Here is a 55,456-nt window from a genome sequence, read left to right as displayed (position 1 = left end):
GCTTCGACGGTGGCGACCTGTGAGGCCGAGCTCTGCTTGCGGTTCTGCCATTCGGTGCGCTCGGCCGTGATCGCCTGCACGCGCTTGTCGGCCAATTCAGCTTCGCGCGCCAGCGCCTGAGCTTCGGCCCGCACCTGCGCCGCAAAGCGGCGGTGTCCGTCGATCTCGGTGCGAACGGCGCTCAGTTTCGCTTCCGTCTCATCTGTCGGCGCCAGTTCGGTCAGCGCGGCAGTAGCGCTTTCATACGCGGCCTCAGCCTCGCTGCGGTCGGCGGCAAGACGGGTATGGGCTTCGGTCAGCGCGGATTTGCGCGCGGCATGGCGATTGATCTCGCGCTCGGTCGCGGCATGGCGTTCGCGCGCCGCATCGGCCTCGCGCTGCGCGGCCCGCCAGGCCTCGCGGGCGGCGGTTTCGGCAGCGGATGCCATTTTCAGTTCCGCCTCGGCGTTTTCCAGCGCCTGCCGCTTGGCAGCGGCGTCAGTGCGGGCCTGTTCCAGCTCGTGTTCGATATCAACCAGGCGGGCGCGTTCAGCCAGGCGCCGAGCGGCACCGGTCGGCGCATGCGCGGCGGCGACAAAGCCGTCCCAGCGCCAGACGTCACCTTCCAGCGAGACCAGCCGCTGGCCGGTCTTCAATTGCGAAACGAATTCCGCGCCGCGCTCCTTCGGCACGACGCCGATTTGCGCCAGACGGCGCGCCAGTTCGGCCGGCGCCTCGACATGCGCAGCCAGCGCCTCCACGCCGTCCGGTAGGGCCGGATCGTCGAAGCTTGCACCGGCATTGGTCCAGCGCATCGGCGCGGAGGGATCGACGGGCGCGTCAAGATCGTCGCCGAGCACGGCGCCGAGCGCTTTCTCATAGCCCTTGGCGACGGTGACGCCGTCGATGATCGGCGGCCACAGATTCTTGGTCTCGACATTGACCAGTTTTGAAATCGTGCGCGCTTCGGTCTCTAGCCGCTGCACGCGCTTTTCGGCCTCGGTGAGCGGGGCGCGGGAAGCTTCGAGCTTCTGCCGTGCAGCGATGTGGCCGGTTTCGTTGGCTTGCGCTGCCGCTTCGGATACGGCCAGCGTTTCCTGCGCGGTCTCCATGGCGGCGGCGAGCGCGTCGAGGTCGCCGAGATTGCCGGTCTCATCGCTGAGCTTCTGCTCGTCGGCCGCGACGCTGGCAATTTCCTGGTCGAGCCGGGCCAGCCGGTCGCGATGGGTGCGCACGCCGGCCTCTAACTGGTTGCGCTTGGCCGTGAGGTCGGCGAGCGCCGTGGTCAGTTCGCCGAACATGCGCTCGGCAGCGGCCAGTGTCGCTTCCGCTTCCGACACGCGCTCGTCGACGCCAGAACGCTTTTCGACGCGTGACTTGATCTCTTCCTTCAGCTCGGCGTCCTCGGTGTCGAGGCGCTGCAGCGCGACCTCGGCATCGGAGGTCTGCTGCTGTTCGCGCGCGATGTCGGCGGCGAACTGATTCAGCCGCCGGTCGAGCTCGGCGACACGCTCCTTGGCGCGCTCTTCCTCACGGTCGAGCTGTTCGCGGGCGTTGGTGAGACGCTGCAGTCCCGCGGCCGCGCGGGCTTCGCCCTCGCGCAAGGCCGGCAGTTCGGAAGCGCGGATCGCCTGGATACGCGCCGCTTCGGCCTGCTCGCGGGTGCGCTCGGCCATCTCGCGCACGTTGACGTCGTGCGTATGCGCGGCTTCCGCGACGTCGGCATTGGCCTCGAGCCAGCGCAGGTGGAACAGCGTGGCCTCGGCCTTGCGCACCTTGGCCGCAACTTCGCGGAAGCGAATGGCTTGGCGCGCCTGCTTCTTCAACCCTTCCATCTGGCCGGACAACTGCCCGATCACGTCCTCGACGCGGGTGAGGTTGGTTTCGGCAGCCCTCAGCCGCAGCTCGGCCTCGTGGCGGCGGGCATGGAGGCCAGCGACGCCGGCGGCGTCTTCCAGCACGCGGCGGCGCTGCTCGGGTTTGGCCTGAATGATCTCGCCGATCTTGCCCTGGTGGACCAGCGCCGGCGAACGCGCGCCGGTGGCGGCGTCGGCAAACAGGATCTGCACGTCGCGGGCGCGGACATCGCGGCCGTTGATGCGATAGACCGAACCTGCCTCGCGCTCGATGCGGCGGGAGATTTCCAGCACCTGGCTGTCATTGACCGCGGCCGGCGCCGTGCGATCGGCATTGTCGATCGTCATCGTGACTTCGGCGTGGTTGCGCGCCGGGCGGTTGCCGGAACCGGCGAAGATCACCGCATCCATGTCGGCGGCGCGCAGCGATTTGTGCGAGGTTTCGCCCATCGCCCAGCGCAAGGCTTCGACCAGATTCGATTTGCCACAGCCGTTCGGTCCGACCACGCCGGTGAGGCCGGGTTCGATCATGAAATCAGTGGGTTCGACGAACGACTTGAAACCGTGGAGGCGGAGGCGCGTGAGTTTCATGAACACAAATCTCTGTTGGCCGGGCGCGAATCTCCCTGCCGTGACAATACCATAGATGGCAATGTCAGTGTGGATGAGCCGCCCGTTGCGGCGCTTATGAGCCGCGACAATGGCGAGGCCGAGGCCGGAGAGCAACGCCCCCGCGGGCTTTTCCCAAGGGATTTGAGGCGCTTGTGTGGCGCCTTTTGCTGGACTTATGAGCGCGAATGAATCCGGCGGCGCGAATCAGCTTTTCAGCATCGCGTTGATGCGCTTTGCGAACTCCTCGAAGCTTTGTTCGCCCTTGATCATCTCGCCGTTGATGAAGAAGGTAGGCGTCGACTGCACCTTCAGCACCTCGGCGGCATATTTCTGGTCGGCGGCGATCTTATCGAGCAGCGCCTGATCCTTCAGGCAATCCTCGACCTGCGTCTGCGTGAGGCCGGCCTGCTTGCCGATCCGGGTCAGCGTCTCCGTGGTATTCTTCGCCACCCAGTCGTTCTGCTGCTTGAACAGGAGATCGATGACGGCGAAATATTTCGGGGCGTCGTCCTTGGCGATGCAACGGGCCAGCATCGATCCGGCAGCCGCCTTGATGTCGAGCGGGAATTCGCGGAACACGTAGCGGATCTTGCCGCTGTCGATGAATTCCGACTTGATCTTCGGGAACACTTTTTCGGCAAATGCCGCGCAGTGCGGGCAGGTCATCGAGGCGTATTCGGTGATGGTCACCGAAGCGTTCGCCGGGCCAAGCCCCATGTCGGGCAGCGATTGCGGCTTGGCGACGTCAGCGGGGCTCTGCGCAATCGCATCGGTGATCAGCCGCAGCGGCGAGAAGCCGGCGAGCAGGCCAAGCCCGGTCAGCGAGAGAGCGGCGGTGAAGGCGCGGCGCGTGATCATCAAAGTCTGCTCCCGAATGGCGCGTTCACGCCCGAAAGAACTGCGAAAAAGAAGCCTTCGCTAGCTTGAAACGCCAGTTGTGGCAATGGCGGGTCGTGGCGGTCGCGCCGCGCGGCGGGCTCAATTTCGCTTGATCGAGGCGCCGAGCCGGGCCAGCGCTGCGCGCAATCCCTCATCCTCCACGGCAGACAGGGTTTCGGCCACCTTCGCGACCGATTTCGGGTCGGGCGCGCGGGGCGGCGCGGGGCGATTTCGGCGCGACAGCGGCGCCTGCCGCAGCGCCAGCCGGCCGACCGCGCTCCAGCCGAAAAAGCGGTTGACGCGTTGCAGGATCACGTCGGACGAATGCTGGATCTCCAGCGCCATCGGGCCCTCCACCCGCAGCACCAGGGTTGCCGGTTCCTGCGGCTGCCCCTCCACCGGCCGCGGCCATTGCATCTTGAGCGGCTCGGAATGGGCGGCGATCTCGGAGCCGGCGATTTCAGCCCAGCGCGTCACCAGTTCGCGTGCAGCAAATCCCTGCTTGGCATAGGCGTCGGAAAAGACGTCGCTGAGCAGGACGGAGAGGGGTTTCGCCGAGATCGGGCCGGGTTTTGCCATGGGGCTCTATAACACGGCGCCAATTGCGGTAGAAATCGCCAGTGCAACCTCCTCATGGCCGGGGCTTGACCAGCCGTCCACGTATCGGATCAACGCAAGAAAGACGTGGATGCCTGGGACAAGCCCGGGCATGACGTGGAGAGATTGGCGTTCCGGCACTAAAGTAGGTGGATGACGTCTTCCACGGCCGCAAAAATCAAACGACAGGCAGTACCTGCCCGAAGCGCCTCCCGCCCCGCGCTGCTGCTCGACTGGTACGACCGTCATCGCCGTCGCTTGCCGTGGCGGGCGGCAGCGGGCGAGCGGGCCGATCCGTATCGGGTCTGGCTGTCGGAAATCATGCTGCAGCAGACCGGCGTCAAAACGGTCGGGCCGTATTTCGCGAAGTTTCTGGCGCGCTGGCCCGATGTCGCTGCGCTCGGCCGCGCGTCGCTGGATGACGTGCTGCGGATGTGGGCCGGGCTCGGCTACTATTCGCGCGCGCGCAATCTGCATGCGTGTGCGGTCGCCGTGCTGCGCGACCATGGCGGGATATTTCCCGACACCGAGGAAGGCCTGCGCCAATTGCCCGGGATCGGGCCTTACACGGCAAAGGCGATCGCAGCGATCGCGTTCGAGATCCGAACCATGCCGGTCGACGGCAATATCGAGCGCGTGGTGTCGCGGCTTTACGCGGTCGAGGAGCCATTGCCGCAGGCGAAGCCACGCATCCAGGAATTGGCATCGACACTATTGGGGGAATCCCGTGCGGGCGACAGCGCGCAGGCGCTGATGGATCTGGGCTCCTCGATCTGCACGCCGAAGAAGCCGGCCTGCGCGCTATGCCCCTTGGATGATGATTGCGCCGCTCGCCTGCGCGGCGATCAAGAGACTTTTCCGCGCAAGGCGCCGAAGAAAGCGGGAACGCTGCGCCACGGAGCCGCCTTCATCGTCACCCGCGGCGACGAACTCCTCGTTCGCACCCGGGCGGAGAAAGGCCTGCTCGGCGGTATGACGGAAGTACCCGGCTCGGCCTGGCTCGCCGGGCAGGACGACAAGATGGCGCTGAAGCAGGCGCCTGAAGTCAACGGCGTGACGCGCTGGCACCGTAAGACGGGCGTCGTCACTCACGTATTCACGCATTTTCCGCTCGAGCTCGTGATCTACACCGCCGATGTCGCCGCGCGCACGCGGGCACCTGCGGGCATGCGCTGGGTGCCGATTGCAACGCTCGCCGACGAGGCGTTGCCCAATGTGATGCGCAAGGCGATCGCCCACGGGCTGGACATTTGAAAATGCGAGGCTGCTCGCTGCTGACACCATGCTGGCAGCAGGGCTGCGTTAGGACGGGGCCTCACGGAGGTTCCCATGATCGCGACCGCTCTCGATAGTCTTAGCCCTCCGCCGTCCTCAAAGCTGCTCGGTTGGCGCCTGCTCGACGCGCGGCCGAAGGACGGCTGGATCCGCATCGGCTTCGACGGCAAGCGGGATTTCTGTAACCCGGCCGGCTTCGTGCAGGGCGGCATTCTCTCGGCGATGCTCGACGACACCATGGGGCCTGCGGTGTTCGCCATGACCGAAGGAAGGCTCTACACCGCAACCATCACCATGACGGTGAATTTTCTGGCGCCGGCGAGGCCGGGGCCGATCACGGGCGAGGCGAAAGTCACCCAGCTCGGCAAGACCGTTGCCTTTGTCGAGGGACGGCTGACGGCCGAGGATGGCATGCTGCTGGCGACCGCCTCGACCAGCGCGCGGCTGGTCGAGACGGCGAAGGCGATTGCCTCGGCTAGATCGCAGCCCGCGACGCTTCCCGCATGATCTGAACAATCGGCGGCTTGGCGTTGAGGCCTTCGACCTGGAAGCCGGCGACGCGCTTGTAGTTGGCGGCGATATCTTCCAGCTCTTGCAGCGAGAGCACGTCGGTCACGACGTTGTAGCCATCAGGCGCGCGTTCCTCAACCATCTGCATCACCTGCTCGGGGCCGTTGCGGCGGTTGAGCATCACGAGGTCGGTCGTGGCGGGCCGGCGCTCGGCTTCATACGCTGATAACGCGGCGCTGGTCGGGCCCTTCGCGAGGATCTCGCGGGCGATGACGCGCGCGTCCAGAATTGCCTGCGAGGCACCGTTGGAGCCGATCGGGTACATCGGATGCGCGGCATCGCCCATCAGCGTGACCCGGCCGAATGTCCATTGCGGGACCGGATCGCGATCGACCAGCGGATATTCGTAGGCGTGTGGGCAATTCTCGATCAGGCCGGGCACGTCGAGCCAGTCGAACTTCCAGTCCTTGAACCAGGGCAGAAACTCTTCGAGTTTTGCGGTGCGGTTGTAGTCCTCGCGCCGCCACTGATATGTCGGCGGCATGTGCCGCTCGGCCACCCAATTGATCCGGAACTTGCCGGCGCTGTCGGCCTGCTTCGAAATCGGATAGCAGACAAATTTCAGGATCTCGTGGCCGGCCATGATCATGGTGCGGCCGGACAGGAAGGCGTCGCTGTCGGTGATGCCGCGCCACAGGATGCGCCCGTTCCAGATCGGCGGGCCTTCGTTGGGATAGAGCTTTTCCCGAACCGCCGAATGGATGCCGTCGGCCGCGACCAACAGCGCACCATCGTGCGCGCCTTTCGATTTTCCGGTCGCCTTGTCGATGAATTCGGCGCGGACGCCATTCTCCGTTTCGGTCCAACCCGAGAGGTGATGGCTGGTCAGGATGTTCTCTCTTCCCAATCGCTCAATGGCGGCATCGAGTAAAATCTGCTGCAGCGTGCCGCGATGGATCGAGAATTGCGGCCATTTGTAACCGGCCTCGATGCCGCGCGGCTCGCTCCAGATCGGTTTGCCGTGCTTGGAAAAATACGCAAGCTCCTTGGTGCGGACAGCGGCTGCATCAAGCACATCATGCAGGCCGAGGTCGATCAGCTCGCGCACCGCATGCGGCAGCACGTTGATGCCGACGCCGAGCGGCCGCAGTTCCGGCACGCTCTCGAAAATTTTGGCTGATACGCCGATCTGATGCAGGCTGAGCGCCAGCGTCAGCCCGCCGATACCGCCGCCCGCGATGAGCACAGTCATTGATAAGCCCTCGATACACTTAACGATGTCATGACATGGCAGCGCGGGCGTGGGCAACCAGGAAAACCCGGCATTTGTCGCTGGCGTCTACCGGGATGGACGGCGGAACGCGGGGGCGTTAACTTCATCCGCGTCCCCATCACCGTTAACTTCGCCCGCGTCCCCATCGGGAGGATTGACATGTTCAAGCTCTACTACGCCCCCGGCACCTGCGCACTCGCATCGCATATCACTCTGGAAGAGGCCGGCGCCGTCTACACGACAGAGCGGCTCGACTTCAAGAACAGCCAGCAGACCACCCCGCAATATCTTGCCATCAACCCGAAGGGCCGCGTGCCCGCGCTGGTGACGGACCGCGGCACGCTGACCGAAACGCCGGCGATCCTCGCCTTCATTGCGAGCAGTTTTCCGAAGGCGCAGCTTGCGCCCGAAGATCCCTTCGCCTTCGCGCAGGCACAGTCCTTCAACAGCTATCTCTGTTCCACCGTGCATGTGTCCCACGCCCACAAGATGCGCGGCTATCGCTGGGCGGCCGAGGAATCCTCGCTTGCCGATATGAAGCGCAAGGTGCCGGAGACCATGGCCGCTGGCTTTGCGCTGATCGAGCGCGACATGCTGAAGGGGCCGTGGGTGATGGGCGAGCAGTACACGATCTGCGACCCCTATCTGTATACGATCGGGCTCTGGCTGGAAGGCGACGGCGTCGATGTTGCGACGCTGCCCAAGGTGATCGCTCACCGCAAGCGGATGTCGGACCGGCCCGCCGTGCAGAAGGTGATGGCGGAAGAGAAGAGCTGAGCTTGTAGGGTGGGCAAAGCCATCGGGTCGCGCGAATGCGCGCCCGATGACAGGCTCCGCGTGCCCACCGTCACGAGCGCGAATGGAGAGATGGTGGGCACGGCGCAAGCGCGCCTTTGCCCATCCTACGCAGCCTTTTTCGCGCGCTCCATCTCGCGGCCGATGCCGAGCATGATGTTGCGCAGCCAGATCGAGCCGGGGTCCATCTGGGCGCGGGTCGGATAGAACATGAACTGCTCGTCTATCCCGGGATCGAGCGGCGGCGCGACGGTTGAAAGCGACAATTGCTTCGATAGCGCACCGATCAGCCGGCGCGGCACGAAGGCGACGAGATAGGTGCGCGCGGCGACGTGCAGCGCCTCGAGATAGCCGGGTACGACCAGCGCGATCCGTCGCTCGATGCCCTTGGGGCGCAACCACATGTCGATCAGGTCCTCGCTCTGGCCGCGGATCACGACCGCGACATGGCGCGCGTCGAGAAAGGTTTCGATCCGCTTCAGCCGCGCGCCGGCGGGATGACCGCGCCGGACGGCAAGCGCGTCGCTGTCGGTGTAGAGCCGTTGCCGATGAAATCCGGTGAAGGCGTTGCCGATCGAGATCACGAGGTCGATGGTGCGAGCGAATTCCGCGGTGAAGATCGCCGGCCCGCGCCATGGTACCACGTCGATCCGGACGTTCGGTGCAGCCTTGGTGATCTTCTCCATCAGCGGCGGCATCAGAAGCTCGACCGCAAGATCCGGCATCATCAGGCGAAACTGGCGCTCGCTTCGTGCGGCGTCGAATTCATCGGCGACGAACAGCGAGCGTACCTGGTCGAGCGCCTGCGCCAGCGGCGCGCGCAAGGCTTGCGCCCGCGGCGTCAATTCCATGCGCGCGCCGGTTCGAACCAGCAGTGGATCGCCGATCAAGTCGCGCAGTCGCTGCAGCGCGTGGCTCGCCGCCGGCTGCGACAGCCCGATCCGCATCGCGGCGCGGCTGACGCTGGTTTCCCTCAAGAGCGCGTCAAGCGCCACCAGCAGATTGAGGTCAAGCGAATTAAAATTCATAGGATGAATATATATCATATTCTCTATTGATTGGAAGAATGCCGCGCGGCGCGTGATGATGTCGACATCGGATCAAAGGAGAAACCGCCATGAGCGCAGCAGCGAACAAGAAACTAGTGCAGCAGATCTATGCAGATTCAGCGAACCGCAGCGGAACGACCTTTCTCGACAACATCGCCGAGGATGTCACCTGGGTCGTCACCGGCCAGTATTCCTGGTCGGGCGAATTCAAGGGCCGTGAGGCTATCAATAGCGGCCTGATGGGTCATCTGCGGTCGCTGCTCGCCGCCGGGCGGCCGCGCACGCTGGCGTTCAACTTCATCGCGGAAGGCGATTACGTCGTGGTCGAAGCCCGCGGCGACAACGTCACCAAGTCCGGAGAGCGATACGACAATCAGTATTGCATGGTCTGGCGCATCGAGAACGGCAAGATCAAGGTGATCAAGGAATATTGCGATTCCGCGCTGGTCGAGCGCGTGCTCGGGCCGTTCCCGGCGGAGCGAAAGCTTGCCGTTGCGGTTTAGAGCGCGCATGGAACGGCCGAGCTGAAAATGAGAAACGGCGCCCGCAAGAGCGCCGTTTTTGCCTGAATGCGTTCGTTCGGTCAGGCCGCCTTCACCGACATATGCTTGAACATGTTGCTGCGGGCCTCGTCGTCCATCTCGGCCTTGAACTTAAAATTATCCTTCAGCGCGATCGCCTTGGCCGCCGCGGGACGCGCGGAGATCTCGTCGACCAGCCGCTTCACATTGGGATATTTCGCCGCCGCATCATCGCCCATGACGAACGCGGCCATCCGCGCCCAGCCCCACAGCGCCATATCGACGATGGTGTAGGTGTCGCCCACCATATATTTGCCGCCGGCGAGATGATCATTGAGGATCGCGTAGTGGCGCTGCGCCTCGAACTGATAGCGGTTGTGGGCATAGTCGTGGTTCTGGTCCTTCGGCGCGAAATGCTTGAAGTGTACCGCCTGTCCCGAGTACGGCCCGACGCCGGTCGCCACGAACATCAGCCAGGACAGCGTCTGTGCGCGATTTTGCGGCGTGTTGGCGGGCAAAAACTTGCCGGTCTTTTCCGCCAGATAGAGCAGGATCGCGTTGCTGTCGAACACTGTGACGCCGTCGTCTTCGATGGCGGGCACCTTGGCGTTCGGATTGATGGCGAGATATTCCGGCTTGAACTGGTCGCCCTTGCGGGTGTCGACGGCGACCGGCTCGTAGGCGATGCCGGCTTCCTCCAGGAAGAGGGCGACCTTGGTCGGATTGGGCGATCCGTTGAAATAGAATTTGAGCATGAAAAATCTCTCCAGCTCCTGTTGTAGTTTGAAACGGGCGCAACGCGGCTCCCGCGGCGGGCGGAAACTATCTGCGGCGATTTCACGAGTAACGCAACCGAAGACTTCGTGAATGTCTTTCGGACGAAAAGCGGGGCCGTCTCAAAGAAGTATTTACTGTGCCGCGTTTCAACAGAGGGTCGTGGCTTGTGCCCGGCACAGCCTACGCCTATTGGCTGGAGCAGTGGAGGTCGCGCATGTCACGAACGAGCAATGTCCGGTCCATTCTTGCCCTGGCTAGCTCCATCGTATCCGTGGCGGCAAGCCCCGCCTGGTCGCAGCAGCCCCAGCCCGCGCCGGCGGTACAGCAGCTTCTGCTGCAGCGCATTCCGGTCGGTACCGTGCTGGATCGATATCTTGAATCCCTTCGTAACGATTTCTTCGTGGTCGATGCCGATGCCGACGGCCAAATCAACCAGCGTGACATCGATCTCCACACGGTGATGGAAGACATTCAGGTCCGGACGAACGCGGTCAGAACGGTGATGCGTTACGATCTGGATGGCGACGGCTTCGTCACCGAGGACGAAGTCCGCCGTGGCATGACCTATGATCTTCGCGTCCAGCTCGGGCTTGCCGCCTTCAACAAGACCAACAAGGCGCAGCTTCCCGGCGCCGGCCCCGATGCTGCCGCGAAGCAGATCGACCACATGGTGCGAACAATCGTGGCGCTCGATGCCGACAATGACGGCAAGGTCAGCATGGCCGAAGCCGCGAAATTCGGGGCGCCCACCAATCGTGTGCGTGGCGCGAACGGGCAGGCGGAACGCGCCCGTCAGTTGCTGACGATCGACGGCGCTTCGAAGGGGACATTGACCCTGGCCGAATACCAGGCGGCGGGCGAGTCGCTGTTCCGCCAGGTCGATACGGACAAGGATGGCGTGATCTCGCAGCAGGAGCTCAGCGACTTTCGCGCGCGCGCCGAGCGGGTCGGCTGCGAAATGCCCGCGGCCTCCGAAAAGGCCAAGGTCGTCATGCTGAGCAGCTATGAGACCGAGGCGCTTTCCAGCGTCACGCTCGGCTTGCAGGACAACGTCGTTCACGCCGGCCGTGTCGTGGTCGAGCCCGGCAGCGAGCCGCTCTATGTCGTGATTGCCAGCTACTCGCCCACGATCTGGCAATTCTCTGGCGCGGTGGAGCGAGTCGAACGACTGGTCATGACCAGTTCGCGCACCGGACCGAACAGCGGCGACGTCAATCAACGCTCTCTGGTCGGCGCGACAGGCATCGCACCGGAAAGGGTTCATTTCTTCAATAAGTCGAACTGTCTTACCTATTTCAATGAGACGCCGAGCAGCGCATCGCTGCAAACGATTGCGGCGATCCGGAGCGGGGCTGGCAAGGCGCCGGAGACGGTCGCTGCCAAATACTCCGTCGCCAGCTTCAAGGTGCCGTCGGGCGCGATCGAATCGGTGCCCGAGCAAAAAAAAGGCCCGCTGATCATCGAGAAGACGCAGGGTACGCTCAAGGTAGTCGGCGATGCGAGCAATGTGATCGTCCAGGCGGGGCCGAGCCGCGCCAAGGACGAGATGTACCGCTTCTCCCCGGGCGGCGTAATCGAGATCGATGTCAAGGCGGTGGTCAGCAGCGTGCCGGCCACACCCTACGAGGTGTTGCCGCAACAGGCTGGGCTGGTTCAGCTCATCGCCTCCGGAGCTTTGAGGCAGAACAGCCTCGGCGAATACATTGTGCGCGAGAAGATACGTTTTCCTGCCGGATTATACGGCGCCCATTCGGTCACCTTCCTGGTCATGAAGGGAACGCCTTATCCGGATGGTGACCCCGGCCATTCGTGCGTGATCGTTGAAGAAACCGGTGAAAAGAAGGGTGGCGGCTGCCGCCGTTAGTCGCCGTTTGACGAGCGCATGCGAGTTCGTGAGAAGCCGTCCCTTACGATATGAACAGGCCTCCGACACCGACGACCGCAAGAGCGGCGCCGGCAGCAATCATCGTCGAGGCAAAGCGGATTTCCGAACGCAGAGCGGTCCGTTGCCCCGCGCGTTCTGATCCTCGCGCATAGCCGTGGACGATGATCTGCTCGCTGAAAGTGCCGCTGGCGTCGAGAATGTCGGTCAGACCTGCGCAGGCGACCAGAATGCCGAGGATGATCAGCCCAGCCGGACCCAGCAAGCTTAGCAGCAGCATCGGGAATAGGCCGATCAGGAAGATCGGCAGCAGCGGCAGCACAATGAAGGACTCGGAGCCTCGTGTGCGCATGGGAGTATCTCTAAATAGGAAAATGAATGCAACTCGTATGACTTCAAATAAGGGCGAAAAGGCGCAACGCTACCCGCAAGCATGGCACGGCTGCCATGCCGGCCCATCACGCCGGCTGCGCAGGAGGTGGGCAAGCCGAATTTTGAGCCATGTCGGCCCGCAGACCGTACGCACGTTGCGGTACTTTGGCCCGGCCATGCCATGGGCCGCGCACCCTCGGGGGCCTCTGTGGTGAGGTGAACCGTTAACCCGCCGCCATTTCGGAGCGGATTTCGGCGCGGAGTTCGTCGATCAGCTTGAGGCCGTTCTTGGTCTCGACATGCCAGAAGGTCCAGCCGTTGCAGGCGCCGGAGCCCTGCGCCACTGCGCCGATGCGGTGAATGGAGCCGACCTTGTCGCCGAGCATGATGGCGCCGTCGGCGCGAACCAGCGCGCCGTGACGCTTCTTGGAGTCGACCAGTTTGGTGCCGGGCGGAATCATGCCGCGCTCGATCAGTTCTGAGAATGCCACACGCGGGGCATCGCGCGCCGTCATGAACGGCGCCAGCGTCGCCTCGGGCAGCGGTTCGACCGCTGCGATGCGTTCTTCGGCCGCAGCCGCATAGGTCTTGTCGCGCTCGAAGCCGATGTAGCGGCGGCCGAGACGTTTTGCCACGGCGCCGGTGGTGCCGGTGCCGTTAAAGGGGTCGATCACGAGATCGCCGGGCTTTGACGACGACAGCAGCACGCGCGCCAGCAACCCTTCCGGCTTCTGGGTCGGGTGAACCTTCTTGCCGTCGGCGCCCTTGAGACGCTCTTCGCCGGTGCAAAGCGGGATCAGCCAGTCGGAACGCGCCTGCACGTCCTCGTTGGCGGCCTTCAGGGCCTCATAGTTGAACGTATAGCCCTTGGCCTTCTCGTCGCGCGCCGCCCATATCATGGTTTCATGGGCATTGGTGAAGCGGCGGCCGCGGAAATTCGGCATCGGGTTGGTCTTGCGCCAGACGATGTCGTTGAGGACCCAGAAGCCGAGGTCCTGCATGATCGCGCCGACGCGGAAAATATTGTGATACGAGCCGATCACCCACAGCGTCGCCGACGGTTTCATGACGCGGCGGCAGGCGAGGAGCCAGGCGCGGGTGAAATCATCGTAAGCGGCGAAGGATGAAAACTTGTCCCAGTCGTCGTTTACGGCATCGACATGAGATTCATCGGGGCGTTTCAGATCGCCCCTGAGTTGCAGGTTGTACGGCGGATCTGCGAACACCAGATCGACCGAACCGGCCGGAAGCTTCGACATCTCGGCGACGCAATCGCCGACGACGATACGCACGCTTGAGTCAGACTCAAATTTGGTGCGGGGCGCCCTTGCAGACGCCCCGCGACGCGACACAACCATGACTCAATTACTCTGACTCAGGCGACGCTGTCGGCGACGCGGGACTAAACAACCGACTGGCGATACATTGACCCGGCAAAGTAAAAATCGACTTAACCAAGAAAGTTATCGACGCAGAATGTGAAGAGAGATCATCGGCAAGATTACCAGCAGAGATTGCGGCGGCTTGCGCACTAGGCAATTTTTGCCGGGCGGGTTATTGATTAATGAAATGGAAATTTTACGTGATTGCCGCGTTCAATGTTCGGGCCGACAGCCGGGGATGAGGAAATAGCGCCATGCGTTACGATGATTTCCGCCGCAGCGACGAAATCGAAGACCGTCGCGATCAGGGCGGCGGCGGAATGGGTGGCGGTGGCGGCTTTGGCCTGCCGATGGGCGGCGGCGGGCTCGGTATCGGCACTATCATCGTGCTCGGCCTCGTCGGCTATGCCTTCGGAATCGATCCGCGCATCCTGATCGGCGGCGCCGAAATCCTGACCGGCGGCGGTCAGGCGCCCACCTACCAGACCGATCGCCGGTCCGGACCGGCCAAGACCGGCGCGCCGAAGGATGAAGTCGGCAGCATGATCGCCGGTATCCTCGGCGAGATCGACGACCGCTGGAGCGAGATCTTTCAGGCCAGCGGCCAGAATTATACCGGCCCGCGCATCGTGCTGTTTCGCAACGCCACCAATGGCGGCCGCTGCGGCATGGCGCAGTCGGCGATGGGGCCGTTCTACTGCCCGCCGGACAAGCAGATCTTCCTCGACACCAGTTTCTTCCGCGAAGTCGAGACGCGCTTCCGCGGCTGTTCAGGCAGTGCCTGCAAGTTCACGGCTGCCTACATCATCGCGCATGAAGCGGGACATCACATCCAGAACCTGCTCGGCATCCTGCCGCGCGTGCAGCGGTTGCAGCAGCAGGCCGGCAGCAAGGCGGAAGCCAATGCGCTGCAGGTCAAGGTCGAGTTACAGGCGGATTGTCTTTCCGGCGTCTGGGTCAATCGCGAAGAGAAGAAGCGTCCGGGCTTCATCGAGCCCGGCGATATCGATGCGGCACTGAGGACGGCAACCGCGATCGGCGACGACACGCTGCAGCGGCAGTCGACGGGCAGGGTGGTGCCCGACAGCTTCACCCACGGCTCGGCAGCGCAGCGCAAGCAGTGGTTCATGACCGGCTACCAGCAGGGCACGGTGCAGGCCTGCAACACGTTTGCGGCGGGAGCATTGTAGCTTGAGCAGAAGTAATTCGTCATGGCCGGGCATAGCCGTCCGAAGGACGGCGTCGCTTCCGCTCGCCTATGTCCGGGCCATCACGTCTTACTTCTAGGAATTGAAAGGATGCCCGGGACAAGCCCAGGCATGACGAGAAAAGCAGTCATGTCCATCGACGAAACCAAACAATTCGTGCCGCTCAACATCGCGGTGTTGACGATCTCGGATACCCGCTCGCTGGCGGACGATAAATCCGGCGCCACGCTGGCCGACCGGCTGACGGCGGCAGGCCATCACCTTGCCGCGCGCGAGATTATTGTCGACGACGTCGATGCGATCCGCGTCATCATCAAGCGCTGGATCGCCGATCCTGGCGTCGATGCGATCATCACCACCGGCGGCACCGGTTTCACCGGCCGCGACGTGACGCCGGAGGCGATCGAGCCGCTATTCGAAAAGCGGATGGATGGTTTTTCCATCGCCTTCCACATGCTGAGCCATGCCAAGATCGGCACGTCGACGGTGCAGAGCCGTGCCACCGCCGGCGTGGCGGGGGCGACCTTCATCTTCTGCCTGCCGGGATCGCCGGGCGCTTGCCGCGATGCATGGGACGGCATTCTCGCCGCCCAGCTCGACTACCGCACGCGCCCATGCAATTTCGTCGAGATCATGCCGCGGCTGGATGAGCACCTGCGGCGGCCTAAAGCCCAAGGCGCGTCGGCCTGACCAGCAACGCCCATAACGCACGCCACATATTGTGCCAGGCCTCGACGCGCAATTGACTTGCGCGCCTGGTATGGAACGCGATCAATTCCGGCGTGACGCGCTGCGAGGTATCGCGGCGCCCGGGCTTCACAGTTCCAGCTCCCAGGTTTCGCCGACGAGATCGACGCCAAAGCTATGATGCGGCTCTTCCTTGACGCGACGGAAGCCTGCGGCCTGATAGATACCGCGCGCGGCGACAAGGATGCTTTGGGTCCACAGCGTCATTTTCTTGTAGCCTTTCTCGCGCGCCGCGCGGACGCATTGCTCGACGAGCGCGCGGCCGACGCCCAGCCCGCGCGCCTTTTTCTCCACTAGCAACAGCCGCAGCTTTGCGACGTCATCACTGCCCTTCACCAGAAATATCGAGCCGACCGGTTCGCCGCCTGCTTCCGCAATCCAGCAATGCTCGCGTGAAGCGTCATAGGTCTTGATGAACTGCGCGCAGATCTCGGCGACCAGTGCCTCGTAGCTGATGTCCCAGCCATACTCCTCGGCATAGGCCTTTGCCTGGCTCGAGATCACCCAGCCGATGTCGCCGGGTCGATGGCTGCGCAAGAAAAAAGCGGCTGGCTTCTCCGTGGGCCGTTCCAGTGCCCGCTCGATCGTCGTCATCGCCTGTACGATAGCGGCGCGCTGACTGTCTTCGAGCGAAGCGAGCAGGCTTCCGACCTCCTCGCGCGAGCGGCGCTCGAGCTCGGCAGAGGCGGTGCGCCCTTTGGCGGTCAGCGAGAGTTCGTTGACGCGGCCGTCGTCCTTTGACGGCTTTCGCGTCACGATCTGGCGGCGCTGCAGCGCCTGCAAGGTCCGGCTCAGGAAGCCGGGATCGAGGCCAAGCTCGCGGGTGAGGTCGGTGGCGGTGCAGGTCGAGCGATGCGCGATCTCGTAGATGATGCGCGCTTCCTGCAGCGTGAAGGGACTGTGCAAGAGCTTCGGCTCGATGAGGCCGAGCTTGCGGGTGTAGAAACGATTGAAGGCACGTACCGCCTGGACCTGATCGCCGGATTGAGACATCGCGACACCTTTATAATTGCCATTGTCAAATAATTATTTGACTATGGCAAGTATATTTTGTGCTGCGAAAGACGTTGCTGGCGGGGTGAGGGGAACGGCGGAGCATTTCCTTCTTGTGCCCCGACAACGGCATCGCGTCGCGATCGATGCTACTTTGCATGGGGTTGTTTTCGCGATTTTGCGTGCGGGCGTTGTACCGCCGTACTGCCGACGCTAGGCGACGACCATGATCCGGCTGCGCAACTGGGTGCGCGCCGAGCGGCCGAGCTGCCGCAACAGCCGCGTCTCGGAGCGGCGGGCATCGGGCCGGTAGCCGCCGAGCCGGTCATAATGATCGCGGGCGATCAGGAGGCCCTGTTCCGCCGATGGCCCGGCGATCAGGCGGGCGACGAATTTGAAGCCGTCGCGCAGCCGCGTCTCGGCATAGGGCGAGCGGGCATAGCGAAATACTCCGGCACGCGGTCGTCCGCTGTTCGATACGTTCTGGATGAACTGCGTGGTCTCTTCGATCCAGCCGCCGTCGAGCACCGCGCCGGCGTGCAGGAACATCAGCCATGGCGAGCGCGCCGCCCGCGCGCCAGCGGCCAGCGCAGCGGCGTGTGTTCCATCGAACTTAAGAAAGCGGCAACCGGCCACGTCGGCCACCCGTTCGATCACGCCATTGCCGGCCCGGTCGACCAGCAGCACTTCGCGGATGACGCCGGCTGCGGCTCCCGGCACCAGCGCCGCCAGCGTGGCGACGGCGGGCTGTTCTATTCCTTCGGTCGGAATGATCACGCTCAGCATGGGTGAGGTTTTCAATGGCTCAAACGGTGAAAAACGCTGCACAGTTATCATCTTGTCACAATCAAAACAGCCGCTTGCGTGCAGATTTTTGCGGCATCGGGCGCCGGCTCCGTCTCCAGTGTCCGCGCTTACAGTGAACTGCTGCCGAAGATGTTCTTGATTTGTTCTTGATGCGTGCTATGTTCGCTTCATGAGCCGAGCATCCTCTCATGCCCTCAAGCACCCGCCGGTCACGCCGCCCTCCGAGCCGGCGGGTGCGACACCTTTTCCCGAACTCGCGGTCGCCATCGAACGCCAGCGGCGGCGCGGCCGCGGCGCGCAGTCCAACGACAGCGGCCGGTTCGAAGCCGAGGCGCGGGTCGCCTTCGACGATGGCTGGCAGAGCCTGGACGACCTGCCACCGTTCAAGACCACGGTCTCGCTGGATACCTCGCGCAAGATCATCACCCGCAACGACTCGCCCGACATCGGTTTCGATCGCTCGATCAATCCCTATCGCGGCTGCGAGCATGGCTGCGTCTACTGCTTCGCGCGGCCGACCCACGCCTTTCTCGGCCTGTCGCCCGGACTCGATTTCGAATCCAAATTGCTCGCCAAGCCGGACGCGCCGGAATTGCTCGAGAAAGAATTGGCGGCGCCCGGCTACGAGCCGCGCATGATCGCGATCGGCACCAACACCGATCCCTATCAGCCGATCGAGCGCGAGCACAAGATCATGCGCGGCATTCTCGAAGTGCTCGATCGGGCCGGCCATCCCGTCGGCATCGTCACCAAATCGGCGCTGGTGACGCGCGACATCGATATTCTGCAGCGAATGGCAAAGCGCAATCTGGCAAAGGTCGCGATTTCCGTGACCACGCTCGACCCCAAGCTCGCCCGCACGATGGAGCCGCGCGCCTCGACGCCGCCGAAGCGGCTGGAGGCGCTGCGGCAACTGTCGCAGGCCGGCATTCCTGCCACCGTGATGGTCGCACCCGTTATTCCCGCGCTGAACGATTCCGAGATCGAACGCATTCTCGATGCCGCGGCTCACGCCGGCGTCAAGGAAGCGAGCTACGTGCTGCTGCGGCTGCCGCTCGAGGTGCGCGACCTCTTTCGCGAATGGCTGATGGCGAATTATCCCGATCGTTACCGTCACGTCTTCACCCTGATCCGCGACATGCGCGGCGGGCGCGACTACGACTCGCAATGGGGTACGCGGATGAAGGGCACCGGCCCGATGGCCTGGATGATCGGGCGGCGGTTCGAAATCGCCTGCGAGAAGCTCGGCCTCAACAAGCGGCGTTCGAAACTGACGACCGATCATTTCGTGAAGCCGAAGCGGAACGGACAGCAGTTGAGTTTGTTCTGATCGTCATTGCGAGCCGTCGCGCGAATGCGCGCCCGATGACAGGCTCCGCGACGCAATCCATCGCGCCAAGCAAGGAAGAATGGATTGCGTCCGCCTTAGCTCGCCGAGCTACGGCGGAAACGTCGCTTCCGCTTCTCGCAATGACCCGATGGAGATTTGCATGAGTACTGGCAGACCAATCCCCCGGTTCACGGTCATCACGCTAGGCGTGAGCGACATGCGCGCCAGTATTGCCTTTTATGAGGCGCTCGGTTTTGCAAGAAAAATGCGCGCAACCGGTGAGGCCGTCGCTTTCTTCGACACCGGCGGCACGGTGATTGCGCTCTACCCATGGGATCAACTCGCCGGCGACGCCAAGCTGCCGGATCAGCCGCGGCCGAAGACGTTTCGCGGTACGACGCTCGCCTGGAATTGCAGCTCTACCAAGGAGGTGGACGCTGCGCTCGATTTCGCCATCTCCTGCGGCGCGTCGCTGTTGAAGCCCGCGCACAAGACCGACTACGGCGGTTATTCCGGCTATTTCGCCGATCCCGACAACCACACTTGGGAAGTCGTGGTGGCGCCCGGCGTCGAGGTCGGCGAGGACCGGCGGGTTCACCTGCCGGATTAAACGCGCGACGTTGCGGCAGCGCCACTTCTTCCGGCCGGTGAATTGCCGTATTGCGGTTTGATGAACCAGCAGCCCGCGCCAGCGTCGGAAGAGCAGCCGCTCGTCATTCTGACAACGCCGCGCCTGATTCTGCGTGCTGCGGCTGAAAGCGACATATCGGTCCTGCAGGATCTGATGTTCAGCGATAGCGATGTAATGCGGTTCGCATTTGCCGGCGCGCCGATGGCAAGGGACGCTGCCGAGGATTTCATTCGGCGATTCTTCACCTTCGGTGGCAGCCCCACGGGGATGGCGGTTCTGGCCGAAAAGCCTGTGGGTGAGATCATCGGCTTTGCCGGCTTGTCCCCATGCGATGCGTTGGGAACTAACGATTTCGAGATCGGGTTTGTGCTTGCGCGCCGGGTATGGGGCCGGGGGATCGCGACCGAGATTGGGAAGGCGCAACTCGCGTTCGGGTTCGACCACCTCAAATGCGAAAGATTACTTGGACTGGTCGATCCGAGAAATGCGCCATCCATTCGTGCCCTCGAGAAACTCGGAATGCGTTACCGGCAGATGATTGCAGAGCCCAAGCGCGGCAGCCGGAGCGTTTATGTGATTGAGGCCGGGGAGTGGCGACGAGGTCGCGCTGAATAACGGGAATTGTGCCAGGTTCCCGGTTGCGCGCGGCCGCGCGCTGGCGCACGAATCTCGACCATGATTCGGGACAAGTCTGCCAAGAAATCTGACGGGAAATCAGCCAAGAAAGCCGGCAAGGAAGAGGCCGAGCTGCCCAAGGGCGTGATCACGCTTGCGCCGCCGAGCTTTCGCCGCGAGCGGGCGCTGATCAGGCGCGGCATCTGGCCGGTCGCCGGCTGCGACGAGGCGGGGCGCGGTCCGCTGGCGGGTCCGGTGGTGGCGGCCGCGGTCATCCTCGATCCCAAGCGAATCCCCAAAGGCATCGACGATTCCAAGCGGCTGACGCCCGAACGCCGCGAGGAACTGTTCGAGGAGATCTGCGCCACCTCGTCGTTTGCGGTCGCCTTTGCCTCGCCCGCGCGGATCGACCGCGACAATATCTTGCGCGCTTCGCTCTGGGCGCTGGCGCGTTCTGTGCGCGCGCTGCCCGAAATGCCGAAGCATGTGTTCGTCGACGGCCGCGACAAGATCGATGCGCCCTGCGACTGCGACGCGGTGATCGGCGGCGACGGCCTTGTCGTGTCGATCGCAGCCGCCTCGATCATCGCCAAGGTGACGCGCGACCGCCTGATGAGCGCATTGGCGCTGGATTGTCCGGGTTACGGCTTCGAAACCCACAAGGGCTACGCGGTGCCGGAACACCGCGAGGCGCTGGACCGCCTCGGTCCAAGCATCCACCACCGCCGGTTTTTTGCACCCGTCATTGCCGCGCGGCTGAAACATTTCCCCGAGACAGTCGAAGAGACGATCGAACCCGACCTCTTCAGCGTGGACGGAGAGATTGCTTCCGAGGTCTCGGCCACGATCTGAGATCGGTTGCCTCGACGGCTCCTGCGCTCTATCAACCGTCGGGGGACAGGGCTGCCCGGCCCGGCATTCGGACGTTTCATGCGCTTCACCTCGCTCGTTGTCGAACTGATCCGCGCCCGGCCGCGGCTGGTGGTCTGGCTCGTGGTGTTGGTCCAGGCCGCAATTTGGCTGATCCTGCCGATGCTGCTGTACCGCAGCCCGCCCGGTGATCTTGCGACCGCACTGGCCTTTGGCCGGGAATATCAGGTCGGAACCTGGCTCGGTCCGCCGCTGGCGTTCTGGCTGGCCGACATCGCGTTTCGGGCCGCCGGAAACCATATGTTCGGCGTCTATCTGCTGGCGCAGGTCTGCGCCGTCGTCACCTTCTGGATCTACTATCAACTGGGTCGCGCGATTGTCGGCGGGCAGCAGGCGGTGCTCGCGGTGCTGCTGTCGATGACGGTGGTGGCCTTCAGCTCGCCCGGCGTCGAGTTCGGCCCGCTGGTGCTGGCGCGCCCGCTATGGGCGCTGCTTTTGCTGCATTCCTGGCAGTTGATCGGCCAGAACCGGCGCAACGCCTGGTTCGCCTGGTCGATCGAGGCCGGGCTTTTGCTGCTGACGACGCCGGCCGCGCTCGGATTGTTGCTGCTGCTCGCCGGGTTTGCCGTTGCCACCGCGCGGGGGCGGCGCGTGCTGATGTCGCCCGATCCGCTCTATGCGCTGCTCGTGATCGCCGTCCTGGTCTTGCCCTACCTGACCTGGTTGCTCCGCGCCGATGCGCTCGCGATGCCGCCGTGGCCCGCGATCTCCGATCTCGGCGGGCGCGTCCTGCAATGGGGCTGGCTACTCGTTGGCCTCGTGCTCGCAATGTCCGCCATCGTGCTGCTGGCGATCCTCAACTCCGGCCGGTTCGCCCGCCATGCCGGGGAGGCGCCGATTATCTACCGGCCGCCGGTCGATCCGCTGGCGCGCGACTTCGTCTATTTCTTTGCGCTTGCGCCGGCGCTGCTCGGAAGTCTGATCGCGGGCATCTTCAACCTCGATCATGTCGTCGGCGGGGAGGGCGTGGCCTTGCTGATGTCGGGGCTCGCCATAATCGTGGCGAGCGGCGATCTGATCCATCTGCGGCGCCAGCGCCTGTTGCGGACGCTGTGGGCGGCGGCGGTCGTCGCGCCTGCCTTGGTGACGATTGCAGCTACGCTGTTTTTGCCGTGGACCGCGAACGAAGTGCCGACCTCGCTGCCGGCAAAAGCCATTGCGCATTTCTTCGGCGACAGCTTTGAGCGCCGGACCAACCAGCGCCTGCGCGCGGTGGCCGGCGATCCGCAACTAGCGAGCTTCATCGCCATGAGCAGCGGGCGCCCGCATCTGTTGCTCGATGCCACGCCGGAGCGAACCCCATGGCTGTCGGTCGCGAAATTCAATGAGACCGGCGGTGTCGTGGTCTGGCGCGCCTCCGACACCTCGGGCGCGCCGCCGCCCGACATCGCGCAACGCTTTCCCGGCCTGGTGCCGGAAGTGCCGCGCGCCTTCGAATGGATGGTGAACGGCCGCCAGCCATTGCTGCGGATCGGCTGGGCAATCGTGCGGCCGAAGGCGCCGTGAGGTCTTGCGCCGGCGTGGGTCCCGGCTCTGCGGTGCACCGCCAAGACGCGCTGCACCGCGTCCGGGACACGAGCTAATTCGCTTGCTCCAGCGCCTTCGCAATGGCGCGCAAGTCTTGCCAGGACATCCGCTTGTAGGATGGCGAGCGCAACAAATAGGCCGGGTGGAACGTCGCCATGGCGCGGATCGTGCGGGTGCCGGTGTCGTAGTCGAACCACCTGCCGCGGGTCTTCATGATGCCATCGCGAGTCGACAGCAGCGTTTGCGTCGAGGGGTTGCCGAGCGTCACCAGTATGTCGGGGTTCACGAGTTCGATCTGCCGCTGGATGAACGGCAGGCAGATTTGCGTCTCCTGCGGCGTTGGCGTTCGGTTGCCGGGCGGTCGCCAGGGAATCACGTTGGCGATGTAGGCCTTGCTGCGGTCTAGTCCGATTGCCGCGATCATCCGGTCCAGCAACTTGCCGGAACGTCCGACGAAGGGCAGGCCCTCGATGTCTTCGTCGCGTCCGGGTGCTTCGCCGACGAACATGACGCGCGCCTGCGGGTTGCCGTCGGCAAACACCAGCCGCGTCGCGGTGTTTCGGAGCGCGCAGCCCTCGAAAGTTTCCAGGAGCGCACGCAGCGCTTCGAGCGTCGGCGCCGTTCGCGCCGCCTCGCGCGCGAGAGCGATGGCGGCTTCAGGCGCGGGCGCTATTTCGCTGCGCGGAACCGCCGGCATCGCGGCGGGCATTTCCCTGACGGGGCGGGATGGCGCAGTCTCGCGCACAGCGATGGGGGGAGCAGGGGTGTCCGGCTCCGTCAGCCGATCGACTGGTTCCTCCATCAACGCGCAATCGACCCCGGCCTCAAGATAAAAAGCCAGCAATTGCCTGACATTAGGCGCGGGTTCGGAGATCAAATCCATGATGCCAATCTAATATGGATCGAGCCGGCGTGAAACGACCTCGTGCTGCATTTCCATGGTTGTCCTCCCCGCAAAAATCGGAAACAACGAGCCTTTAGAGCCGTTCTCAATTGGGCTGAGATCAGATCATGAGTGCAGAAGAACTTCCTCCCCGCGAATCCATGGAATTCGACGTCGTGATCGTCGGCGCCGGGCCGTCTGGCCTCGCTGCGGCGATCCGCCTGAAGCAGCTCAATGCCGATCTCAGTATCGTCGTGGTGGAGAAGGGTTCCGAGGTCGGCGCGCACATCCTGTCGGGCGCGGTGATCGATCCGGTGTCGCTCGACAAGCTGATTCCGGATTGGCGTGAGGACGCCGATTGCCCGCTCAAAACCCAGGTCAAGGACGACCGCTTCTACTGGACCACCGCGACCAGCGCGATCCGGCTGCCGAACTTCGCAATGCCGCCGCTGATGAACAATCATCACTGCTATATCGGCTCGCTCGGCAATGTCTGCCGCTGGCTGGCGCCAAAGGCCGAGGCGCTCGGCGTCGAAATCTATCCCGGCTTTGCCGCGACCGAAGTGCTGTATGACGATAACGGCGCGGTGCGGGGCATCGCGACCGGCGACATGGGTATCGCCAGGGACGGCAGCCACAAGGATTCATATACCCGCGGCATGGAACTGCTCGGCAAATACACGCTGTTCGCCGAAGGCGCGCGCGGCAGCCTGAGCAAGGAACTGATCGCGAAATACTCGCTCGACGCGAAAAGCGAGCCGCCGAAATTCGGCATCGGGCTGAAGGAAGTCTGGGAGATCCATCCCGCCAAGCACCAGAAGGGCCTGATCCAGCATTCGTTCGGCTGGCCGCTGAACAACAAGACCGGCGGCGGCTCGTTCCTCTACCATTACGACGACAACAAGGTGGCGGTCGGTTTCGTCGTGCATCTCAATTACGACGATCCGTATCTCTCGCCATTCGACGAATTCCAGCGCTTCAAGACGCATCCCGCCATCCGCCCCGTGTTCGAAGGCGGCAAGCGTATCTCCTACGGCGCGCGCGCCATCACCGAAGGCGGCTATCAGTCGGTGCCGCGCTTAAGTTTCCCGGGCGGCGCGCTGATCGGCTGCGCGGCGGGCTTCGTCAACGTGCCGCGCATCAAGGGCGTGCACAACGCGATGGGCAGCGGCATGCTCGCGGCCGAACACGTTTCGGCAGCGCTCGGCGCCGGCCGCGCCAACGACGAACTGGTGGAATACGAAAACGCCTGGCGCGATTCCGCCGTAGGTCGAGACCTGCACCGGGTCCGCAACGTCAAGCCGCTATGGTCGAAATTCGGCACCATCATCGGCGTGGCGCTGGGCGGCTTCGACATGTGGTGCAACACGCTGGGCTTCTCGCTGTTCGGAACCCAGTCGCACGCCAAGTCCGACCGCAAGACGCTGGATCCGGCCAAGGCGCATGCGCCGATCGCCTATCCCAAGCCAGATGGCAAGCTCACCTTCGACAAGTTGTCCTCGGTGTTCCTCTCCAACACCAACCATGAGGAGGACCAGCCGGTTCATCTCAAGGTTGCCGATATGAACCTGCAGAAGGCGTCCGAGTACGATGTCTATGCCGGTCCGTCGAACCGCTATTGCCCGGCCGGCGTCTATGAATGGGTCGAGGAGGCCTCGGGTCCGCGCTTCCAGATCAACGCCCAGAACTGCGTCCACTGCAAAACCTGCGACGTGAAGGACCCGAACGGCAATATCACCTGGGTTCCGCCGGAAGGCGGCGGTGGGCCGAATTACCAGGGCATGTAAGAGGCCGTATAGACCACGATTGCGTGAGTTGGAGGAGGGTGATACCGCCTCCGGCCACGATACCGCCACAGTAAAAGCGTTTCCGGGTTGGGCTGGCTAAATCGGAGCCCTAAGGGCCTATCTGCCAATCGATTCGCCAACCCGTATCCTTGCGGTTGAAGGCCAAAAGCGGCATTGTCGCTGCCTGAGATGCCGCCGCTTGGGTTTGCATTCGAGACCGATCGTAACGATCCCGCCATACATCCTGGAGCTAGGCGAACTGTGATGCTTTCCACTCGTATGAATCGTTGGACCATCGCCGCAATTACTGTTGCCAGCCTGGCCGCGCCCGGCGTGGCGTGGGCCCAGACGCCCGAACATACGGCCGACAACGCCGCGCAATTCCCCACCAAATCCGATCTGAAGTCGCTAACGACGGCCGGCAGCTATCTCGCCGCACGCCACGCCAGCGTCGAGCGCGATGCGGCCTCGGCTGCGGCATTCTATCGCTCCGCGCTGCGCACCGATCCGAAGAACAACGAACTCCTGGATCGCGCCTTCATCTCTTCGCTTGCCGATGGCGACATCGATGAAGCGGTCAAGCTCGCCGATCGCATCCTGACGATGGACAAGGCGAACCGCGTCGCGCGGCTGGTGGTCGGCGTCCGCGACCTCAAGCAGAAGAAATATGCGGCCGCGCAGCTCAACATCAACCAGTCGATCCGCGGACCGATCACCGACCTGGTGGCGACGCTGTTGTCGGGATGGGCGAGCTACGGCGCGGGCGATGCCAAGACTGCGGTGGCCAATATCGACAAGCTGACCGGACCGGAATGGTATCCGATCTTCAAGGATCTCCACACCGGCATGATCCTGGAGATCTCGGGCAAGGACAAGGACGCCGGCACGCGGTTCGAGCGCGCCTACAAACTCGACGATTCGATGCTGCGCGTATCCGACGCCTATGCGCGCTGGCTGTCGCGCAACAAGGATGGCGCGGCGGCGGCTGCCATCTACGAAGCGTTCGACAAGAAGTTGCCGCGGCATCCACTGGTGCAGGAAGGCCTGCGCGAAACCCGGGCCGGCAAGAAGATGTCGGCGCTGGTCGATTCGGCGCAGGCCGGTGCGGCCGAGGCGCTGTACGGCATCGGCGCCACGCTGACCCGCCGCGGCGGAGAGGATCTGGCGCTGGTCTATCTGCAGCTCGCGCTCTACCTGCAGCCCAATCATCCGCTGGCGCTGTTGTCGCTCGCCGATCTCTACGAGTCCGTGAAGAAGCCGCAGATGGCGATCAAGGTCTACGAGCGCATGCCGGCCAGTTCGCCGCTCAAGCGCAATGCGCAGATCCAGCTCGCCACCAATCTCGACGCCGCCGACCGCAGCGAAGAGGCGATCAAGATCCTCAAGGGCGTCACCGCGGAGGCGCCGAAGGACATCGAAGCCATTATGGCGCTTGGCAACATCGAGCGCGGCCGCAAGAAGTTCAGCGATTGCGCCAATACCTATACGCTGGCGATCGATGCGATGTCCGGGGTGACGGACAAGAACACCTGGGTCACTTATTACTATCGCGGCATTTGCGAGGAACGGTCCAAGCAGTGGAGCAAGGCCGAGGCCGACATGCGCAAGGCGCTGGAGCTGCAGCCCGAGCAACCGCATGTCCTGAACTATCTCGGCTATTCCTGGATCGACCAGGGCATCAACCTCGACGAAGGCATGAAGATGATCCGGCGCGCCGTCGACCAGCGCCCCGATGACGGCTACATCGTGGATTCGCTGGGCTGGGCGTTTTACCGGATCGGCAATTTTGAAGACGCGGTGAAGCATCTCGAGCGTGCGATTGACCTCAAGCCGGAGGATCCGACCATCAATGACCATCTCGGCGATGCCTATTGGCGCGTCGGGCGGACGCTGGAAGCCAAATTCCAGTGGGCCCATGCACGCGACCTCAAGCCCGAGGCGGAGGAATTGCCGAAGATCGAAGCCAAGATTGCCAATGGCCTGCCCGAAGACACTTCCTCTGCGGCTTCCGCCGACAAGAAGAAAGAAGACGGCAGGGGTGGCTGAGGCAAGGACTTTGGGGCTGTTCGGCAATGCCGCTGTTGAATGACAAGGCGCGCGCCAAGGTCAACCTGACCTTGCGGGTGAATGGCCGCCGTGCCGACGGCTACCATGATCTCGAAAGTGTGGTCGCGTTCGCCGACTGCGCCGACCGGCTGACGCTGACGCCGGGTTCGGATCTGGATTTGAAGATGTCGGGACCGCTGGCGCAGGCCTGCGGCGAGACCTCGGACAATCTGGTGCTCAAGGCCGCGCGCCTCTTGGCCGAGCGCGTGCCTGACATGAAAGCCGGCAGCTTTACGCTCGACAAGGTCTTGCCGGTCGCGGCCGGAATCGGCGGCGGTTCGGCCGATGCCGCGGCGGCGCTGCGGTTGCTTGCACAGTTGAACGGGCTCGCGCTCGACGATCCCCGCATCGTCGAGGTCGCGCAACTGACCGGCGCCGACGTGCCGGTCTGCGTCAACTCGCGCGGCTGCGTCATGACCGGCGTCGGCGAAACGCTGCAGCCGCTCAGTCTGCCGAAGATGCCGTGCGTGATGGTCAACCCCGGCGTTGCCGTCTCGACCCGCGACGTTTTCAACGCGCTCGGCCTGCGCAAAGGAGAATTGCTGGTCGGCGTCACCGACGTCCTGCTGCGGGACCGCTGGCCGGACGAGAAGGCATCGCTGGAAGATTGGGTCGAAGCGCTTGCCGCCAGCTCCAACGATCTGGAAGCGCCCGCCATGCGTGTCCAGCCCGTGATCGGCGAGGTCATCGCAGCGCTCAACGCGACCAACGGCGCCTGGCTGGCACGGATGTCCGGCTCCGGCGCCACCTGCTTTGCGATCTACGAGAACACCGTCGAAGCCGGACGCGCGGCAGAGCAGATTCGGCGCGATCACCCCGGATGGTGGGTGCATACGGGAACGCTGAGTTAGCTCGCGGGCCGCCGCGCCATCGCCAGCGAAATACCGAGGCCCGCGATGAACAGCCCCGAGCCCTGTCGCAATCGTTGAAGCAAGTTCGGTCTGCGCGTGAGACCACTGTGCGCGGTCGCGGCCATCATTACCACGATGATATCGACAAGCGTGTTCAGCGCGACCGAGATCAGGCCCAGCGCCATGAACTGGAGCGCCGGATAGCTGCCGGCCGGATCGAGGAATTGCGGAATGAAGGCCAGGAAGAACGCCGCGGTCTTCGGGTTCAAGGCTTCGACCAGCACGCCTTCCCGAAACGCCTGTTGTGTACCGACCGCGACGGCTTGTTGCGGCAGCAGATTGCGCGCCTCGCGAAACGTCTTGAAGCCGAGCCACATGAGATAGATTGCGCCGGCGAATTTGAGCGCGGTGAACAGCTCAGCGCTGGCCAGGATGAGCGCCGAGACGCCAAGCCCGCCCGCAATCACGTGCACCAAGCCGCCAAGCGCAGTCCCGAATGTCGAAGCGATACCGGCGCTCTTGCCGCCTGACAGCGTCCGTGCGGCGACGTAAAAGATACCTGGACCGGGGACGGCGGCGATGACGAGTGCGGCCAAGAGGAACAACATGAAATTGGTGCTGTTCAATGCGATCTCTCTCGTAGGATGGGTGGAGCGCTGTCATCACCCGCGAAGGCGGGTGATCCAGTGTTCCAGAGACATAAGTGATTGAATCGATAGACGGCGGCGTACTGGATACCCCGCCTTCGCGGGGTATGACGGAAGTGGGATCAATGCGACCTCGCCAGGCAGAACGCCACGACTTGTTCGAGCGCGCTCTTCATCGGTGAAGCCGGAAATAGCGCGAGCGCGTCGACGGCCATTGCGCCGTAGTGCTGGGCGCGGCTGATCGTGTCTTCCAGCGCGCGGTGCTTGGTCATCAGGCCGATGGCGTGATCGAGGTCGCTGTCGCCGATCTCGCCGCGCTCCAATGCCTTGATCCAGAACTTCCGCTCGCTGTCATTGCCGCGGCGGAACGCCAGCACTACCGGCAGGGTGATCTTGCCTTCACGGAAATCGTCGCCGATGTTCTTGCCGAGTTTCGCGGCCTTGCCGCCGTAGTCCAGCACGTCGTCGACGAGCTGGAATGCGATGCCGAGATTCATGCCGACCGAGCGGCATGCGGTCTGCTCGGCCTTCGGCCGGTTGGCGATCGCGGGTCCGACTTCGCAGGCGGCGGCGAACAGTTCGGCGGTCTTGCCCCTGATCACGGCGAGGTATTCGTCCTCGGTGGTCGCGGTGTTCTTGGCCGCCGCAAGCTGCATCACTTCGCCTTCGGCGATGGTGGCCGCGGCCGAGGAGAGAATATCGAGCGCACGCAGCGAGCCGACCTCGACCATCATGCGAAAGGCCTGACCGAGCAGGAAGTCGCCGACCAGCACGCTGGCCTCATTGCCCCACAGCATCCGCGCTGACAGCTTGCCGCGGCGCAGTTCGCTCTCGTCGACCACGTCGTCATGCAAGAGCGTCGCGGTGTGCATGAATTCGACGGAGGCCGCGAGCTTGATGTGACCATCGCCGGAATAGCCGGCGAGGCCCGCCATCGCCAGCGTCAGCATCGGGCGCAGACGTTTGCCGCCGGATGAGATCAGGTGGTTGGCGACTTCCGGAATCATGGTGACTTCCGATCCCGTGCGCGACAGGATCGTGGCGTTGACCCGCTCCATGTCGGCGGCGACCAGCCCGACCAGCGCATCTATCGAAGCGTTCGACGGGCTTTCGAAGGGTACAATAACCGCCACACGGGTCTCCAATTTTGGCCAATTCGCACTATCCTTGTTCTACAATAGAAAGTGCCGGCAATCGCGGCAAGGGCACGTAGCGGTTGACAGACCTCGTGCCGTCCGTCGCATCGGGGCGAAAAGGAGAACACCACTTGCGGGAATTGGTCAGGACCAACGATATCGTGCTGGTTTCTGCGATCGGCGCGCTGCTCGACGGCGCCAATATCCATCATCTGGTGCTGGACCAGAACATGAGCGTCATCGAGGGATCGCTCGGCATCCTGCCACGCCGCATCCTGGTTCATGAGGACGACAATCGCGCAGCCCGCCAGTTGCTGGCCGAGGCGGGTCTGGCTCACGAATTGCGCCCCGATGACTGATCTCGAACTCACCGAGGATGCGTTTCTCGGCGGGCAATTGCGTTTGAAGCAACTGAAATCGGGACATCGCGCCGGTCACGATGCGGTGCTGCTGGCGGCAGCGACAGCGGCCCGTCCGGGCGACCGCGTGGCCGATCTCGGTGCCGGCATCGGCGTCGCGGGGCTTTCGGTTGCCAGGCGCGTGGCCGGCGTAGACCTGGTTCTGGTCGAGATCGATGCTGTGCTGGCGGGCCTTGCGCGCGCCAATGCGGAGGCGAATGCGATTCAAGCCGACGTGATCGTTCTTGACGTGGAGGCCGATGCCACGGCCTTTGCCGCTGCCGGACTCCTTCCAGACAGCTTCGATGCGGTGCTGATGAATCCGCCCTTCAACGACCCGGCGCGGCATCGCGTCTCGCCGGACACGGCACGTGCGACCGCGCATATGGCGACCGCAACGACGCTCTCGAAATGGATTCACGCGGCGCGGCGCATTCTCAAATCGAAGGGAGCGCTGACGCTGATCTGGCGCGCCGATGGAATCGCCGAAGTGCTTTCGGCGCTCGATCACGGTTTCGGGAGCCTGCAGGTGCTGCCGGTTCACGGTGACGCACGGGGGCCTGCCAACCGCATCCTGGTTCGCGCTAGCAAGGGTGGGCGGGCGCCGACGCAAATCCATGCCGCCCTGATGCTCAATGACGAGCAAGGTCAGCCCCATAAAAGAGTGCAGGAGATTCTGGCCGGGAAGGGAACCTTGCCGTTGGCGAGCCTGTAAAGTCGGCCCGCAACTCCCAATTACTCGCTATTGCGGAAGCGTCTCGGACTGTTGTTTGGGCGCCGACGTAAAGTGAATCGCGGTCAGAAGGCTGCCGATGAGCATTATCAGCAGGTAGATTTTCATGTCAGTCTCCGCTGCGCCATTGCAGTCTCTCGTCTGCAATGCAAAAGGCGTCCTGCCAAAAGGCGTTCCGGCCTTTCCAATGACATTGGCGTGATAAAAAATGGTTAATTCGAGGTAACGGCATGAGTGAACAATTTAGTGATCGCACGGGATTGCCGGGCCTTATTGACAGGATGAAACGATTCATTCCGGCGAAATTCCGGCCCGACGCTGCGGTCGTTCCGGTGGTTCGCCTGTCGGGCGTCATCGGTGCGGTGACGCCTTTGCGGCCGGGCCTGACGCTGGCCGGCATCGCCAAAACGCTCGAACGCGCGTTCGCCACCCGACACGCCAAGGCGGTGGCGCTGGCGATCAATTCGCCCGGCGGCTCGCCGGTGCAATCGCGGCAGATCTATTTGCGGATCAGGCAGCTTGCTGCGGAAAAGAAACTGCCGGTGCTGGTGTTCGTCGAGGACGTCGCGGCATCCGGCGGCTACATGATCGCCTGCGCGGGCGACGAGATATTCTGCGATCCGTCCTCGATCCTCGGCTCGATCGGCGTGGTCGGCGGCAGTTTCGGCTTTCAGGACTTGATCAAGAGGATTGGTGTCGAGCGGCGGCTTTACACGGCAGGCGAGCACAAGGCGATGCTGGACCCCTTCCTGCCCGAAGACCCGGATGACGTCGCCCGCCTGAAGACGCTTCAGCGTGAGATCCACGCTATCTTCATCGCGCTGGTCAAAGGCAGCCGCGGTGCGCGCCTCAAGGGGGCCGACGACGTCCTGTTCACCGGCGAGTACTGGGCGGGCGAGAGATCGGTGTCGCTCGGCCTTGCGGACAAGATCGGCGATCTCCGCTCGACGCTGCGCGAGCGCTATGGTGACAAAGTGCTGACGCCCCTCATCGCGCCGGCAAGCGGGATGCTGGCCGGTCTCTTGGGCCGAAGATCGCCGGGCGCGGGCTCCCTGGTCGACGGTATCGGGGGATTGCCGGATGACCTGATTTCGGCGTTGGAGACCCGGGCAATCTGGGCCAGGTTCGGGTTCTAGGCCGGGGGTACCCGCGCCATTTAGTCCCAAAAGCGGAATTGCGGCGCAGGCCGGCTTCGGCGAGAATGCGAGCCATTGGGGGCTGACACGTGAACGACAAGGATCGACCGATGCCGCCGCTGATCGCATTCGCGGGTGCCCTGGGAGGGCTCGCCGTGGTCCGCTGGGCCTACAAGACTGCTGTCCGTATCAACAGGGAACTCGAAGAGGCACGGCTGGCGCGCGTCGCCGAGGCCACCCACACGGCCGACATCCCAACGCTGCGCCGCGACCCCGTCACCGGCGCTTACCGGCCGGGCTAGCTACGTCATTCCAGGGCCGATGCTTTGCATCGCCCCGGAATGACATTGTGGGCTCGCCTTGATTCCACGCCCCTACGCCGATACGGTCCCGCGCACTTCAAACCCCCCTTCGCGAGACCGATTCTGCCGATGGACGCCTTGCCTGCCCATATGCGCCCGGAACGTTCGTTCCAGGGCTTCATCCTTGCTCTCCAGCGGTTCTGGGCGGAGCAGGGCTGCGTGATCCTGCAGCCCTATGACATGGAAATGGGCGCAGGCACCTTCCATCCGGCCACGACGCTGCGCGCGCTCGGGCCGAAACGCTGGAATGCGGCCTATGTGCAGCCCTCGCGCCGGCCGAAGGACGGCCGCTACGGTGAGAACCCCAACCGGCTGCAGCACTATTATCAGTTTCAGGTGATCATGAAGCCGTCACCGCCGAACCTTCAGGATCTATACCTGAAGTCGCTCGCTGCGATCGGCATCGATTCCAGCGTACACGACATCCGCTTCGTCGAGGACGATTGGGAAAGCCCGACGCTTGGCGCATGGGGGCTGGGCTGGGAGTGCTGGTGCGACGGCATGGAAGTCAGCCAGTTCACTTACTTCCAGCAGGTCGCGGGCGTCGAATGCGCACCCGTTTCCGGCGAGCTCACCTACGGGCTCGAGCGTCTTGCGATGTATGTGCAGGGCGTCGACCGCGTCTACGATCTCAACTTCAACGGCCGCGACGGCGCCGACAAGGTCACCTATGGCGACGTCTTCCTGCAGGCCGAGCAGGAATATTCCCGGCACAATTTCGAACACGCGGATACGGCGATGCTGTTCGAGCAGTTCAAGATGGCCGAAGACGCCTGCAAGAAATATCTCACGGCCGGATGGAAGGAGGGCGGCAATCAGAAGGAGCATCTGATGGCGCTGCCGGCCTATGACCAGTGCATCAAGGCCAGCCATGTCTTCAATCTGCTCGATGCTCGCGGCGTGATCTCGGTCACCGAACGGCAGAGCTACATCATGCGCGTGCGCGAATTGGCAAAAGCCTGCGGCGAAGCCTGGGTTCACACCGAAGCGGGCAGGGCGGTCTGATGCCTGATCTTCTGCTGGAATTGTTCTCCGAGGAAATCCCCGCGCGCATGCAGGCGAAGGCGGCGGACGATCTGCGCCGCATGGTGACCGACAAGCTCGTCGCCGAAGGCCTGGTCTATGAAGGCGCGAAAGCGTTCGCGACGCCGCGGCGGCTGGCGCTGACCGTGCACGGCGTTCCGACGCGGCAATCCGATTTGAAGGAAGAGCGCCGCGGCCCACGCGTCGGCGGCCCTGATGCCGCAATCCAGGGATTCTTGAAGGCGACCGGTCTGGCCAGGATCGAAGACGCGAAGATCCAGACCGACCCGAAGAAGGGCGACTTCTACATCGCGCTGATCGAAAAGCCGGGCCGCGCCACCATCGATGTGCTCGCCGAAATTCTGCCGGTCATCATCCGAACCTTCCCATGGCCCAAATCGATGCGCTGGGGCGCACGTTCGACCAAATCGGGTTCGCTCTCCTGGGTGCGGCCGCTGCATTCGATCATCGCGACCTTCGGTCCGGAGACCGAAGACCCCGACGTGGTGAAATTTTCCGTCGACGGCATCGAGGCCGGGCAGACTACGTTCGGCCACCGCTTCATGGCGCCGTCGGCGATCTCGGTGCGCCGCTTCGAAGATTACGAAGCCAAGCTGAAGACTGCGAAGGTCGTACTCGATCCGCAGGCGCGCAAGGACATCATCCTCGCCGACGCGAAGGAGCTGGCATTCGCGCAGGGCTTTGAGCTGGTCGAGGATCAGGTGCTGCTGGACGAAGTCGCAGGCCTTGTCGAGTGGCCGGTGGTGTTGATGGGATCGTTCGACCAGGAATATCTCACGATCCCGGACGAGGTAATCCGCGCCACCATCCGCAACAACCAGAAATGCTTTGTGGTGCGTGACCCCAAGACGGGGAAGCTCGCCAACAAGTTCATCCTGACCGCCAATATCGAGGCGACCGATGGCGGCAAGGTAATCGTTGCCGGCAACGAGCGGGTGATCCGCGCGCGATTGAGCGATGCAAAATTCTTCTACGAGACCGACCTGAAGACGAAGCTGGAAGATCGCTTGCCAAAGTTCAAGCAGATCGTGTTTCACGAGATGCTAGGCACGCAAGCCGAGCGGATCAATCGCATCGAAAGGCTGGCGGCCGAGATCGCGCCGCTGGTCGGCGCCGACGTCGCGAAGGCCAGGCGCGCCGCGCATCTGGCAAAGGCGGATCTGCTGACCGAGGTCGTCGGCGAATTCCCCGAGCTGCAGGGCTTGATGGGCAAGTACTACGCGCAGGCGCAAGGTGAAGACGACTCCGTCGCCGCCGCGAGCGAGGACCATTACAAGCCACAGGGGCCGACTGATCGCGTACCGAGCGATCCGGTAAGCGCAGCCGTCGCACTGGCCGACAAGCTCGATACTCTGGCGGGTTTCTGGGCGATCGACGAGAAGCCGACCGGCAGCAAGGACCCCTATGCATTGCGGCGAGCAGCGCTGGGTGCCATCAGGCTGATCGTTGACAATACGCTCCGGCTGCCGATCTTGAACGTGGCGAAGTCGGCATTGGCTGGCTTGCCGGACAAGAGCAACGCCGAGGAGCTTCCGGGCGACCTCCTTTCTTTCTTCGCCGACCGCCTGAAGGTCCAGCTCCGCGACCAGGGCGCGCGCCACGATCTCGTCGATGCCGTGTTTTCGCTCGGCGGCCAGGACGATCTCTTGCTCGTTGTCCGCCGCGTCGAGGCGCTCGGCAAGTTTCTCGACACCGATGACGGCAAGAACCTGCTTGCAGGGACCAAGCGCGCGAGTAACATCCTCTCGATCGAGGAGAAGCGGGACAAACGCACGTTCGACGGTGCGCCGGATGCCGGGCTCTACGCGCTTGCCGAAGAAAAGGCGCTCGCCAAGGCGATCGACCAGGTCAAGAGCGAGGCCGGAGCCGCAGTGCAGAAGGAAGATTTCGCCGCCGCGATGAGCGCGATGGCGAAGCTGCGCCCCGCCGTCGATGCGTTCTTCGACAAGGTCAAGGTCAATGACGATGAACCCAAGGTGCGCGAGAATCGACTAAAACTCCTGAACGAAATCCGCGCGGCGACCCGCGCGGTTGCGGATTTTTCCAAGATCGAAGGCTAGACCATGGATCCTCAGACGCTCGCCGCTTATGACCAGGATGCGGCGGCGTTCGCGAAGGACTGGCTCGGTCAGCCGGCGCCCGTCGACCTGCAGGAGGTCGTCGAGCGATTTTTCGTGCGCGGCGGCAATTCGGCCGATATCGGCTGCGGCTGCGGCCGCGAGGTCGCCTGGCTTCACACCCACGGCTTTTCGGCGATGGGCTTCGATGCCTCGGAAGGCCTGCTCAACGAAGCGCGCCGGCGCTATCCGTCGTGCAAGTTCGCGCATGCCGAATTGCCCGATCTGCGCGGCATCGGCACGTTCGATAACGTGCTGTGCGAAACCGTGATCATGCATCTCGACCGCAAGGAGATTGCGGCATCGGTCCGCCGGCTGCTCGATATCGTCAAACCCAGCGGCATTCTTTATCTGAGCTGGCGCGTCACCGAGGGCGCCGATCAGCGCGACGCGCAGGGACGGCTTTACGCCGCGTTCGATTCGGCGGTCGTGCAGGCGGAGCTGAAGGCCGCGACCGTGTTGCTCGACGAAGAGATCGTCAGCGCTTCATCGGGAAAGAAGATTCACCGGCTGGTGGTGAAGAAGCCTGGATTGGAAATCAGGGAATAGCTCGTATCCGGTAGGGTGGGCAAAGGCGCCCTTGCGCCGTGCCCACCATCTATCCTGATCGTTGGTGTGAATGGTGGGGGTGTGAATGGTGGGCACGCTTCGCTTTGCCCACCCTACAGAACCGCACCGCGTCCGGGACAAGAGACTGCACAAGAAAGACCCCGCCCGGAGGGGACGCCGGGCGGGGCTTCTTGTCCGGTCGTATCTCGCGCACATCCGCTTGCGCGGCGCCCGGACCAATCGTTCAGGCTACTGAAGGTCAATCGACCACCTGAACGATGCGACGCGAACGCGGTTCGACCAATATCGTCTGGCCGTTCACCACGGTGTAGCGATAGGGCGTCACCCCGAACGATTGCGGCACGTCGTAGTAGGTCACGCCGGTTTCTGGCAGCACGGCGCCAACCGTCACGCGCTCGGAGATCGTGTAATTCGGCACGCGTTCACGCACGATGTATTCGCGGAAGGCCGGACGCACGTCGGGCGCGATGCCTTCATGTTCACCGATGACGACCGTGCTGCCGCCGCCTGTGCCGATCGTGGTCTGCGCCTCAGCTGCGATCGGGACCGCCATCGCGCCCGCGATCGCCGCAATGGCAACTAGTCTGTTCCGCATAGTCAACTCCTTCGCGAGAAGAGGTGCCGGCTTTCGCCAGCACACACAATGCGGGCCAATTCATCCCGTGCGGCATTGTTCCGCAAAAAGCGCGGTCTTATCCGCGGCATTTCTGGGGAATTGTTGCGGAGGCTGGAACCCTTTGAAGTGGTTAGGCGTCTTGCTATTCCCAAACCGCGCCAGCGGTTAGGTTACCAGTCTCGATTCGATTCCCCGCATCTCGTCACCCCCGGAGATTTCAATGACCATCACCGCTGCGCACATTTCCCCGATCGTCGCTCTGATCGCGGGAGTCTTGATTCTGATTATGCCGCGGTTCCTGAATTTCATCGTTGCCATCTACTTGATCGTAGTCGGTTTGGCCGGCCTCGGCGTGTTCAAGATGTTCAAGTTCTAGCGCTGGAAAGCGGGGTTCGCGGCTTGCGCGGAACCCCTCAAAATGGTGTAAGGCGCGCAATCTTCTTCCCTTTTTCGGATAGTTGGAATCCATGGCCAAAGCCGTCGCGAAGTCCAAGAAGGCTGCAGTGAAATCTGTAGCGAAATCAAAGCCATCCGCCCGACCGAAGGCCGCGCCACAGGCTTCGGCCCGCAAAGCGCTGAAGAAGGCCCCGGCCGAGCCGGTCGCCAAGGTCGCGGCCAAGAAGGCTGCGGTCCGCAAGCCTGCCGCCGAGGCGGTAAAATCCGGCAAGTGGGTCTATACCTTCGGGGACGGCAAGGCCGAGGGCAAAGCGGGCCTGCGCGAACTGCTCGGCGGCAAGGGCGCCAACCTCGCCGAGATGGCCAATTTGGGCCTGCCGGTGCCTCCCGGCTTCACCATTCCGACCTCTGTCTGCACCTATTTCTACGCGCATGACAAAACCTATCCGCCCGCACTGAAGGCGCAGGTCGAGAAGGCGCTTGAGTATGTCGGCAAGCTGACCGGCAAGGCATTCGGCGACTCGAAGAATCCGCTGCTGGTTTCGGTCCGCTCCGGCGGCCGCGCGTCGATGCCGGGCATGATGGACACCGTGCTCAATCTCGGCCTCAACGACAAGACGGTCGAAGCGCTCGCCGAGCTCTCCGGCGATCGCCGCTTTGCCTATGACAGCTATCGCCGCTTCATCACGATGTATTCGGATGTGGTGCTCGGCTTCGAGCATCATCACTTCGAGGACATCCTCGATACCTTCAAGGACAGCCAGGGTTACACCCTCGACACTGATCTCACCGGCGACGACTGGGTCGAACTGGTCGGCAAGTACAAGGAAGCGGTGGCGCGCGAGACCGGCAGGGATTTTCCGCAGGACCCGCACGAGCAATTGTGGGGCGCGATCGGCGCGGTGTTCTCATCCTGGATGAATGCGCGCGCGGTGACCTACCGCCGCCTGCACGACATCCCGGAATCCTGGGGCACCGCGGTCAACGTGCAGGCCATGGTGTTCGGCAATATGGGCGAAACCTCCGCGACCGGCGTTGCGTTCACGCGCAATCCTTCGACCGGCGAGAGCAAGCTGTACGGCGAATTCCTGATCAACGCGCAGGGGGAGGACGTGGTGGCGGGCATCCGCACGCCGCAAGACATCACCGAGGAAGCGCGCCAGGAATCCGGTTCCGACAAGCCGTCGATGGAAAGCGCGATGCCGGAGGCCTTCAAGGAACTGACGCGGTTCTACACGCTGCTCGAAAAGCACTATCGCGACATGCAGGACATGGAGTTCACGGTCGAGCAGGGCAAATTGTGGATGCTGCAGACCCGCGGCGGCAAGCGCACCGCGAAGGCTGCGCTGCGCATCGCGGTCGAGCTCGCCAATGAAGGCCTGATCTCGAAGAAGGACGCGGTGATGCGGATCGATCCGGCTTCGCTGGATCAATTGCTGCATCCGACCATCGATCCCCAGGCCAAGCGCGACGTCATCGCGACCGGCCTGCCGGCCTCGCCCGGCGCAGCATCCGGCGAGATCGTGTTCTCGTCCGACGAGGCCGCGAAACTTCAGGCCGATGGCCGCAGCGTCATTCTGGTGCGCGTCGAGACCAGTCCGGAAGACATTCACGGCATGCACGCCGCCGAAGGCATTTTGACCACCCGCGGCGGCATGACTTCGCACGCCGCGGTGGTGGCGCGCGGCATGGGTAAGCCCTGCGTCTCCGGCTGCGGCGCCATTCGAGTCGACTATGGCCGCGGCACGATGAGTGTGGGCTCCCGCACCTTCAAGACCGGCGACGTCATCACCATCGACGGCTCGCTCGGCCAGGTGCTGGCTGGCAAGATGCCGATGATCGAGCCGAAACTGTCGGGCGAGTTCGGCACGCTGATGGGCTGGGCCGATGACGTCCGCAAGCTCGGCGTTCGCGTCAACGCCGACACGCCCGAAGATGCGCGCACCGCGATAAAATTCGGCGGCGAGGGCATCGGGCTGTGCCGCACCGAGCACATGTTCTTCGAGGAAACCCGCATCCGCACCGTGCGCGAGATGATCCTTTCCGAGGACGAACAGTCGCGCCGCGCGGCGCTGTCAAAACTGTTGCCGATGCAGCGCGCCGATTTCGTCGAGCTGTTCGAGATCATGAAGGGCCTGCCCGTCACGATTCGCCTGCTCGATCCGCCGCTGCATGAATTCCTGCCGCACACCCAGGCCGAGATCGAGGAAGTCGCGCGCGCGATGAATACCGATCCGCGCAAGCTCGCCGATCGCGCCCGCGATCTCGCCGAGTTCAACCCGATGCTGGGCTTCCGCGGCTGCCGTCTTGCGATCGCCTATCCTGAGATCGCCGAAATGCAGGCGCGCGCGATCTTCGAAGCGGCGGTAGAAGCCGAGAAGCGCACCGGCGAGGCCGTCGGCCTCGAGGTGATGGTGCCGCTGATCGCGACCAAGGCCGAGTTCGACCTGGTCAAGACGCGGATCGACGCCACCGCGCAGTCGGTGATGAAGGAGACCGGCAAGAAACTCGCTTATCAAGTTGGTACGATGATCGAGCTGCCGCGTGCGTGCCTGCTGGCCGGCGATGTCGCCCAGACCGCGGAGTTCTTCTCGTTCGGCACCAACGACCTGACCCAGACTACCTACGGCATCAGCCGTGACGACGCCGCGAGTTTCCTCGGCACTTATGTCAGCAAGGGAATCCTCGAGATCGATCCGTTCATCTCAGTCGATCGCGATGGCGTGGGCGAGCTGGTGAAGATCGGCGTCACCCGTGGTCGCAAGACACGGCCCAATTTGAAGGTCGGCATTTGCGGCGAGCATGGCGGCGATCCCGCCTCGGTGGCGTTCTGCCACGAGATCGGGCTCGACTACGTTTCGTGCTCGCCCTACCGCGTGCCGATCGCGCGCCTAGCCGCCGCGCAGGCCGCGCTCGGCAAGAAGATTGAGAGCCAGGCGTAGGCTTCTTCGATACGATGACGAACACGACGTGATGCCCGGGCTTTGTCCCGGGCATTTGCGTTTTTGCGTGAGAGCAAAGCGCTCTGACGAAGAAGCCGTCATTGCGAGGAGCGCAGCGACGACTTGTCCGCCGTAGCTCGACGAGCGAAGGCGGAAGCAATCCATCTATCCGTTATGCCGCGCGATGGAGTGCTTCCGCCTTCGCTAAAGCTACGGCTACAAGTCGCTTCGTTCGCAATGACGTGGAGGGAACATGAGTTCCCGTATTCGCACGCGTAATTTTCTCTTCATCATCTTCGTTGACGGGATGTTTACCACTTTCATCGAGCGGCCATTTACCAACACTTCTCATGCGCCCGGCGAAATTCGCGCGATGTCTTGCGTGTAGCACGCACGCCACGCCGATTAACTCCCCAGCAACCTAAATTCGATACCAACAAAAAGGTCGAATTGCACGGATGTACTGACGTTCGATCGTGTAAGCGTTGCGTGAGCGTATCGATGTTTGTGTTGCGTAACCAGCCGAAGGGCGCGCGGTTCGCGTCCTTCGGTCTCGGTCTCTGCGTCTTCGCTTTGATGCCGACCGAGATCGGATATCAGGATATCGCCTCGCTGCTGGCGCGCCAGCCGGGCGTCGCCGAGCGCTGGCAGAAGCGCGTGTTCTCCTCCGCCGGAACCATCCAGGTCGCGACGTTCTCGTTCGGCCGCCCGATCGGAACCTCGTCGCCGCAGACCGCGACTTACCGTCTCGCAAGCCTCGACACTCAGGGCATCGACATCACGGGTTCGGTGACGCGCAATCCGCTGGTCGCTCCACCGCCGCGCTATCACGCTGCCGATTTCCCCAAGGTCGACCGCACATTGAAGGGCGACCGCCTTATCATCGCGCCGCCGTCGCCGGCAGTGGAGACCACAGGCCCTGCCGATCGAACGCCTGCGATCGAGGATCCCGCGACATCAAATGCATCGGTCAAGGGCGCCAAGACCGCCGAGACACCGCCGCCCGTCGAGCGCGCGCCGCTCGATCCCGAGCTGCAGGCCGCGCTGAACGCGCCGCCACTGGATATGTCGTTGTCGCTTGAGAGCAAACCGCAGGACGATCTCAAGGTTGCGGCGCAAGCGGCTCCGCCACCGCGCGATGGTTTCTCCTTCAAGACCTCGAGCCTGTTCTTTGGCTCCTCGCTCGGCTCGCCCGAAAGCATCGAACGTTGGCAGCCCGGCGAAGAGCCCGTCATCGTCATGCCACCAGCGCATCCGGATCCCGACATGAAGGTGATGGCCTCGCTGCCGGTCGATGCCGATGGTCCGGTGCGCGCCGGCGAGATGGGGGAGAGCGTCGCGCCGAAGGGCGAGGTCAACGCCGACAACCAGCGCGCCAAGACGCCGGCCGAACGTCTCGGCCTGTTCGACGAGAAGTCGCGCGCCAAGTCGGAAAAGTGCCTGGCTGAAGCGATCTACTTCGAGGCCCGCGGCGAAGCAGTGCGAGGCCAGATCGCCGTGGCGCAGGTGGTTTTGAACCGCGCCTTCTCCGGCAAATATCCCGAAACTGTGTGCGGCGTGGTCTACCAGAACAAGCATCGCCATCTGGCGTGCCAGTTCACCTTCGCCTGCGATAACAACAAGGACGTCATTCGCGAGCCCGACATGTGGGAGCGGGCGAAGAAGATCGCGAAGGCGATGCTCGACGGCCAACTCTGGCTGCCGGAAGTCGACAAGTCGACGCACTACCACGCCTATTGGGTGCGGCCGTCCTGGGTCAATGAAATGAAGAAGATGCACAAGTTCGGAGTGCATACTTTCTATCGGCCGCGCGCCTGGGGCAATGGCAGCGACGCGCCGAGCTGGGGCACGCCTGCCGAGACTGCGGCGATCTCCGCCAAGCTCGCGGAAGCCGCGCAAAGCTCCGCCGAGCAGGCAAGCGCGAAGCGGTAACAGCCGTCATCGCTGCGAACGCAGACGACGTCTCTGTCAGGTGCACGCTCAATAAATTGCACTCATTGCCCTCGCCAATTTTGCAGAGCTGCCCTGCAGCGGAAAATTTTTCTCTTCCGCCCTCTTGGGGTTTGCATGCAACTGCATTAACTCACCGTAACGTTTCGCCCGGCCGTTCCGGGCGCCGATTGGTCCAGGGGAAGCAAATGGCTGTAACGACCGACCTTCGTCCGTCCTCCGGCCTAGGCACCTGGCGGACGCCGGTCGTCATCATCATCTGTGGCTGCGCGATCGCGCTGTTGAGTTTTGGACCGCGCTCCAGCCTCGGTTTCTTCGTGCAGCCGATGAGCCGCGAGTTCGCCTGGGGCCGCGACGTTTTCGGCCTCGCGCTGGCGCTGCAGAATCTGCTGTGGGGACTGGGGCAGCCGATTGCGGGCGCCATCGCCGATCGCTTCGGCATCCTGCGTGTGATGATTGTCGGCGCCTTGCTCTATGCCGCCGGCCTGCTTCTGATGCGTTATTCCACGGCGCCGCTGTCGCTCGATCTCGGCGCCGGCGTCCTGATCGGCTTCGGTCTTTCAGGCTGTTCGTTCAATCTCGTGCTGTCGGCGTTCAGTAAGCTGCTGCCGGTCGAGAAGCGCGGTATTGCGCTCGGCGCCGGCACCGCGGCCGGGTCCTTCGGCCAGTTCCTGTTCGCACCGTTCGGCGTGGCGATGATCGACAATTTCGGCTGGCAGGCAGCGCTGACGGTATTCGCGCTCCTGATGCTGTTGATCGTGCCGCTGTCGCTCGCGATCGCGACGCCACCCTCGACGTCGTCGAATGAGCCTGTCGGGGATCAGCAATCGTTCAAGACCGCGCTGGCGGAAGCGTTTGGTCATCGCTCTTACGTTCTCCTGGTGCTGGGCTTCTTCACCTGCGGCTTCCAGCTCGCCTTCATCACGGTGCATCTGCCGGCCTATCTCGCCGATCGCGGAGTCTCGTCGCAGACCGGCGGCTGGGTGGTCGCGGCGATCGGCCTGTTCAACATCATCGGCTCGCTCAGCGTCGGCTGGCTGCAGAACAAGTACCCGAAGCGTTACATCCTCTCGCTGATCTACTTTACCCGCGCCCTGGCGATCGTCGCGTTCATCTCGTTTCCGATCACGACGTTCTCGGCGATCATGTTCGGTGCTGTCAGCGGCCTGACTTGGCTCTCGACGGTGCCGCCGACCTCGGCGCTGGTGGCGCTGATGTTCGGCACAAAGTGGTTCGCAACGCTGTACGGCTTTGCCTTCGTCAGCCATCAGGTCGGCGGTTTCCTCGGCGTCTGGCTCGGCGGCATCGTGTTCGAGCAGTTCGGCTCCTACACCCCGATCTGGTGGCTCTCGATCCTGTTCGGCGTGCTGTCGGCGCTGATCAACCTGCCGATCGTCGAGCAGCCGGTCGCGCGCCCGGTTGCACAACCCGCCTGATGCGGTAAACACTCTCGAGACAGACAAAGTCCGGGGAGTTTGCCATGGGAACGTTCAAGGCCATCAGGATCGACAAGGCCGATAAAGGCACCACCGCCGCGCTGACGCAGTTCGACGAAGCCGAGCTGATGGAGGGCGATGTCACCGTCGCCGTCGAGTGGTCGACGTTGAACTACAAGGATGGCTTAGCCGTCACCGGCAAGGCTCCCGTCGTGCGGCGTTTCCCGATGATCGCCGGCATCGACTTCGCAGGCACCGTCGAACAATCTTCGCATCCGGCGTGGAAGACCGGCGACAAGGTCGTCTGCAACGGCTGGGGCATGGGCGAGACTCACCTTGGCGCCTATGCCGAAAAAGCACGCGTCAAGGGCGACTGGCTGGTGCGGCTGCCCGATGGCATCTCGACGCGTGAGGCGATGGCGATCGGCACTGCCGGCTACACCGCGATGCTGTCGGTGCTGGCGCTGGAGAAACACGGACTGACGCCGAAGAGCGGTCCCATCGTGGTGACCGGTGCCGCCGGCGGCGTCGGCTCGGTCGCGTCAGCCGTGCTCTCGAAACTCGGCTATCACGTCATCGCATCCACGGGGCGGATGTCGGAGGCCGACTACCTGAAGGGCCTCGGCGCCGCCGAGGTGATCGATCGTGCCGAACTCGCAGGTCCCGCCAAGCCGCTGGCGAAAGAGCGCTGGGCGGGCGGCGTCGACAGCGTCGGATCGACCACGCTCGCCAACCTGCTGTCGATGACCGAATATGGCGGAGCCATTGCTGCCTGCGGCCTTGCCGCCGGTATGGATCTGCCGTCCTCGGTCGCGCCGTTTATTTTGCGCGGAGTGTGCCTTCTCGGCATCGACTCGGTAATGTGTCCGATCGAGCAGCGCAAGCTTGCCTGGAACCGCCTTGCCAGCGATTTGGACAAGGGAAAACTAGCTGATATTACTCACGAAATAGGTTTAGACCAGGTGATCGGCGCGGGCGCCGAAATCCTCGCAGGGAAGGTCCGGGGTCGAATCGTGGTAAAAATCCCCTAACGGTGTTCAGACTTTACCAACCAACCTGCTCCAATGTTGCCATGGTGGTTGGTATGGTAAGCAGCGGGTAAAGGCGGGCGCCCGCGCTCTTGGTAATTGGAGTAGCTGCATGCTTGCGCGTTTGGTTCTGGGGGCCGTCACGGCCAGTGTGATGATCGTTCCTGCGCTGGCCGGGATGATGAATGCCGACGAGGCGCGCAGGTTCGTGAGCGGCAAGGTTTTCGCCTTTACCTGCTTTGATGGCACCCGCGGCGCCGGGCGCATCCTTGACGATCTCGGTGCAGCCGGCTCCGTCCAATTCAGCGGCTCGGGCCCGATCCGTCATGTGCGCCTGCCCGGCAATACGCTGCAGATTCGTGGCCAGGCCGTCTGCGCTTCGATCAAGGGGCTGCCGTTCGAGCCGTGCTTCAATCTCGACAAGCGTGACGACCGCTCGTTCCGCGGCTCGGTCTCGGGCATGGGCTTTGCCTATTGCGATTTCCGCCATCAGGGCGCCTCGCAGATGCTGATGGCGCGCTCCGTGGCGCGACCGCGCTCGCTACATCGTCGGGAGGACCCGTCGCGTGCGGCGACGACCGATGCACGGGCCGAAGTGACGGCGCGGGCCGAGACGCCTGCGGTCGAGAGCGCCAAACTCGAGCCGGTGAAATCCGAGCCGAAGGCGGAGCAGGCAAAGCCCGAACCCGCCAAGGCCGAGAGCGCCCCGGAGCTGCGCCGCTCGACCGATTGATCGCGGCAACGGCACCTGTGGCGGGCGGCAAACAAGCCGCCTCGGAGGCCATCGCGCAGCCTGTGAATCACGTGCCATTCCACGTCTTGGCCAACGCCAACCCGTAGTCATACGGGCTGGCGCATTCATGTCCTGGTAGCGAATCTCGTTCCAAGTGACCGGCAGAGAAGGCCGGGAGGCGGCCCAACACATGAGATCAATCATGCCGCTGTATTTTTTTCGGATCAGCCACGGTCGCTACGCAGGCGCGTCCGATCAGGGATCCGAATTCGAAAACCGCGAGGCTGCCTGGGCCGAGATGACCAAGGTCTGCGGCAACCTAGTAGGCAGCCTTTCGCGCAGCCTGAAGCAGAACGCCGAATGGCAGATGGAGCTTTTGGACGAAGCCAAAAAACCCGTGTTCAGGATTCGCCTCGTCGCCGAATCCGTCGGTTAGAGGACCATCCTCTAGAGCATGATGATTAGATCGATTCGGCCGCAGAAGCGCTTCATCTCTCCCGCTTGTGGGGGAGGTCGGCGCGAAGCGCCGGGTGGGGGCTCTCTCCACTCGGGCAGTATCGCCTGCGGAGACACTCCCACCCCAGCCCTCCCCCGCAAGCGGGAGAGGGAGCAGCACCTTCTCCGCGGACGCAATTAAACCCAATTTCATCATCCTCTAGCTTCCCGTCGGTGCGGCTGCGGCTTGCCTGCGGAACAGGATCCGCTGGTACAGCCACCCGATCGCCACCAGCACCAGGCCGAGGCACATGAAGGACAGCGCGCGATAGACGCCGGTCAGTGCCGACATGTCGATCAGGAATGCTTTCAGGATCGTCAGTCCGATGACCGCCGCGGACGCCAGCCGCGCGCGCTGCGAGTTGAAAAGAATACCAATGCCGAGCAAGACGACGCCGAAGGCGAGATATGCGATCGAGTAGGTATATTGCTCGGCGCCGCTGGTCGGGCCGGCCGCAATCGCCGGACCGTGATAGATTCGCCTGATCTCGAACGTCACATAGGCAAGCGCGAGAACGAGCGCTGCCGCCGCGATCGTGTTGGCATAGGCGACCGGCCTCCGACCCGCGACGGCATAGGACAAGAACAGCGCGAGCACCGCGGGCAGGGCGTAGCCAAGCAGCAAAAGATTGATGACAATGCCGCCGACATCGATCCATTGCAGCATCGGGTTTTCCAGCAGCAACAGCCCGAACACGGTCGCGAGGCCGGCAAACGCCGTGAGCAGGATCGCGCCGGCATTGTGAATGACGCTGCCGGTGCGGATGCGCAGCCGCTCCAGGCCGATCGCCATCGCGAGCGTAACGCAGACCTGCAGCGCGACTTCGGTGAGGTCGGCGCTCGCGTGGTAGACGTCGCCATTGTTGACGGCATGGCGGATTTCCATGAACGCCAGCAGCACCGTGAACAGGATCGCCGCCGATTCCACCGTGCGCAGTGGCGCGTCGTCGCCGCCGCGGCGCATGAAGATGCTGCCGGCCCAGAATGATGCCGCCGGAATGCCATAGCCCCACAACAGCCAGTTGAAGATCGGCGTGGTGCCGACGGCCTGGCCGACGATGCGCGGCTCGTAGCCGATGCGCAGCACGACGATGCCGGCGAGGATGGCCGCGAGGGCGCGCAGGAACGGAATCGGCCGCTGCGTGGATATCCAGGCGGTACCTGCCGACATCAGCGCCAGGGCGATCGTCAGCCAGCCTTTTTCCAGCGCAAAGGTCAGCGCCAGTGCCAGCGCTGCGAGGGTGCCGGTCGCAAACAGCGCGATCGAGGCCTGTAGTCCCGGACGATCCTCGCGCCTGCTGAGTATCTCGGTCGCAACTGCATAGGCCGCGGCGAGCATTACCGCGAGAATCGCAAATGGAATCGAGCGGTCGAGATGCGCGATGCGGGCGTAGAGTGCGACCAGCAGCGCCAGCGGCGTGAATACCGCCGCGGCCGACCAGATCACCGGTATCACCGGCCCCGCGAAGCGGCCCTGCGCGAAAAATCCCGCCACGCCAAAGCCCGCCGCGAAGATCGCGGCCGAGATCAGATGCAGCGACACTGATCCGTCCGTGGCGGTCGGCCCGATGCCTTGCAGCGGCCCGCCGGGCAGCACCAGCATGTCGGGATTGGCGCGAACGGCCCATTCGGCGAACACGACGAAGACCAACGCAGCAGCGGCGCCGACGGCACCTGCCGCGGCATCGCTGCGCCAGGCAACCGCGATGCTGCCGGCCACCAGCAGCCCGAATACGATCATCGCGGCGTCGGCATGAAAACTGTTCAGCACGATCAAGGTCGCGCCGAGCAGATAGGCCGCAAGCGAGCCGGAGGAGATCGGCTCAACCTGGCCTTCGTCCGCGGGCGGGCCGAACATGAAGCCGCACACCACGAGTAGCGCAGCGAGAATGAAACCGGCGAGCACGTGGAACGCATGCGGGCCGACCATCGACGGACCGCATTGCAGGCAGGGGAATGTCCATAACAGCGCAAACGCGATCGTGGTGACCGCGAGCCAGCGCCACAGCCTGACGCGCGCCAGGCCGAAGGCTGCCGCAGTGACGATTGCGAGATAGATGTAGAGCGCCCAGAAGTCCGGCTTGTCGGACGAAACCAGGACCGGCGTCACAAAGGCGCCGACCACGCCGAGGCCGGCCAGTGCCGGGCCATGCAGCAGTGCCGCGGCGAGCGTGCCCAGCGCTACCAGCCCGAGCAGGATGAACGCGGTCGCCGGCACCAGGAAGCCGTACAGCGCATAGGCTGCGTAAACCGTGGCAAATGCCACCGCCGTTCCGGCGGCGGTCAGGATGGCCGGGATATTGGCGATCGGTAGCGCGTCGATCGTTGAAATGCTTTCCTTGCGCCGCGTCCATTCACCTGCAAGTAGCAAGGCCAGCGCGAACAGACCGCCGAGGATGGTGCGCACGCCGGGGCCGAGCAGACCGGCTTCGATCGAATAGCGCACCATGAAGAATCCGCCGAGCGCCAGCGTCAGGCCGCCGATCCACACCACCCAGCGCGTGCCGACGGTTTCCTCGAAACCGCGATCGGCCGGCGGTAGTGGAGGCGGCGGCGGTGCCCCGCCGGCGGCTTGCCCAGCCGCCTCAGGGCTGGCGGCGGACGCGATGGATTCCGTCTCGGGAACGATCGGCGGAGGCGTCGGTGTGGCCCCGCTCGGAGCTGGCGGCAGGCTCTGCTCGAAGGCTTCGAATGGCGTGAGGGGCGGAGGCACGGCTGCAGCGGCGGCCGCCGGCGTGGCCTGCATCGCCTCCAGGCGCTGACGCAGCTCCGCCACCTCATTCATGGCCTTCCGCGCCAAGATCAGGGCGACGATCGCGATCGCAAGCGAAAAGAAGACGAAGGGGTCGTCGAACATCGAGCCTCCAGGCGGGCGCGTCAGAGCGTTAACCGGCCACGTCGGCAGCCAGGTTGCAATCCTGTGTGTACCTTTGTCCGCTAAAAGTTCACGCCGGTCCGGGCGTCATTTGGTGCATCCGGGGAACGCCACGTCATTCCAGATCTAGTCGGAACGGCCGGCCTTCGACCATCATGCTGCCCGGGCCCATTTCGTCCAGCGCGCGCAGCATTCGCCCCTCACGGCCCAACGCCTTGTCGGCGAGGCTGACGATCAACCGGTTCGGCGACGCGATCGGGGAGCGGGTGCGAATTTGCCGGGCGATCTCGATCTCGGCGCGCTGCGGATTGAGGGCGCAGGCGGCGGCAAACGCGCTCGCCGTCGAGCGGCTGATGCCGGCATAGCAATGCACCACCATCGGCGCGCTGCGGTCCCAGCCTCGGACGAAATTCAGCACTCTTTCGATGTGATGATCCGCCGGCGCAACAAAGCCGTCCATCTCCTCGATGATGTCGTCCATCGATATTTTCAGATGGTTGGCCTCGAGCACCGAGGCCGGGCGCTGCACCTGATCGACATTGGCCATCACGGTGAGAATGTGGCTGGCGCCGGTAGCCCTGACGGTGTCGGGAAGTGCGGCAAGCGAGCAGATGTGAAGCATGGCGTTCCCTGGGTAGTCTTTGGTCAGCAATATAACCGGTGTTGTAGGGTGGGCAAAGGCGCTCTTGCGCCGTGCCCACCATCTTGGTTCCGGGGGTGATAATGATGGGCAACGCGACGGCCCCATTCAACCAAGTAGCAGCTCGAATCGCGCCAAAAACTGCTTCTCGGCCCGGGCCGCGGTCCACGGCGTCAGGTAGTCCCGCACGGTAGCCTCGGGCAGGCCGGGGTCCCTGCCGAACAGGCGCTTCGCTTCGCTTACCGAAAATCCCGCCAGGTGGGTGGCTTCGAGATAGGCCGCACCGCGGTCGGCCGCTTTGATGGCCCTCGTGATTTCATCGGCGAGACTTGGCGGCAGGCCGAAGCGAATATGGATCGCGGCCAGCAGGCGCTTCTCCACCACCTTGTAATCGCCGCCAAGCACTGCCTTGAACGGCGAGATCATGTCGCCGATGACATATTCCGGTGCGTCGTGCAGCATCGCCGCGAGGCGGAAGCGGGCGTCGACGCGCGGCATCTGCTCACGCATCACCGCTTCGACCAATAGGGTGTGCTGCGCCACCGAGAAGATGTGCGCGCCGCTGGTCTGCCCGTTCCAGCGCGCTACGCGCGCCAGGCCATGGGCAATGTCGGCGATTTCGATATCGAGCGGGGAGGGATCGAGCAGATCGAGCCGCCGCCCGGACAGCATCCGCTGCCAGGCGCGCGTGGCGACGCTGGACGATCTTCGCGCCGTCATTTGGCCTTGAGCCGGGGCTTGCGCAGTTTGCCGCTGCAGGCCTCGTGGCAGAAGCAGGTGACGAGATGGTCGTTGACCATGCCGGTAGCCTGCATGAAAGCGTAGACGATGGTCGGGCCGACAAATTTGAAGCCGCGCGCGCCGAGTTCCTTTGAGATCTTGACCGAAACCGGTGTCGAGGCCGGTACGCTGGCCGTGGTCTTGAACTGGTTGACGATGGGCTTGCCGTCGACGAAGTCCCACATGAATTTGGAGAAGCCCGCGCCTTCTTCCATGATCTTCAAATAGGCCTTGGCGCTGTTGACGGCGCCTTCGATCTTGGCGCGGTTGCGCACGATGCCGGCGTCGTTCATCAGTGCGTGGATCTTCTTGGCATTGTAGCGCGCGATCTTTTCCGGCTGGAAATCGTCGAACGCTTTGCGGAAGTTTTCGCGCTTGCGCAGGATCGTGATCCAGGACAGTCCAGCCTGGAAGCCGTCGAGGATCAGCTTTTCATAGAGGGCGCGGTCGTCATATTCAGGCACGCCCCATTCGGTGTCGTGATAGGCCATGTAGAACGGGTCTTCGCCGGGCCATGGGCACCGCGTCTTGCCGTCAGCGTGCAGTCGCGCAGATTTGCTCATGCGACGGTCTGCTTCGGTGGGACACGAACGTCGTTCGGATCGGTCAGCCGGATCGCAAGGCCGCCGGCGGTCAGCGAAAGTCCTGCATCGAGCGCATCCGCAACGCGGTCGATCCGGACCAGCGCGAGGCCGTGGCCGCCCGCGGTCGATCCCATGGTGCCGACCTGTTTGTCGCCACAGAGAATGGCGACGCCGGTTTCCGGCGAAAAGTCTTCGAGCGTGACCCGCACGATCCGCGTGCGCGCGGTGCCGCGATGCTGCATGCGCGACACCACTTCCTGGCCGACATAGCAGCCCTTGTCGAAATCGACGCCGTGCAGGCGGTCCATGTTGGTCTCGTGAGGGAATGCGTCGCCGTACATGAAGTCGAGCCCGCCGCGCGGCACGCCCAAGGCGATGCGATGCGCCTCGTAGGCCTCGCTGTCGACGAGATCGGCTCCGGTCAGCTCGGCCACCTTTTGCTTGAGATCTTCAGGGATAAGGATGCGCCAGCCGAGAGCTTCATGCCGCGGATCGGCAAAGGCCAGATCAGGCTTCGTCGAAGGCTCGCCGTCCCAGGCCGCCAGCACGCCCATGCTGTCGGAGATGTTCTCCACCGCGATCTTGGCGCGCAGCTTGTAGAAGCCGAGCTTGTCAGCGAGGTTCTGCGCCAGCACGCGGGGCGCATCGATCAGGAAGCCGCCGCCGTGACCTGCAGGGGCTTCGGTAATGAGGAAGTCCGCCGTGATTTTTCCCTGCGGCGTCAGCAGCGCGCCGAACCGGCCAAGGCCGGGCTGCAGCGGCGTGACATCTGTGGTGACGAGGCCGTTTAGGAAGTTGCGGGCATCCTCGCCGCTGACCTTGACCACGCCCCGGTCCGGAAGAAACGCTGCTTTCATTAGGTAAAACGGCCTCTTTTTGCAGTGCGGTTTGCAGTGAGCTTTCAAGTTCCTGGGAAAACGCAGGAGCCGGATATCACATGAGAACGTAAGGCGCTAAGGTGCTGTCAACAAGGCCTTAAAGCGAACGCCAGAGGACCATGAAGCAGCGATGAATCAGCGATTTGATACCATTCTAAAATCCGGCACCGTGGTCAATCAGGACGGTGAGGGCATCTGCGACATCGGCATCTCCAATGGCCGGATCGCCGCGATCGGGGGGCTCGGACAGGCCTCCGCCGGCGAGACCATTGACTGCAAAGGCCTGCACATCCTGCCCGGCGTGATGGACACGCAGGTGCATTTTCGCGAGCCGGGGCTGACGCACAAGGAAGACCTCGAGACCGGCTCGCGCAGCGCCGTAATGGGCGGCGTCACCGCGGTGTTCGAGATGCCGAACACTAATCCGCTCACGGTCACCGAGGAGACGTTCACCGCCAAGATCAACGCCGGCCGTCATCGCATGCATTGCGACTTTGCCTTCTTCATCGGCGGCACCCGCGAGAACGTGAACCATCTGCCGGAGTTGGAGCGCGCGCCGGGTTGTGCCGGCGTAAAGGTGTTCATCGGCTCTTCCACCGGCGCGTTGTTGGTCGAGGACGACGAAAGCCTGCGGCGCATCTTCCAGGTAATCCGCCGCCGCGCCGCCTTTCACGCCGAGGACGAATATCGCCTCAATGACCGCAAGTCGCTCCGCATCGAGGGCGACCCGCGCTCGCATCCGGTATGGCGCGACGAGACTGCAGCGCTGATGGCAACCCAGCGGCTGGTCAACCTTGCGCGCGAGACCGGCAAGCGCATCCACGTGCTGCACATCTCGACCAAGCAGGAGATCGAATATCTGCGAGACCACAAGGATGTCGCCTCCTGCGAGGCGACGCCGCATCATCTCACCATGGCCGCGCCGGAATGCTACGAACGGCTCGGCACGCTTGCGCAGATGAACCCTCCGGTGCGCTCGGCCGATCACCGTGAGGGAATCTGGTATGGCATCGAGCAGGGTATCATCGACGTGCTCGGCTCGGACCACGCGCCGCATACGCTGGAGGAAAAGGCGAAGACCTATCCGGCTTCACCCTCCGGCATGACCGGCGTGCAGACGCTGGTGCCCTTGATGCTGGATCACATCAACGCCGGCCGGCTGTCGCTACAGCGTTTCGTCGATCTCACCAGCGCAGGACCTGCGCGGCTGTACAACATCGCCTGCAAAGGCCGCATTGCGGCGGGCTACGACGCCGACTTCACCATCGTCGATCTCAAGCGCTCTGAGACCATCACCAACAAATGGGTGGCCTCGCGCGCCGGCTGGACGCCCTATGACGGCGTCCGCGTCACCGGCTGGCCGGTCGGCACGTTCGTGCGTGGCAGGCGCGTGATGTGGCAGGGCGAGGTAACGACACCGTCCACCGGCGAGCCGGTGCGGTTCCTGGAGACATTGAGGGCGTAAGGCACAGCATCGCCGACCACAACTGTCGTCACCCGCGAAGGCGGGTGATCCAGTATTCCAGAGACGGCAGTGTTTGAATCGAGAAGCCGCGGCGTACTAGGTCGCCCGGTCAAGCCGGGCGATGACATTTGTGCAAGCTCACTGCTTCGCCAGCGTCAGCGAAAACTCGCCGTTGCGCACGCGGGCCGAAAGACCATCGGCGAATTTCGCCACCGCATCCTCGCCATAGGTCGAGACCAGTTCGGCGAACGCCGTGAACAGGCTCGCCTGCGCCAGGCAGTCGCCGTCGACGCCGTCATGCCGCGCTTCGGCCCAGGCCTCGCTCAGGTAGCTAAGGGCAGTCTGCTTCTGTTCGAGATCCGGAAGCGGGTCGTGGGTGGTCGAGAAGGAGACTGGGCGGCTCATGAAGCTCAACGAAATCTGCGCGCGAACCAGGGCGGATCGCATCTTAACGCGACAAGCTGTAGCACGCGGTGCGGGGCCGCCTAGACCACATCTTTAGGAAGGGTTAACAGCGGTGCAGATATTTCGGGCGGCGGTTCCATGACGTTCCCACCGTCAAGAAATGCAGCCGAGGATCGCTCCCGGCGTGGCGCAGACATGGTGGGCGCCGGCCTTGATCAGCTCGGCCCGGCTGCCATAGCCGTACAACACGCCGATGCCCTTCATGCCGTTGTTCTTTGCGCCGACCATATCGTGGCTGCGATCACCGATCATCAGGGTTTTGGACGGATCGACGGCGACCTCCTTCAGCGCATATTCGAGTAGATGCGACTTGTCGGCGCGGGTGCCGTCGAGCTCGGCGCCGAACACGCGTTCGAAGTGCTTGCGCAAGCCGAAATGGTCAATGATGCGTTCGGCGAACACGTGCGCCTTGCTGGTAGCGACAAACAGCCGGTGACCGGACGCGCGGAGTGCCGTCAGCACCTCGTCGATGCCGTCGTACACGCCGTTTTCGTAGAGGCCGATGTCGGAAAATCGCTCCCGGTAGAGCGTCACCGCGCGGTCCGCGCAGTGATCGCCGAGCAACTTCACAAAGCTTGAGCGCAGCGGCGGGCCGATGCACCAGGTCAGTTCGTCCTCGGTCGGGATGGTGGGATGATCGAGCCTTGCAGCGCATACTGGATCGATCGGGTGATGCCGGGCTTGGGATCCGTCAGCGTTCCGTCGAGGTCAAAATAGATCGTGTCCATCATAGCGTTTTCGAGCGAAGTGGGGGCCGGTTCGCGGTGAGAAAATGCGTCAACCAAACAACCCTCAGTTCGCATAGCGCGCGGTGAGATCGCGCGAGATTTTGGAGCCTTCCTCGATATATCTGCGGATCGCGACCGAAGCTGCCGGCGTGCAGGTCCGGTAGGTCTGCTGAAAGCCGTTATAGCCGCGGTTGAAGCCCGCGATCATCCGGGCGCGGCGGTCCCCGGAGGGGGTTTCGGCGTCGATCAGCGCCTGCATTTCGTTCCGCCATTTCGCCCCTTCATTGGCGCCGCAAATGCCCCGGAGGTAATGCAGGGTGCCGAGAATCTCGGCCAGCCGCTGCAGGTCGCCGTCGAACGGCGCAGCCGCGTCCTGGGCGCGTGCGGGGGTCATATGGCATGCCGAAACGAGGATGAGGGCGGCGAGGGCGTGCTTGAACATTTGAGGGCCGATATGCCCCCTCAATACGCCCGAGGCAAGGCGTGAGGCGCCGGTAGGGACGGCCTAGACCAGCTTCCGGGCGGTCTCGATGACATCCCGCAGGCCGCCGGTCATCTTGAGATCGCCGAGCCCATCCGGCGCCAGCCATTTGAAATCGTCGTGCTCGTCGTTCAGGACCGGCTCCCTGGCCGTCCAGCGCGCCGCGAACGACATGATCAGGTAATGCCCGCCGCCGCTGGCCCCAGGCAGCACCTCGCGCCAGCCGGCCAGGCCCAGAATCTCGATTCGCAAGCCGGTTTCCTCGTCCACCTCGCGGTGGAGCGCGGTATGCAGGGATTCGCCGAATTCGACCCGGCCGCCGGGGAGCGAGTAGAAGCCCTTGCCCGGCGAGCGGGCGCGGCGGACCAAGAGGACCTTGCCGTCGCGGAAGATCGCGCCGCTGACGGCGAGTTGGGGGCGGTCCGGCTGAATGGGGGAGGTCAAGGGGTGATCCGGTAGCAGGGAACTCGTTGCGCAAACGATCATGCCCGATCGGGCCGCGCAGGTCTAATGCGGCGGGCCGGGGAGGAGGCGGCTAGTTCGACATCGCCGCGTCGAAGTCGGCCTCGGCATTGCCGTTGATGACGCCGCCTGCTAGCCCGGATATCTCACACACCCGGGGTTTGTAAGCCCGGGACTTGGTGCCG

The 55,456-nt window shown here is 63.7% G+C and carries 54 protein-coding genes (1 of these 54 cut by a window edge); 30 read left to right on the top strand and 24 right to left on the bottom strand.

Annotated elements, in window-relative coordinates; translation table 11 throughout:
- The 3 genes from smc to KJQ96_RS31795 all read right to left on the bottom strand — a co-directional run.
- Positions 1-2,426: the 5' portion of a chromosome segregation protein SMC gene (gene smc / locus KJQ96_RS31805; RefSeq protein WP_213290305.1), read on the bottom strand. 1,039 nt of this gene lie to the left of the window's left edge; only the first 2,426 of its 3,465 coding nucleotides appear in the window; it begins with the start codon at positions 2,424-2,426; its stop codon lies beyond the left edge, outside the window.
- 225 nt (positions 2,427-2,651) lie between these two features.
- Entirely contained in the window at positions 2,652-3,308 is a 657-nt protein-coding gene (locus KJQ96_RS31800) for a DsbA family protein (RefSeq protein ID WP_213290304.1), read from the bottom strand.
- A 117-nt stretch (positions 3,309-3,425) separates the two neighbouring features.
- Complete coding sequence (locus tag KJQ96_RS31795; protein WP_213290303.1) at positions 3,426-3,905, bottom strand: DUF721 domain-containing protein; 480 nt, start codon at positions 3,903-3,905, stop codon at positions 3,426-3,428.
- Positions 3,906-4,076: 171 nt separating this feature from the next.
- Here KJQ96_RS31795 and mutY point away from each other — a divergent pair, with 171 nt between their 5' ends.
- Together mutY and KJQ96_RS31785 are read left to right on the top strand one after the other, a co-directional pair.
- Entirely contained in the window at positions 4,077-5,177 is a 1,101-nt protein-coding gene (mutY, locus tag KJQ96_RS31790; RefSeq protein ID WP_213290302.1) for an A/G-specific adenine glycosylase, read from the top strand.
- Between the two features lie 75 nt (positions 5,178-5,252).
- Positions 5,253-5,705, top strand: coding sequence for a PaaI family thioesterase (locus tag KJQ96_RS31785; RefSeq protein WP_213290301.1), 453 nt, complete (start codon positions 5,253-5,255; stop codon positions 5,703-5,705).
- Here the strand turns inward: KJQ96_RS31785 and KJQ96_RS31780 are convergent.
- Complete coding sequence (locus KJQ96_RS31780) at positions 5,674-6,960, bottom strand: flavin-dependent oxidoreductase (RefSeq protein ID WP_213290300.1); 1,287 nt, start codon at positions 6,958-6,960, stop codon at positions 5,674-5,676. The two genes, KJQ96_RS31785 and KJQ96_RS31780, sit on opposite strands and share 32 nt — an antisense overlap.
- 180 nt (positions 6,961-7,140) lie before the next feature.
- Between KJQ96_RS31780 and KJQ96_RS31775 the strand changes: the two genes are divergently transcribed.
- Positions 7,141-7,758, top strand: coding sequence for a glutathione S-transferase family protein (locus KJQ96_RS31775; protein WP_213290299.1), 618 nt, complete (start codon positions 7,141-7,143; stop codon positions 7,756-7,758).
- Between the two features lie 125 nt (positions 7,759-7,883).
- Here the strand turns inward: KJQ96_RS31775 and KJQ96_RS31770 are convergent, their stop codons facing one another.
- Positions 7,884-8,804: a LysR family transcriptional regulator gene (locus KJQ96_RS31770; protein WP_213290298.1), complete on the bottom strand. Its 921-nt coding sequence runs from the start codon at positions 8,802-8,804 to the stop codon at positions 7,884-7,886.
- Between the two features lie 89 nt (positions 8,805-8,893).
- On the opposite strand from KJQ96_RS31770, the gene KJQ96_RS31765 reads away from it, so the two are divergent.
- Positions 8,894-9,328 carry a nuclear transport factor 2 family protein gene (locus KJQ96_RS31765; protein ID WP_213290297.1) on the top strand — a complete coding sequence of 145 codons (435 nt, stop codon included), beginning with the start codon at positions 8,894-8,896 and terminating at the stop codon, positions 9,326-9,328.
- 80 nt (positions 9,329-9,408) lie between these two features.
- Here KJQ96_RS31765 and KJQ96_RS31760 read toward each other — a convergent pair whose 3' ends face one another.
- Entirely contained in the window at positions 9,409-10,101 is a 693-nt protein-coding gene (locus tag KJQ96_RS31760) for a glutathione S-transferase family protein (protein WP_213290296.1), read from the bottom strand.
- Between the two features lie 236 nt (positions 10,102-10,337).
- On the opposite strand from KJQ96_RS31760, the gene KJQ96_RS31755 reads away from it, so the two are divergent.
- Positions 10,338-11,987 carry an EF-hand domain-containing protein gene (locus KJQ96_RS31755; protein ID WP_213290295.1) on the top strand — a complete coding sequence of 550 codons (1,650 nt, stop codon included), beginning with the start codon at positions 10,338-10,340 and terminating at the stop codon, positions 11,985-11,987.
- Between the two features lie 43 nt (positions 11,988-12,030).
- Here KJQ96_RS31755 and KJQ96_RS31750 read toward each other — a convergent pair whose 3' ends face one another.
- Positions 12,031-12,357, bottom strand: coding sequence for a hypothetical protein (locus tag KJQ96_RS31750; protein ID WP_213290294.1), 327 nt, complete (start codon positions 12,355-12,357; stop codon positions 12,031-12,033).
- Positions 12,358-12,601: 244 nt separating this feature from the next.
- A complete protein-coding gene (locus KJQ96_RS31745) occupies positions 12,602-13,735 on the bottom strand; it encodes a site-specific DNA-methyltransferase (RefSeq protein WP_213290293.1) in 1,134 nt (377 codons plus the stop codon).
- 278 nt (positions 13,736-14,013) lie between these two features.
- Here KJQ96_RS31745 and KJQ96_RS31740 point away from each other — a divergent pair, with 278 nt between their 5' ends.
- Positions 14,014-14,949 (top strand): neutral zinc metallopeptidase, encoded by a 936-nt coding sequence (locus KJQ96_RS31740; RefSeq protein WP_213290292.1) that lies wholly within the window; start codon positions 14,014-14,016, stop codon positions 14,947-14,949.
- Positions 14,950-15,096: 147 nt separating this feature from the next.
- A complete protein-coding gene (moaB, locus tag KJQ96_RS31735) occupies positions 15,097-15,657 on the top strand; it encodes a molybdenum cofactor biosynthesis protein B (protein ID WP_213290291.1) in 561 nt (186 codons plus the stop codon).
- A gap of 126 nt (positions 15,658-15,783) precedes the next feature.
- Here the strand turns inward: moaB and KJQ96_RS31730 are convergent, their stop codons facing one another.
- The gene (locus KJQ96_RS31730; protein ID WP_213290290.1) at positions 15,784-16,707 is read right to left on the bottom strand and encodes a helix-turn-helix domain-containing GNAT family N-acetyltransferase; all 924 of its coding nucleotides are present in this window, start codon (positions 16,705-16,707) and stop codon (positions 15,784-15,786) included.
- 213 nt (positions 16,708-16,920) lie between these two features.
- Positions 16,921-17,493, bottom strand: coding sequence for a glycosyl transferase (locus tag KJQ96_RS31725; RefSeq protein ID WP_213290289.1), 573 nt, complete (start codon positions 17,491-17,493; stop codon positions 16,921-16,923).
- A gap of 190 nt (positions 17,494-17,683) precedes the next feature.
- Between KJQ96_RS31725 and KJQ96_RS31720 the strand changes: the two genes are divergently transcribed.
- The 5 genes from KJQ96_RS31720 (at position 17,684) to KJQ96_RS31700 (ending at position 22,526) form a co-directional block, all read left to right on the top strand.
- Complete coding sequence (locus KJQ96_RS31720) at positions 17,684-18,844, top strand: PA0069 family radical SAM protein (RefSeq protein ID WP_213290288.1); 1,161 nt, start codon at positions 17,684-17,686, stop codon at positions 18,842-18,844.
- A 160-nt stretch (positions 18,845-19,004) separates the two neighbouring features.
- Entirely contained in the window at positions 19,005-19,454 is a 450-nt protein-coding gene (locus tag KJQ96_RS31715; RefSeq protein WP_213290287.1) for a VOC family protein, read from the top strand.
- A 60-nt stretch (positions 19,455-19,514) separates the two neighbouring features.
- Positions 19,515-20,090 carry a GNAT family N-acetyltransferase gene (locus KJQ96_RS31710; protein ID WP_213290286.1) on the top strand — a complete coding sequence of 192 codons (576 nt, stop codon included), beginning with the start codon at positions 19,515-19,517 and terminating at the stop codon, positions 20,088-20,090.
- A 60-nt stretch (positions 20,091-20,150) separates the two neighbouring features.
- Positions 20,151-20,942: a ribonuclease HII gene (locus KJQ96_RS31705; protein ID WP_213290285.1), complete on the top strand. Its 792-nt coding sequence runs from the start codon at positions 20,151-20,153 to the stop codon at positions 20,940-20,942.
- Positions 20,943-21,020: 78 nt separating this feature from the next.
- Complete coding sequence (locus KJQ96_RS31700) at positions 21,021-22,526, top strand: glycosyltransferase family 39 protein (protein ID WP_213290284.1); 1,506 nt, start codon at positions 21,021-21,023, stop codon at positions 22,524-22,526.
- Positions 22,527-22,599: 73 nt separating this feature from the next.
- On the opposite strand, the gene KJQ96_RS31695 is transcribed toward KJQ96_RS31700, so the two are convergent.
- Positions 22,600-23,424: a uracil-DNA glycosylase family protein gene (locus tag KJQ96_RS31695; protein ID WP_213290314.1), complete on the bottom strand. Its 825-nt coding sequence runs from the start codon at positions 23,422-23,424 to the stop codon at positions 22,600-22,602.
- Between the two features lie 134 nt (positions 23,425-23,558).
- Between KJQ96_RS31695 and KJQ96_RS31690 the strand changes: the two genes are divergently transcribed.
- The 3 genes from KJQ96_RS31690 to KJQ96_RS31680 all read left to right on the top strand — a co-directional run bounded on the left by KJQ96_RS31690 (position 23,559) and on the right by KJQ96_RS31680 (position 28,174).
- Complete coding sequence (locus KJQ96_RS31690) at positions 23,559-25,217, top strand: electron transfer flavoprotein-ubiquinone oxidoreductase (RefSeq protein ID WP_213290283.1); 1,659 nt, start codon at positions 23,559-23,561, stop codon at positions 25,215-25,217.
- A gap of 264 nt (positions 25,218-25,481) precedes the next feature.
- Positions 25,482-27,263, top strand: a complete 1,782-nt coding sequence (locus KJQ96_RS31685; RefSeq protein ID WP_213290282.1) for a tetratricopeptide repeat protein — start codon at positions 25,482-25,484, stop codon at positions 27,261-27,263.
- Between the two features lie 26 nt (positions 27,264-27,289).
- Complete coding sequence (locus KJQ96_RS31680) at positions 27,290-28,174, top strand: 4-(cytidine 5'-diphospho)-2-C-methyl-D-erythritol kinase (RefSeq protein ID WP_213290281.1); 885 nt, start codon at positions 27,290-27,292, stop codon at positions 28,172-28,174.
- Here KJQ96_RS31680 and KJQ96_RS31675 read toward each other — a convergent pair.
- Positions 28,171-28,800 (bottom strand): LysE family translocator, encoded by a 630-nt coding sequence (locus KJQ96_RS31675; protein WP_213290280.1) that lies wholly within the window; start codon positions 28,798-28,800, stop codon positions 28,171-28,173. The two genes, KJQ96_RS31680 and KJQ96_RS31675, sit on opposite strands and share 4 nt — an antisense overlap.
- Positions 28,801-28,943: 143 nt before the next feature.
- Complete coding sequence (locus tag KJQ96_RS31670) at positions 28,944-29,954, bottom strand: polyprenyl synthetase family protein (RefSeq protein ID WP_213290279.1); 1,011 nt, start codon at positions 29,952-29,954, stop codon at positions 28,944-28,946.
- Positions 29,955-30,088: 134 nt separating this feature from the next.
- Between KJQ96_RS31670 and KJQ96_RS31665 the strand changes: the two genes are divergently transcribed.
- From KJQ96_RS31665 to KJQ96_RS31635, 7 genes are all read left to right on the top strand, one after another.
- Positions 30,089-30,316 carry a DUF2007 domain-containing protein gene (locus KJQ96_RS31665; RefSeq protein WP_065744676.1) on the top strand — a complete coding sequence of 76 codons (228 nt, stop codon included), beginning with the start codon at positions 30,089-30,091 and terminating at the stop codon, positions 30,314-30,316.
- Positions 30,309-31,070 carry a tRNA1(Val) (adenine(37)-N6)-methyltransferase gene (locus tag KJQ96_RS31660; RefSeq protein WP_213290278.1) on the top strand — a complete coding sequence of 254 codons (762 nt, stop codon included), beginning with the start codon at positions 30,309-30,311 and terminating at the stop codon, positions 31,068-31,070. Before KJQ96_RS31665 ends, KJQ96_RS31660 begins: the two co-directional genes overlap by 8 nt.
- A gap of 248 nt (positions 31,071-31,318) precedes the next feature.
- Positions 31,319-32,224, top strand: coding sequence for a S49 family peptidase (locus tag KJQ96_RS31655; RefSeq protein ID WP_213290277.1), 906 nt, complete (start codon positions 31,319-31,321; stop codon positions 32,222-32,224).
- A 110-nt stretch (positions 32,225-32,334) separates the two neighbouring features.
- Positions 32,335-32,526 (top strand): hypothetical protein, encoded by a 192-nt coding sequence (locus KJQ96_RS31650; RefSeq protein ID WP_213290313.1) that lies wholly within the window; start codon positions 32,335-32,337, stop codon positions 32,524-32,526.
- Between the two features lie 129 nt (positions 32,527-32,655).
- Positions 32,656-33,591 carry a glycine--tRNA ligase subunit alpha gene (locus KJQ96_RS31645; protein ID WP_213290276.1) on the top strand — a complete coding sequence of 312 codons (936 nt, stop codon included), beginning with the start codon at positions 32,656-32,658 and terminating at the stop codon, positions 33,589-33,591.
- Positions 33,591-35,690, top strand: a complete 2,100-nt coding sequence (gene glyS / locus KJQ96_RS31640; protein WP_213290275.1) for a glycine--tRNA ligase subunit beta — start codon at positions 33,591-33,593, stop codon at positions 35,688-35,690. The genes KJQ96_RS31645 and glyS overlap by 1 nt, the downstream gene beginning before the upstream one ends.
- Before the next feature lie 3 nt (positions 35,691-35,693).
- The gene (locus tag KJQ96_RS31635) at positions 35,694-36,296 is read left to right on the top strand and encodes a bifunctional 2-polyprenyl-6-hydroxyphenol methylase/3-demethylubiquinol 3-O-methyltransferase UbiG (protein WP_213290274.1); all 603 of its coding nucleotides are present in this window, start codon (positions 35,694-35,696) and stop codon (positions 36,294-36,296) included.
- Positions 36,297-36,555: 259 nt separating this feature from the next.
- On the opposite strand, the gene KJQ96_RS31630 is transcribed toward KJQ96_RS31635, so the two are convergent.
- The gene (locus KJQ96_RS31630; protein WP_213290273.1) at positions 36,556-36,912 is read right to left on the bottom strand and encodes a DUF1236 domain-containing protein; all 357 of its coding nucleotides are present in this window, start codon (positions 36,910-36,912) and stop codon (positions 36,556-36,558) included.
- Between the two features lie 241 nt (positions 36,913-37,153).
- Here KJQ96_RS31630 and KJQ96_RS31625 point away from each other — a divergent pair, with 241 nt between their 5' ends.
- From KJQ96_RS31625 to KJQ96_RS31595, 7 genes are all read left to right on the top strand, one after another.
- Entirely contained in the window at positions 37,154-37,309 is a 156-nt protein-coding gene (locus tag KJQ96_RS31625) for a DUF3096 domain-containing protein (RefSeq protein WP_213290272.1), read from the top strand.
- Positions 37,310-37,400: 91 nt separating this feature from the next.
- Complete coding sequence (ppdK, locus tag KJQ96_RS31620; RefSeq protein WP_213290271.1) at positions 37,401-40,271, top strand: pyruvate, phosphate dikinase; 2,871 nt, start codon at positions 37,401-37,403, stop codon at positions 40,269-40,271.
- 501 nt (positions 40,272-40,772) lie between these two features.
- Entirely contained in the window at positions 40,773-42,203 is a 1,431-nt protein-coding gene (locus KJQ96_RS31615; protein ID WP_213290270.1) for a cell wall hydrolase, read from the top strand.
- Between the two features lie 206 nt (positions 42,204-42,409).
- Entirely contained in the window at positions 42,410-43,657 is a 1,248-nt protein-coding gene (locus tag KJQ96_RS31610; protein ID WP_057841698.1) for an MFS transporter, read from the top strand.
- A 44-nt stretch (positions 43,658-43,701) separates the two neighbouring features.
- Positions 43,702-44,688 carry an MDR family oxidoreductase gene (locus KJQ96_RS31605; protein WP_213290269.1) on the top strand — a complete coding sequence of 329 codons (987 nt, stop codon included), beginning with the start codon at positions 43,702-43,704 and terminating at the stop codon, positions 44,686-44,688.
- Positions 44,689-44,797: 109 nt separating this feature from the next.
- A complete protein-coding gene (locus tag KJQ96_RS31600; protein WP_213290268.1) occupies positions 44,798-45,418 on the top strand; it encodes a hypothetical protein in 621 nt (206 codons plus the stop codon).
- A 202-nt stretch (positions 45,419-45,620) separates the two neighbouring features.
- Positions 45,621-45,854: a DUF6894 family protein gene (locus KJQ96_RS31595; protein WP_213290312.1), complete on the top strand. Its 234-nt coding sequence runs from the start codon at positions 45,621-45,623 to the stop codon at positions 45,852-45,854.
- Between the two features lie 219 nt (positions 45,855-46,073).
- Here KJQ96_RS31595 and KJQ96_RS31590 read toward each other — a convergent pair whose 3' ends face one another.
- The 5 genes from KJQ96_RS31590 to KJQ96_RS31570 all read right to left on the bottom strand — a co-directional run bounded on the left by KJQ96_RS31590 (position 46,074) and on the right by KJQ96_RS31570 (position 51,649).
- Positions 46,074-48,770, bottom strand: a complete 2,697-nt coding sequence (locus tag KJQ96_RS31590; RefSeq protein WP_213290267.1) for a DUF2339 domain-containing protein — start codon at positions 48,768-48,770, stop codon at positions 46,074-46,076.
- A gap of 133 nt (positions 48,771-48,903) precedes the next feature.
- Complete coding sequence (locus KJQ96_RS31585) at positions 48,904-49,410, bottom strand: tyrosine phosphatase family protein (RefSeq protein WP_213290266.1); 507 nt, start codon at positions 49,408-49,410, stop codon at positions 48,904-48,906.
- A 126-nt stretch (positions 49,411-49,536) separates the two neighbouring features.
- Entirely contained in the window at positions 49,537-50,148 is a 612-nt protein-coding gene (locus tag KJQ96_RS31580; protein ID WP_213290265.1) for a YfbR-like 5'-deoxynucleotidase, read from the bottom strand.
- Positions 50,145-50,771, bottom strand: a complete 627-nt coding sequence (locus KJQ96_RS31575) for a DNA-3-methyladenine glycosylase I (RefSeq protein ID WP_213290264.1) — start codon at positions 50,769-50,771, stop codon at positions 50,145-50,147. Before KJQ96_RS31575 ends, KJQ96_RS31580 begins: the two co-directional genes overlap by 4 nt.
- A complete protein-coding gene (locus KJQ96_RS31570) occupies positions 50,768-51,649 on the bottom strand; it encodes a folate-binding protein YgfZ (RefSeq protein WP_213290263.1) in 882 nt (293 codons plus the stop codon). The genes KJQ96_RS31575 and KJQ96_RS31570 overlap by 4 nt, the downstream gene beginning before the upstream one ends.
- Before the next feature lie 151 nt (positions 51,650-51,800).
- On the opposite strand from KJQ96_RS31570, the gene KJQ96_RS31565 reads away from it, so the two are divergent.
- Entirely contained in the window at positions 51,801-53,135 is a 1,335-nt protein-coding gene (locus KJQ96_RS31565) for a dihydroorotase (RefSeq protein ID WP_213290262.1), read from the top strand.
- 138 nt (positions 53,136-53,273) lie between these two features.
- Here the strand turns inward: KJQ96_RS31565 and KJQ96_RS31560 are convergent, their stop codons facing one another.
- The 5 genes from KJQ96_RS31560 to KJQ96_RS31545 form a co-directional block, all read right to left on the bottom strand.
- Positions 53,274-53,540 (bottom strand): hypothetical protein, encoded by a 267-nt coding sequence (locus KJQ96_RS31560; RefSeq protein WP_213290261.1) that lies wholly within the window; start codon positions 53,538-53,540, stop codon positions 53,274-53,276.
- A gap of 153 nt (positions 53,541-53,693) precedes the next feature.
- A complete protein-coding gene (locus KJQ96_RS31555; protein ID WP_249734768.1) occupies positions 53,694-54,185 on the bottom strand; it encodes an HAD-IA family hydrolase in 492 nt (163 codons plus the stop codon).
- Between the two features lie 20 nt (positions 54,186-54,205).
- The gene (locus KJQ96_RS41475) at positions 54,206-54,331 is read right to left on the bottom strand and encodes an HAD family hydrolase (protein WP_256441691.1); all 126 of its coding nucleotides are present in this window, start codon (positions 54,329-54,331) and stop codon (positions 54,206-54,208) included.
- A 61-nt stretch (positions 54,332-54,392) separates the two neighbouring features.
- Complete coding sequence (locus tag KJQ96_RS31550) at positions 54,393-54,770, bottom strand: TIGR02301 family protein (RefSeq protein ID WP_213290260.1); 378 nt, start codon at positions 54,768-54,770, stop codon at positions 54,393-54,395.
- A gap of 63 nt (positions 54,771-54,833) precedes the next feature.
- Positions 54,834-55,253, bottom strand: a complete 420-nt coding sequence (locus KJQ96_RS31545) for an NUDIX hydrolase (RefSeq protein WP_213290259.1) — start codon at positions 55,251-55,253, stop codon at positions 54,834-54,836.
- Positions 55,254-55,456 lie beyond the last annotated feature (203 nt).

Source organism: Bradyrhizobium sp. sGM-13, from assembly GCF_018398875.1.
In the GTDB taxonomy this organism is placed as follows: domain Bacteria; phylum Pseudomonadota; class Alphaproteobacteria; order Rhizobiales; family Xanthobacteraceae; genus Bradyrhizobium.
This window is presented reverse-complemented; position numbering and strand designations above follow the sequence as displayed.

Excerpts from the sequence above, each read along its gene's own strand:
- KJQ96_RS31795 (WP_213290303.1), bottom strand. The coding sequence starts at position 3,905 with ATGGCAAAACCCGGCCCGATCTCGGCGAAACCCCTCTCCGTCCTGCTC.
- mutY (WP_213290302.1), top strand. The coding sequence starts at position 4,077 with ATGACGTCTTCCACGGCCGCAAAAATCAAACGACAGGCAGTACCTGCC.
- KJQ96_RS31785 (WP_213290301.1), top strand. The coding sequence starts at position 5,253 with ATGATCGCGACCGCTCTCGATAGTCTTAGCCCTCCGCCGTCCTCAAAG.
- KJQ96_RS31780 (WP_213290300.1), bottom strand. The coding sequence starts at position 6,960 with ATGACTGTGCTCATCGCGGGCGGCGGTATCGGCGGGCTGACGCTGGCG.
- KJQ96_RS31775 (WP_213290299.1), top strand. The coding sequence starts at position 7,141 with ATGTTCAAGCTCTACTACGCCCCCGGCACCTGCGCACTCGCATCGCAT.
- KJQ96_RS31770 (WP_213290298.1), bottom strand. The coding sequence starts at position 8,804 with ATGAATTTTAATTCGCTTGACCTCAATCTGCTGGTGGCGCTTGACGCG.
- KJQ96_RS31765 (WP_213290297.1), top strand. The coding sequence starts at position 8,894 with ATGAGCGCAGCAGCGAACAAGAAACTAGTGCAGCAGATCTATGCAGAT.
- KJQ96_RS31760 (WP_213290296.1), bottom strand. The coding sequence starts at position 10,101 with ATGCTCAAATTCTATTTCAACGGATCGCCCAATCCGACCAAGGTCGCC.
- KJQ96_RS31755 (WP_213290295.1), top strand. The coding sequence starts at position 10,338 with ATGTCACGAACGAGCAATGTCCGGTCCATTCTTGCCCTGGCTAGCTCC.
- KJQ96_RS31750 (WP_213290294.1), bottom strand. The coding sequence starts at position 12,357 with ATGCGCACACGAGGCTCCGAGTCCTTCATTGTGCTGCCGCTGCTGCCG.
- KJQ96_RS31745 (WP_213290293.1), bottom strand. The coding sequence starts at position 13,735 with ATGGTTGTGTCGCGTCGCGGGGCGTCTGCAAGGGCGCCCCGCACCAAA.
- KJQ96_RS31740 (WP_213290292.1), top strand. The coding sequence starts at position 14,014 with ATGCGTTACGATGATTTCCGCCGCAGCGACGAAATCGAAGACCGTCGC.
- moaB (WP_213290291.1), top strand. The coding sequence starts at position 15,097 with ATGTCCATCGACGAAACCAAACAATTCGTGCCGCTCAACATCGCGGTG.
- KJQ96_RS31730 (WP_213290290.1), bottom strand. The coding sequence starts at position 16,707 with ATGTCTCAATCCGGCGATCAGGTCCAGGCGGTACGTGCCTTCAATCGT.
- KJQ96_RS31725 (WP_213290289.1), bottom strand. The coding sequence starts at position 17,493 with ATGCTGAGCGTGATCATTCCGACCGAAGGAATAGAACAGCCCGCCGTC.
- KJQ96_RS31720 (WP_213290288.1), top strand. The coding sequence starts at position 17,684 with ATGAGCCGAGCATCCTCTCATGCCCTCAAGCACCCGCCGGTCACGCCG.
- KJQ96_RS31715 (WP_213290287.1), top strand. The coding sequence starts at position 19,005 with ATGAGTACTGGCAGACCAATCCCCCGGTTCACGGTCATCACGCTAGGC.
- KJQ96_RS31710 (WP_213290286.1), top strand. The coding sequence starts at position 19,515 with ATGAACCAGCAGCCCGCGCCAGCGTCGGAAGAGCAGCCGCTCGTCATT.
- KJQ96_RS31705 (WP_213290285.1), top strand. The coding sequence starts at position 20,151 with ATGATTCGGGACAAGTCTGCCAAGAAATCTGACGGGAAATCAGCCAAG.
- KJQ96_RS31700 (WP_213290284.1), top strand. The coding sequence starts at position 21,021 with ATGCGCTTCACCTCGCTCGTTGTCGAACTGATCCGCGCCCGGCCGCGG.
- KJQ96_RS31690 (WP_213290283.1), top strand. The coding sequence starts at position 23,559 with ATGAGTGCAGAAGAACTTCCTCCCCGCGAATCCATGGAATTCGACGTC.
- KJQ96_RS31685 (WP_213290282.1), top strand. The coding sequence starts at position 25,482 with ATGCTTTCCACTCGTATGAATCGTTGGACCATCGCCGCAATTACTGTT.
- KJQ96_RS31680 (WP_213290281.1), top strand. The coding sequence starts at position 27,290 with ATGCCGCTGTTGAATGACAAGGCGCGCGCCAAGGTCAACCTGACCTTG.
- KJQ96_RS31660 (WP_213290278.1), top strand. The coding sequence starts at position 30,309 with ATGACTGATCTCGAACTCACCGAGGATGCGTTTCTCGGCGGGCAATTG.
- KJQ96_RS31655 (WP_213290277.1), top strand. The coding sequence starts at position 31,319 with ATGAGTGAACAATTTAGTGATCGCACGGGATTGCCGGGCCTTATTGAC.
- KJQ96_RS31650 (WP_213290313.1), top strand. The coding sequence starts at position 32,335 with ATGCCGCCGCTGATCGCATTCGCGGGTGCCCTGGGAGGGCTCGCCGTG.
- KJQ96_RS31645 (WP_213290276.1), top strand. The coding sequence starts at position 32,656 with ATGGACGCCTTGCCTGCCCATATGCGCCCGGAACGTTCGTTCCAGGGC.
- glyS (WP_213290275.1), top strand. The coding sequence starts at position 33,591 with ATGCCTGATCTTCTGCTGGAATTGTTCTCCGAGGAAATCCCCGCGCGC.
- KJQ96_RS31635 (WP_213290274.1), top strand. The coding sequence starts at position 35,694 with ATGGATCCTCAGACGCTCGCCGCTTATGACCAGGATGCGGCGGCGTTC.
- KJQ96_RS31630 (WP_213290273.1), bottom strand. The coding sequence starts at position 36,912 with ATGCGGAACAGACTAGTTGCCATTGCGGCGATCGCGGGCGCGATGGCG.
- KJQ96_RS31625 (WP_213290272.1), top strand. The coding sequence starts at position 37,154 with ATGACCATCACCGCTGCGCACATTTCCCCGATCGTCGCTCTGATCGCG.
- ppdK (WP_213290271.1), top strand. The coding sequence starts at position 37,401 with ATGGCCAAAGCCGTCGCGAAGTCCAAGAAGGCTGCAGTGAAATCTGTA.
- KJQ96_RS31615 (WP_213290270.1), top strand. The coding sequence starts at position 40,773 with ATGTTTGTGTTGCGTAACCAGCCGAAGGGCGCGCGGTTCGCGTCCTTC.
- KJQ96_RS31610 (WP_057841698.1), top strand. The coding sequence starts at position 42,410 with ATGGCTGTAACGACCGACCTTCGTCCGTCCTCCGGCCTAGGCACCTGG.
- KJQ96_RS31605 (WP_213290269.1), top strand. The coding sequence starts at position 43,702 with ATGGGAACGTTCAAGGCCATCAGGATCGACAAGGCCGATAAAGGCACC.
- KJQ96_RS31600 (WP_213290268.1), top strand. The coding sequence starts at position 44,798 with ATGCTTGCGCGTTTGGTTCTGGGGGCCGTCACGGCCAGTGTGATGATC.
- KJQ96_RS31595 (WP_213290312.1), top strand. The coding sequence starts at position 45,621 with ATGCCGCTGTATTTTTTTCGGATCAGCCACGGTCGCTACGCAGGCGCG.
- KJQ96_RS31590 (WP_213290267.1), bottom strand. The coding sequence starts at position 48,770 with ATGTTCGACGACCCCTTCGTCTTCTTTTCGCTTGCGATCGCGATCGTC.
- KJQ96_RS31585 (WP_213290266.1), bottom strand. The coding sequence starts at position 49,410 with ATGCTTCACATCTGCTCGCTTGCCGCACTTCCCGACACCGTCAGGGCT.
- KJQ96_RS31580 (WP_213290265.1), bottom strand. The coding sequence starts at position 50,148 with ATGACGGCGCGAAGATCGTCCAGCGTCGCCACGCGCGCCTGGCAGCGG.
- KJQ96_RS31575 (WP_213290264.1), bottom strand. The coding sequence starts at position 50,771 with ATGAGCAAATCTGCGCGACTGCACGCTGACGGCAAGACGCGGTGCCCA.
- KJQ96_RS31570 (WP_213290263.1), bottom strand. The coding sequence starts at position 51,649 with ATGAAAGCAGCGTTTCTTCCGGACCGGGGCGTGGTCAAGGTCAGCGGC.
- KJQ96_RS31565 (WP_213290262.1), top strand. The coding sequence starts at position 51,801 with ATGAATCAGCGATTTGATACCATTCTAAAATCCGGCACCGTGGTCAAT.
- KJQ96_RS31560 (WP_213290261.1), bottom strand. The coding sequence starts at position 53,540 with ATGAGCCGCCCAGTCTCCTTCTCGACCACCCACGACCCGCTTCCGGAT.
- KJQ96_RS41475 (WP_256441691.1), bottom strand. The coding sequence starts at position 54,331 with ATGATGGACACGATCTATTTTGACCTCGACGGAACGCTGACGGATCCC.
- KJQ96_RS31550 (WP_213290260.1), bottom strand. The coding sequence starts at position 54,770 with ATGTTCAAGCACGCCCTCGCCGCCCTCATCCTCGTTTCGGCATGCCAT.